Annotated in this window: 44 protein-coding genes, 2 tRNA genes and 1 pseudogene; 9 read left to right on the top strand and 38 right to left on the bottom strand. The window is 29.4% G+C overall.

The window, feature by feature from the left end:
* From ltrA to B5E79_RS07070, 3 genes are all read right to left on the bottom strand, one after another.
* Positions 1-753, bottom strand: a 753-nt coding sequence (ltrA, locus tag B5E79_RS07080; RefSeq protein WP_087297480.1) for a group II intron reverse transcriptase/maturase, incomplete at its 3' end; no start/stop codon positions are given.
* A gap of 589 nt (positions 754-1342) precedes the next feature.
* Positions 1343-2263: an ROK family protein gene (locus tag B5E79_RS07075; protein ID WP_087297479.1), complete on the bottom strand. Its 921-nt coding sequence runs from the start codon at positions 2261-2263 to the stop codon at positions 1343-1345.
* Positions 2264-2315: 52 nt separating this feature from the next.
* A complete protein-coding gene (locus tag B5E79_RS07070) occupies positions 2316-3296 on the bottom strand; it encodes an RluA family pseudouridine synthase (protein ID WP_087243137.1) in 981 nt (326 codons plus the stop codon).
* A 231-nt stretch (positions 3297-3527) separates the two neighbouring features.
* Here B5E79_RS07070 and B5E79_RS07065 point away from each other — a divergent pair, with 231 nt between their 5' ends.
* Positions 3528-4058: an NUDIX hydrolase gene (locus B5E79_RS07065; protein WP_087297478.1), complete on the top strand. Its 531-nt coding sequence runs from the start codon at positions 3528-3530 to the stop codon at positions 4056-4058.
* A gap of 73 nt (positions 4059-4131) precedes the next feature.
* Here B5E79_RS07065 and B5E79_RS07060 read toward each other — a convergent pair.
* From B5E79_RS07060 to B5E79_RS07050, 3 genes are all read right to left on the bottom strand, one after another.
* Positions 4132-4208 (bottom strand) — tRNA-Asp (locus B5E79_RS07060).
* A 30-nt stretch (positions 4209-4238) separates the two neighbouring features.
* Positions 4239-4329: transfer RNA gene (locus tag B5E79_RS07055), tRNA-Ser, on the bottom strand.
* A gap of 91 nt (positions 4330-4420) precedes the next feature.
* A complete protein-coding gene (locus B5E79_RS07050; protein ID WP_087297477.1) occupies positions 4421-5749 on the bottom strand; it encodes a 6-phospho-beta-glucosidase in 1329 nt (442 codons plus the stop codon).
* 127 nt (positions 5750-5876) lie between these two features.
* On the opposite strand from B5E79_RS07050, the gene B5E79_RS07045 reads away from it, so the two are divergent.
* On the top strand, positions 5877-7214 hold the full coding sequence (locus B5E79_RS07045; protein ID WP_087297476.1) for an aminotransferase-like domain-containing protein: 1338 nt from the start codon (positions 5877-5879) through the stop codon (positions 7212-7214).
* Here the strand turns inward: B5E79_RS07045 and B5E79_RS07040 are convergent.
* The 3 genes from B5E79_RS07040 to B5E79_RS07030 are packed head-to-tail and all read right to left on the bottom strand — an operon-like array spanning position 7209 to position 8952.
* The gene (locus tag B5E79_RS07040) at positions 7209-8135 is read right to left on the bottom strand and encodes a magnesium transporter CorA family protein (protein WP_087243133.1); all 927 of its coding nucleotides are present in this window, start codon (positions 8133-8135) and stop codon (positions 7209-7211) included. The two genes, B5E79_RS07045 and B5E79_RS07040, sit on opposite strands and share 6 nt — an antisense overlap.
* 36 nt (positions 8136-8171) lie before the next feature.
* Positions 8172-8393 carry an acyl carrier protein gene (locus B5E79_RS07035; RefSeq protein WP_087297475.1) on the bottom strand — a complete coding sequence of 74 codons (222 nt, stop codon included), beginning with the start codon at positions 8391-8393 and terminating at the stop codon, positions 8172-8174.
* Positions 8394-8451: 58 nt separating this feature from the next.
* Positions 8452-8952: a DMP19 family protein gene (locus tag B5E79_RS07030; RefSeq protein WP_087243131.1), complete on the bottom strand. Its 501-nt coding sequence runs from the start codon at positions 8950-8952 to the stop codon at positions 8452-8454.
* A gap of 93 nt (positions 8953-9045) precedes the next feature.
* Here B5E79_RS07030 and B5E79_RS07025 point away from each other — a divergent pair, with 93 nt between their 5' ends.
* Positions 9046-10002, top strand: coding sequence for a biotin--[acetyl-CoA-carboxylase] ligase (locus B5E79_RS07025; RefSeq protein ID WP_087297474.1), 957 nt, complete (start codon positions 9046-9048; stop codon positions 10000-10002).
* 10 nt (positions 10003-10012) lie between these two features.
* Here the strand turns inward: B5E79_RS07025 and B5E79_RS07020 are convergent, their stop codons facing one another.
* The 3 genes from B5E79_RS07020 to B5E79_RS07010 all read right to left on the bottom strand — a co-directional run bounded on the left by B5E79_RS07020 (position 10013) and on the right by B5E79_RS07010 (position 12688).
* Entirely contained in the window at positions 10013-10945 is a 933-nt protein-coding gene (locus tag B5E79_RS07020; RefSeq protein ID WP_087297473.1) for a GTP-binding protein, read from the bottom strand.
* A 312-nt stretch (positions 10946-11257) separates the two neighbouring features.
* A complete protein-coding gene (ucpA, locus tag B5E79_RS07015) occupies positions 11258-12058 on the bottom strand; it encodes an SDR family oxidoreductase UcpA (protein WP_087297472.1) in 801 nt (266 codons plus the stop codon).
* A 69-nt stretch (positions 12059-12127) separates the two neighbouring features.
* Complete coding sequence (locus B5E79_RS07010) at positions 12128-12688, bottom strand: RNA 2'-phosphotransferase (protein ID WP_087243128.1); 561 nt, start codon at positions 12686-12688, stop codon at positions 12128-12130.
* A gap of 286 nt (positions 12689-12974) precedes the next feature.
* Between B5E79_RS07010 and B5E79_RS07005 the strand changes: the two genes are divergently transcribed.
* Positions 12975-14330, top strand: a complete 1356-nt coding sequence (locus B5E79_RS07005) for an NCS2 family permease (protein ID WP_087243127.1) — start codon at positions 12975-12977, stop codon at positions 14328-14330.
* A 54-nt stretch (positions 14331-14384) separates the two neighbouring features.
* Here B5E79_RS07005 and B5E79_RS07000 read toward each other — a convergent pair whose 3' ends face one another.
* From B5E79_RS07000 to B5E79_RS06955, 10 genes are all read right to left on the bottom strand, one after another.
* Complete coding sequence (locus B5E79_RS07000; RefSeq protein ID WP_087297471.1) at positions 14385-15842, bottom strand: DNA-directed RNA polymerase subunit alpha C-terminal domain-containing protein; 1458 nt, start codon at positions 15840-15842, stop codon at positions 14385-14387.
* A gap of 10 nt (positions 15843-15852) precedes the next feature.
* Complete coding sequence (locus tag B5E79_RS06995) at positions 15853-19089, bottom strand: DEAD/DEAH box helicase (RefSeq protein WP_158095481.1); 3237 nt, start codon at positions 19087-19089, stop codon at positions 15853-15855.
* An 86-nt stretch (positions 19090-19175) separates the two neighbouring features.
* Positions 19176-20354 (bottom strand): Wadjet anti-phage system protein JetD domain-containing protein, encoded by a 1179-nt coding sequence (locus B5E79_RS06990; protein WP_087297469.1) that lies wholly within the window; start codon positions 20352-20354, stop codon positions 19176-19178.
* Positions 20347-23559: an ATP-binding protein gene (locus B5E79_RS06985; protein ID WP_143746770.1), complete on the bottom strand. Its 3213-nt coding sequence runs from the start codon at positions 23557-23559 to the stop codon at positions 20347-20349. Before B5E79_RS06985 ends, B5E79_RS06990 begins: the two co-directional genes overlap by 8 nt.
* A complete protein-coding gene (locus B5E79_RS06980; RefSeq protein WP_087297467.1) occupies positions 23528-24172 on the bottom strand; it encodes a DUF4194 domain-containing protein in 645 nt (214 codons plus the stop codon). Before B5E79_RS06980 ends, B5E79_RS06985 begins: the two co-directional genes overlap by 32 nt.
* 1 nt (position 24173) lies before the next feature.
* Positions 24174-25520 (bottom strand): Wadjet anti-phage system protein JetA family protein, encoded by a 1347-nt coding sequence (locus B5E79_RS06975; protein ID WP_087297466.1) that lies wholly within the window; start codon positions 25518-25520, stop codon positions 24174-24176.
* 94 nt (positions 25521-25614) lie between these two features.
* Positions 25615-27102, bottom strand: coding sequence for a hypothetical protein (locus B5E79_RS06970; RefSeq protein ID WP_087297465.1), 1488 nt, complete (start codon positions 27100-27102; stop codon positions 25615-25617).
* Positions 27103-27231: 129 nt separating this feature from the next.
* Positions 27232-28026 carry a hypothetical protein gene (locus B5E79_RS06965; RefSeq protein WP_087243119.1) on the bottom strand — a complete coding sequence of 265 codons (795 nt, stop codon included), beginning with the start codon at positions 28024-28026 and terminating at the stop codon, positions 27232-27234.
* 15 nt (positions 28027-28041) lie between these two features.
* On the bottom strand, positions 28042-29007 hold the full coding sequence (locus B5E79_RS06960) for a hypothetical protein (RefSeq protein WP_087297464.1): 966 nt from the start codon (positions 29005-29007) through the stop codon (positions 28042-28044).
* Positions 29004-31946, bottom strand: coding sequence for a TOTE conflict system archaeo-eukaryotic primase domain-containing protein (locus B5E79_RS06955; protein ID WP_158095480.1), 2943 nt, complete (start codon positions 31944-31946; stop codon positions 29004-29006). Before B5E79_RS06955 ends, B5E79_RS06960 begins: the two co-directional genes overlap by 4 nt.
* Before the next feature lie 132 nt (positions 31947-32078).
* Here B5E79_RS06955 and B5E79_RS06950 point away from each other — a divergent pair, with 132 nt between their 5' ends.
* Both B5E79_RS06950 and B5E79_RS06945 read left to right on the top strand, forming a co-directional pair.
* The gene (locus tag B5E79_RS06950) at positions 32079-33716 is read left to right on the top strand and encodes an AAA family ATPase (protein ID WP_087297462.1); all 1638 of its coding nucleotides are present in this window, start codon (positions 32079-32081) and stop codon (positions 33714-33716) included.
* 418 nt (positions 33717-34134) lie between these two features.
* Entirely contained in the window at positions 34135-34890 is a 756-nt protein-coding gene (locus B5E79_RS06945) for a Fic family protein (protein ID WP_087243115.1), read from the top strand.
* Between the two features lie 377 nt (positions 34891-35267).
* Here B5E79_RS06945 and B5E79_RS06940 read toward each other — a convergent pair whose 3' ends face one another.
* From B5E79_RS06940 to B5E79_RS06880, 13 genes are all read right to left on the bottom strand, one after another.
* Positions 35268-37280 (bottom strand): UPF0158 family protein, encoded by a 2013-nt coding sequence (locus tag B5E79_RS06940; protein WP_087297461.1) that lies wholly within the window; start codon positions 37278-37280, stop codon positions 35268-35270.
* 16 nt (positions 37281-37296) lie between these two features.
* Positions 37297-40101 (bottom strand): DEAD/DEAH box helicase, encoded by a 2805-nt coding sequence (locus B5E79_RS06935; protein WP_087297460.1) that lies wholly within the window; start codon positions 40099-40101, stop codon positions 37297-37299.
* Positions 40094-40486, bottom strand: a complete 393-nt coding sequence (locus tag B5E79_RS06930) for a (deoxy)nucleoside triphosphate pyrophosphohydrolase (protein WP_087297459.1) — start codon at positions 40484-40486, stop codon at positions 40094-40096. The genes B5E79_RS06935 and B5E79_RS06930 overlap by 8 nt, the downstream gene beginning before the upstream one ends.
* Before the next feature lie 159 nt (positions 40487-40645).
* Positions 40646-42061: an ATP-binding protein gene (locus B5E79_RS06925; protein WP_158093955.1), complete on the bottom strand. Its 1416-nt coding sequence runs from the start codon at positions 42059-42061 to the stop codon at positions 40646-40648.
* A gap of 172 nt (positions 42062-42233) precedes the next feature.
* A complete protein-coding gene (locus B5E79_RS06920; RefSeq protein ID WP_087297481.1) occupies positions 42234-43100 on the bottom strand; it encodes a type II restriction endonuclease in 867 nt (288 codons plus the stop codon).
* Complete coding sequence (locus B5E79_RS06915) at positions 43084-44658, bottom strand: Dam family site-specific DNA-(adenine-N6)-methyltransferase (RefSeq protein ID WP_087243110.1); 1575 nt, start codon at positions 44656-44658, stop codon at positions 43084-43086. The genes B5E79_RS06920 and B5E79_RS06915 overlap by 17 nt, the downstream gene beginning before the upstream one ends.
* Before the next feature lie 63 nt (positions 44659-44721).
* A complete protein-coding gene (locus tag B5E79_RS06910) occupies positions 44722-45648 on the bottom strand; it encodes a site-specific integrase (protein ID WP_087297457.1) in 927 nt (308 codons plus the stop codon).
* Between the two features lie 95 nt (positions 45649-45743).
* Complete coding sequence (locus B5E79_RS06905; RefSeq protein ID WP_087244012.1) at positions 45744-45923, bottom strand: DpnD/PcfM family protein; 180 nt, start codon at positions 45921-45923, stop codon at positions 45744-45746.
* 56 nt (positions 45924-45979) lie between these two features.
* Positions 45980-48232, bottom strand: coding sequence for a GmrSD restriction endonuclease domain-containing protein (locus B5E79_RS06900; RefSeq protein WP_087244011.1), 2253 nt, complete (start codon positions 48230-48232; stop codon positions 45980-45982).
* Positions 48233-48380: 148 nt separating this feature from the next.
* A complete protein-coding gene (locus B5E79_RS06895; RefSeq protein WP_087244010.1) occupies positions 48381-49343 on the bottom strand; it encodes an HNH endonuclease domain-containing protein in 963 nt (320 codons plus the stop codon).
* Positions 49340-49675: a nucleoside triphosphate pyrophosphohydrolase gene (locus B5E79_RS06890; RefSeq protein WP_206393143.1), complete on the bottom strand. Its 336-nt coding sequence runs from the start codon at positions 49673-49675 to the stop codon at positions 49340-49342. The genes B5E79_RS06895 and B5E79_RS06890 overlap by 4 nt, the downstream gene beginning before the upstream one ends.
* A 388-nt stretch (positions 49676-50063) precedes the next feature.
* Positions 50064-50966 (bottom strand): restriction endonuclease, encoded by a 903-nt coding sequence (locus B5E79_RS06885; RefSeq protein ID WP_087244009.1) that lies wholly within the window; start codon positions 50964-50966, stop codon positions 50064-50066.
* A gap of 41 nt (positions 50967-51007) precedes the next feature.
* Positions 51008-51619, bottom strand: coding sequence for a hypothetical protein (locus B5E79_RS06880; protein ID WP_087297456.1), 612 nt, complete (start codon positions 51617-51619; stop codon positions 51008-51010).
* A gap of 105 nt (positions 51620-51724) precedes the next feature.
* Here B5E79_RS06880 and B5E79_RS06875 point away from each other — a divergent pair, with 105 nt between their 5' ends.
* Both B5E79_RS06875 and B5E79_RS06870 read left to right on the top strand, forming a co-directional pair.
* A complete protein-coding gene (locus tag B5E79_RS06875; RefSeq protein ID WP_087297455.1) occupies positions 51725-52468 on the top strand; it encodes a Type 1 glutamine amidotransferase-like domain-containing protein in 744 nt (247 codons plus the stop codon).
* Between the two features lie 145 nt (positions 52469-52613).
* Positions 52614-53873, top strand: coding sequence for a methionine gamma-lyase family protein (locus B5E79_RS06870; protein ID WP_087297454.1), 1260 nt, complete (start codon positions 52614-52616; stop codon positions 53871-53873).
* On the opposite strand, the gene B5E79_RS06865 is transcribed toward B5E79_RS06870, so the two are convergent.
* The 3 genes from B5E79_RS06865 to pnuC form a co-directional block, all read right to left on the bottom strand.
* Positions 53870-54616, bottom strand: coding sequence for an SDR family NAD(P)-dependent oxidoreductase (locus tag B5E79_RS06865; RefSeq protein ID WP_087297453.1), 747 nt, complete (start codon positions 54614-54616; stop codon positions 53870-53872). The genes B5E79_RS06870 and B5E79_RS06865 overlap by 4 nt on opposite strands.
* 20 nt (positions 54617-54636) lie before the next feature.
* Positions 54637-55194: an elongation factor P gene (gene efp / locus B5E79_RS06860; RefSeq protein WP_087244004.1), complete on the bottom strand. Its 558-nt coding sequence runs from the start codon at positions 55192-55194 to the stop codon at positions 54637-54639.
* Between the two features lie 75 nt (positions 55195-55269).
* Positions 55270-56499 carry a nicotinamide riboside transporter PnuC gene (pnuC, locus tag B5E79_RS06855; RefSeq protein ID WP_087297452.1) on the bottom strand — a complete coding sequence of 410 codons (1230 nt, stop codon included), beginning with the start codon at positions 56497-56499 and terminating at the stop codon, positions 55270-55272.
* A gap of 600 nt (positions 56500-57099) precedes the next feature.
* Between pnuC and B5E79_RS13330 the strand changes: the two are divergent.
* A pseudogene (locus B5E79_RS13330) lies at positions 57100-57365 on the top strand (hypothetical protein); the annotation flags it as partial.

Here is a 57365-nt window from a genome sequence, read left to right as displayed (position 1 = left end):
AAATAATTTTCTCTCTAGCCATGATGTGACTGACTTCATCACTCGATTTGCTGCCATCTCGCTTTTAACGAAGATATTACTATCGTCCGCATATCTCACAAAGCATAGTCCCCTTGCTTCTAATTCCTTATCAAATTTATCTAAGTAGATATTTGATAGAATTGGACTTAGAGGTCCTCCTTGTGGCATTCCTATGGTACTAGCTTTTACAAGACCATTTTCCATGATTCCTGCCTGCAGGAATTTGCGAATCAAATGCAGTGTTGTCGAGTCATTCACATGCTCTCTAAGTATTGAAATTAATTTATCGTGATTGACTGTATCGAAGTATGCTTCTATATCTAAATCAATGACCCATTCGTATCCTTCATTCAAGTAGTCTAGTGTTCGCATGATGGCATCATGTGCACTCCTATTTGGTCGAAATCCAAAACTATTCTCACTGAACTTACTGTCATAGATTTCTGATAATATTTGTGCTATCGCTTGTTGGATGACTCTATCTACTACTGTTGGAATTCCTAGGGGTCTTTTCTTCCCATTTGATTTAGGAATATAGACTCTTCTTACTGGTTGGGGTTTGTATTTCTTCTCCAATATCTGTTTCTTTATCTGTTCCTTATGGGTCTTGAAATACGCGTCAATTTCATTCACTGTCATCTTATCAATGCCAGGTACACCTTTATTACTCTTGACTCTTTTGATTGCCTCTTCGAGATTTTCATCTCTTAGAATCACTTCGATTAATTTCATGTTGTTGCTTCTCCTTCCTTTTGTAGATATATCTGGAACCATTCCCTCTACCTTCATTCCCATGGGATTACGATTCCCACTTATGGAACTATCCTCGATTTCGAACTGTCCAAACATTGCACATGGTGAGTTGCACCATATAAACATTAGGTCCTTTGGTATAGATGTCTTTACCTACTACGACCTCAGCTGACTTCTTGTGGCAGACCTTTTTCGACCGATGTTACCATCACTGATTTTAAAGATATTGGAATTCATCGTCCACAAGACCTCCCGGGGTAAATCACGAATCCTATTTCTTTCACAACGTCCTGATTTACTGTCTTGGTTTTACGTTTACCTTTTGGACTTCGGTTTGTACTGCAATCTTATCCACCATTTAGCCTTATATCAGGTTTCTGTTCGTACGCTCAAAAGAATCGCTACACCACTTCCTCCATCCTTAACATCACTGTTAACGACTTGTGGTTCACTACACTTGGCGGTAACTACCTGTGGTCGGTCTATCTCCGACTGAATCCGTGCCATGCCCGGCACACAATAAAACTGATAAAGAGCATCTCACTCTTTATCAGTTGTCATATTACCATTATTTTAATTTTGACATTGGAAGCATGGCTGCACCAATAGCACCACAATCTTCTAATTCTCTTTCTAAAATAGGGATATGTCCTCTCATACCAACATGAATTCTAGCATTGAATTGTTCAACAAGTTGATCATAGAAGTATTTTTTAGATTTCATAACCCCTCCACCTAATACAAAACAATGTGGATCAACAGTATGAGCAATATCTGCTAACATAGTAGCAAGTTCACTGACACATTCATCAACGATACCTTTCGCTTTGATATCACCTTCATCAGCTAATCTGAAAACATCTCCAGCATGATTGACACGATCTTCACCTAAGATTTCTTTTCCTTTACGTGTAATAGCTGTACCACTAGCTTCACCTTCTACAGCTCCAGGGTTTAAACCTCCGAATTTATATCCGTTGTTTTTCACAATAATATTTCCAACTTCTCCAGCGTGTCCTCTTCCACCAGAGACAAGTTGACCATTCACAACAAAAGCTCCACCAATTCCAGTTGAAATTGTCACATAATAACATGTTGGTTTCCCTTTACCAGCACCTAATAAAGCTTCTGCTAATCCAGCAACATTAGCATCATTATCAATAAATACAGGTAAGTTAAAACGACTTGAAAGTTTTTCACAAATAGGATAATTTTCAAATCCAGGTAAATTTGTTGCCATAATCATGACACCACGTTCAGTATCTACAGGTCCAGGAACACCAATTCCAATCCCCTGAACATTATTGATACCACCACAAATTGAATAATCTAAACTTTCAATTTGTCTTATAATTTTTGAACAAACATAATCTGGTCCATTTTCTCTTTCTGTTGCATCTTTGACTTCACTATATGATTGTCCATTTTCATCAACCAAAAGAGTACGTACGTTTGTTCCACCTAAATCAATCCCAATATAATATTTCATCTTAGTTCTCCTTCCTTGATTTATATTTATTATACAATAAAATCAACTGTTTTCATAGATTCTTTTCATGAAACAATGCATTTTTCAAAACTTCTAAGTTTTGTGGTAATGGACATGTTATGACATGATCCTGTAAGTATTTTAAAGAACCTATCGGTTTAACAAAACAGATGGAATAGGCATGTAAAAATTGATTTTGAAAATGATAAGTCTTTTTCAAATAACGATTCAATTCAAAATCTCCATATTTACTATCTCCAATCACTGGATGTCCAACACTTGATAAATGCAGACGAATCTGATGGGTTCTTCCTGTAATGATTTTAACTTTCAATAAAGAATATTTTTGATTAGATTTAATGTTTTCAACAAGCGTATGCATCTTTAAAGCCCCTTCAGTTGAAGGTGATACCATTCTTGCAAGTGAGCGATCGCTATCTTTTTTCATATATCCAATCAACTCACCACTAGGCATATAGCCTTTACAGATTGTCAGATATGTCTTGTCAATGCAATGACGTTTTTTCATCATCTCATTTAAATCCTGCAAAGCACGCATCGTTTTTCCAAAAATCACAATGCCACTGGTATTGCGATCGAGACGATGGACTGGTCCAGGAGTAAATCCTAATGTCTGTTGAGGATCATATTCTCCTTTTTGATGTAAATAAGTTAAAACCTGATTTGATAATGTATTGACATCTTCATGAATATCTTCATGAACCAGCAAGCCAGCTGGTTTATTGACAATCAATACATTGTCATCTTCATATAAAACATCAAAAGTAATTGGTAAATCAAAGATACTTTGAGGTTTTGTGAGCTCTAAAAAGCGATCTTCATATAAAAATAATTCTACCTGATCCCCTTTTTTTAAAATATAGTTTTCTTTCACCCTGACACCATTAACTTTCACATCTTTTTTTCTTAACATTTTATAAATCAGCTGTGGCGGTGCCTGACATAATAATTTCTTTAAATATTTATCTATTCTTTGGTTTTCATAATTTTCATCTATCATTAAAGTTTTCATTTCATCACCATTTTCATTCTATCAAAATTTCTTAAAAAAATACACAATTTTATTTGAAAGCCTTTACATCTCTTAAAACTCTGTTATAATTATTTATGTTAAGTGGTTGTCACTTAAACATACCCCCCTATTATCACCCTAACGTGTAAATAATAGAGATAGAAGAAAGTATGCTCCCCCGCATACTTTCTTTTTCTATTTTATGTTATAATATGGAGGAGGTGAAAAATCATGGAAAAAGAGATTCAAAGAACACTTATTTATGATGGTAAAATTATGCAAGTCACAAGAGAAGAAGTCGAATTAGAAAATGGTGAACATGCCTATCGTGAAGTTGTTTATCATCATGGTGGTGTTTGTATCTTAGCTGTTAAAGATCATCAAATCATTCTTGTGAAACAATTTAGATATCCTAATCGTATTCAAACTATTGAAGTGCCTGCCGGAAAGTTAGAAAAAGATGAAGATCCACAAGATTGTGCCTTTCGTGAATTAGAAGAAGAAACAAATAATCGTGCTCGTGACATGAAATTTATTATGAAAGTTTTACCTTCTCCAGGCTATACAAGCGAATGGCTTTATCTTTATGAAGCGATTGATTTTGAAGAAGTCAATGATGCTTTAGCTGGTGATGATGATGAGTTTATTGATATTATCAAGATGGATATTGATGAAGCTTATCAAAAAGTATTAGACGGTGAAATCGTTGATGCAAAAACAGTCATTGCGATTATGTATGCCTATCAAAAAGATCATCAATGATAAAGTGGTAAAGCCACTTTTTTCTTTTATAAACAAAAAAACTATTCCTTGATGGAATAGTTATCATTTTATATGGCGGTCTGGACGGGGCTCGAACCCGCGACCTCCGCCGTGACAGGGCGGCATTCTAACCAACTGAACTACCAGACCAATATAACAACTGCCAAGGGTTTACATAAATGGCGGAGACAGAGGGATTTGAACCCTCGCGCCAGTTTCCCGACCTACACCCTTAGCAGGGGCGCCTCTTCAGCCTCTTGAGTATGTCTCCTTCAGTTGCCTAACTATAATAACATACCTTTTTAAAGATTTCAATACTAAAATGAAAAAACTTTATACAAAAAAGAGTTAGCGAACTAACTCTATTTATTAAAGAATTGTGGTAAATAATCTTTATGTGCTTCTAATAATTCATCAATCACAATATTAGCAATTTCATCACTTGGACATAATGGATTCATATTTAAAGCTGTCACTGCTAAATCACGATCACCTTTGATGGCTGCTTCAATAACTAAACGTTCAAATGTTTTCATCATATGAACATATCCACTAATTGGTAATCTTAAATCTCCTGTTGCGATAGGTTGTGGACCATCTGCAGTAATACGACAAGCCACTTCTACTGCACTATCCATTGGTAAATCAGCAATAGCGCCATTGTTTCTGACATCTACATATTGAATATCACCTTTATTTGTATAGATAGAAGCAATTAAATTACATGCTGCATCAGAATATTTAGCACCTCCACGCATTGCTAATTGTTCTGGTTTTTCCTGAAGTTCTTCATGACTATATAATTCAAATAATTCTTCTTCAGTCTTGCTGACAACTTCTCCACGAACTGTTCCTGTTTTCAATTGTTCTAATTCTTCTTCTAATTGTTCTTTTGTATAGAAATAGTAATTATGATATGGACAAGGAATGGCTTTTAATCCTTTGATAAATGATGGAGAGTATGGTAAAGATACGAAGTTTTTCATTTGAATTGTATCTTCAGGTTTCAAATATGCATATTTATGCAATAATTCATCAAAACGTAAAACCCCATCAACAAAAACATCAGTTGCAAAAATAAAGTGGTTAACCCCTTGAACTTCCATGGTCACTTGACTTTCATCAACATTTAACATTTTTGCAAAACCAGCAACCATATTCACTGGAACATTACAAAGTCCAATGGCTTTTTTAAAGTTTGTATAGCGCAAAATAGCTTCAGTCACCATTCCAGCTGGATTTGTAAAGTTGATTAACCATGCATTTGGACATAACTCTTCAATATCTTTAACAATATCTAAAATCACAGGAATTGTACGGAAAGCTTTGAACATTCCTCCAGCTCCATTTGTTTCTTGTCCAATTAAACCATGGCTTAATGGAATTCTTTCATCTAACACACGCGCTGGTAAACGTCCAATACGCATTTGTGTTGTGACAAAGTCTGCATCTTTTAAAGCTTCACGACGATCATAACTTAAAATGACTTTCATTGGTAAGCCTGCTTTTTTAACCATACGCTTTGCCAACGCGCCTACTGTTTCTAATTTTTCACGTCCTGCTTCAATATCTACTAACCATAATTCTCTAACTGGTAAATGATCATATCTTTTAATAAATCCTTCTACTAATTCTGGAGTATAACTGCTTCCTCCACCAATTGTTACAATTTTAACACCATCTTTATTCATTTTGAGCACCTCTTTCTTCTTGATGATTTCATTATAAAATAATTATTTAAAAAAGCAATACAATGAATCGTTAACTATACCGGTATAGTTTAGAATGTGATATACTATCTTTAAGGAGTTGATCAATATGACCAAATATGAACGTCTAGCTCAATCATTAGAACAAGATATTATGCAACAGGTTTATAAACAGGGAGAACGTCTGCCTTCGATTGGAACTATGGCTAAAAAACAAGGATGTAGTAAGGAAACAGTGATCAAGGCTTATCAATTATTGATTCATCAACATTTGATTTATGCCAAAGCACAAAGTGGCTATTATGTACTTGGTTCCCCTATCTTACCAATATCCAATACAAAAGAATTTTCACTAGAAACAGGGAATCCTGCAATCAAAGCAACATCTTTAGAATATGCCAAACATTGCTTATCATTAGCTATTGAAGAATATAGAGAATCTTCATTGAACCTGTCTTTACAAGGTGTTCAATCTTTACGCCAGACTTTAGCCGACTTCTTTTTTGACATGGGCATTTATACTCAAGAAAGCTCTATCTATCTGATTCAAGGTGTCACACAAATGTTATCTTTTTTATCGGCTATTGATTTTCCTAATCAGCATACATATATTCTGATTGAAGAGCCAACATATAGTTATTATGTTCAATTTTTAAAATCTCAATCATTGCCTGTTTTGACAATTACCCGTGATGAAAATGGTATTGATTTAACTCAATTACAATATCTCTTTCAACATTATGACATTAAATTCTTTTATACCATTCCACGTAATCACAACCCTTTAGGAACAACTTATTCTACCTCTATGCGCCAAAAAATCGCGCAACTGGCTTTAAAGTATAACGTCTATATTATTGAAGATGATTACTTTGGGCATTGTTCATCAACATCACATTATTTACCACTCTATTATTATATGGAAGGACAAAACTGTATTTATCTAACAAGCTTTTCAAAAACAATTCCTTATTTACGTATTGGTGCTGCGATTATTCATAAAGACTTTAAAAACACATTTGAAAAATTGAGTCATCAATCCTACTATTATTCTTATCAATTACCATCATTAATTTCTCAAGCCACTTTAGAATCCTACATTAAAAGCTCACTTTATAAAAAACAAACTCAGCAACTACAAAATCATTTAAAAAAAGATTATCAGATTATCAAAAAAGTCACTCAAAACTGGGATTCACAACTGATTCAAGTGATTTCCAGCTATTCTGGTTACTATTTAACCATTCAATGCCTTGTTGATATTAATCTTGATTTATTCCAAACCAGACTCCAACAAAAACATATTAAAATTGCCCGTAATGAAAGATGTTTTTATGATCCTTCCCATTTTCATCCTTCGATTCGTTTAAGCCTGGTAAGAATTGATAGTCATGATTTAAAAGAAGCTTTACAAATCTTTTATCAAGTTTTTTTAGACATGTTATAAAAATTTCTTTTTCTTAAATAAAACAATCAATCCAATCACAACAATACAGCTTAATACAATCACAGCTGGATAACCGTATATACTTTTTAATTCAGGCATATTTTCAAAATTCATCCCATACCATCCTGCAATTAAAGTCAATGGCATAAAGATCGTTGTGACAACAGTAAAAAACTGCATTGTTTTATTCAGTTTATAGTCTTCTCTAGACTGATGAGCACTATGAGCCTGATTCAGGATTTCTCTTAACATTTCTACATTTTTTGATAAACGCTCAATACGACGTGTAAAGATTTCAAAATATCTTGAATCATCATCTTCAAAAATATGATGATGATTCATTTCTAAATCTTCACCTATCGTCATGAAGTTTTCATAATAATTTTGTAATAACAGCAATTCTTTATTTAACTGTCTTAACTGATTTGTAAAATGCATGGAATCTTCTTCTTGTGTTTCTAGTTCCTCAATTTCATTTTGAAGTTCTTCAAGATACTGATAATCAGCAGCGAGAAGGTCACTTAAAAAATAATAAACAAGTCTTGTAATAGAAGCTTCTTTTTGTAAAACATAATCACTGGATGATTGAAAAACCTGATTGATGTGATGATCTTCATCATCAATCACAACAACCAAAAATATATTTTTAAAGATAAATAACGCTAATGAATCTTTCTTTACAAAAATATCTCTTGCATTAATCAAATGAACCAAACCAAAATAATAATGATATGCTGGAATAATCATATTTTGATGAAATAATGAAGGATCTTCTAAACGTTGAATAGCAGCTTCATCAATGCCAAACTCCTGATAACAGGACTTGAGTTCTTCTAAATCCATCATTGCAATATAACGATGTTCCTCTTGAATATCATGAATATTAACAATTTCTTTTTGATGATCAACCTGATAAATCATAACTTTCCTCCTAACAAAAAAGAAATAGAGTTTCCCCTATTTCTTTGTATCAATTAAATCTAATAAATCTTGTACTGTTGTAATTTTCAACAGTTCATCATCTTGAAACTCAACACCAATTTCTTCTTCTAATTCAAAGACTAAATCAACCAAATCCAATGAATCAATACCTAAATCTTTAAAAGAAGATTCTTTTGTTAATTCCTGACCTTTTAATTTAGATGATAATCTCTCTTTTATTTTATCAAAATAATTCATTCCTTATTCACCTCATTTTCATTATAATCATATCTTTTAGAAAACACAATCTCTTTTCTTACATAAAAGCTTCTTTATGATTCAAAACATAATTCAGACTTAACATTTCTAAATCTTCTTTTAACTGCAAAAACTCCTGATCCAATAAATCAAACAACCATGAAATTTCACTATAATCCAAGTTTTTCAATTCTTCCATTCTTAATTGCTGATTTTCTGGGACAATCCCTTCATGAAAAATACCATTGCCTCTATCCAAAATCAAAGCAGTACGTTTAGCATTCATTTCTAGTAATGCTTCCACTGTTTCATTAGCATAATTTCCTGATGGCTCTTTGTAATAGGTTTCTATACCACCACTACCCATCATCAAAACAAAAGTCTGACAGAGATAGAAAACTCTTTCGATTCCATTCAATTCATTTAATAAATCCCCGTTTTCACACTTTTGAGAAATCACATTATATAAATCTATGACAATTTGACTATCATCTTCTCTAGATACAATCTCACTGGCCTGTAAAGTCAAATCATCTAATACATCTTCTACTGTTGGCATATTCACACCTCCTATCTCTATTTTATACTTTTTGAGTGAAAAAGTATATAATATCCCTTTATCTTTCCTATAAACATAAGCTATAATAAATGCATGGAAAAAGAAATCTTAAAAATATTAAAACAACACCAAAATGAATATATTTCTGGACAAGATATTTGTGAAAGTTTAAATGTGTCACGTATGACAATATCAACATGTATAAAAAAATTAAAAGAGAAAGGATATCATATTTTATCATCGACAAAAAAAGGATATTGTTTAACTGACGATAATGATGTGATCTTGATTGATCATATCAAAGCACAGATTCCTGATTTTTTTAAGAACATTGAGTATTTTGATGATATTGATTCAACCAATGATTATCTAAAAAGATCACCTCATCAACAGGGAGATATTGTCATTGCCCAATCACAGACAAAAGGAAAAGGAAGAAATGGAAAAAGCTTTCATTCCCCTCAACAAAAAGGGATTTATTTATCTTTTGTCTTAAAACCAGATCTAACCATTTATGATTCTTTAAAAATCACTGCATGCCTAGCTGTATCGCTAGTCAAAACGATTGAAAAAAATTATCCTGTTTACCCTCAAATCAAATGGGTTAATGATATTATGATTCAGGATGTAAAGGTTGCAGGAATTTTATGTGAAGCGAGTCTTGAAATGAATACAGCTCGTATTGAAAATATGATTGTCGGTATTGGTATCAATGTTCATTCTTATACAATGCCTGATGAACTGCAAAATATTGCAGGCTGTATTGAAGACTTTTGTACAACAAAAGTTTCTCGTGAACAGCTCATTATAGATTTTTTTCATATTTTCTATCAAGATTATCAAAACTTACAGACATCTTCATTTCTTGATTTTTATCGTCAGCATTCTTATATTTTACATCAAAATATTACCGTCTATGAAAATAATCAGACCTATACAGCTTATGTTTTAGATATTCATGATGATGCATCATTAAAGATTCAAACTGAAAAAGGCATCAGTCAGCTTTGTTCTGGAGAAGTTTCTATACGAAAAAAAACATCGTCGTAACGATGTTTTTTTATGGCTTTAAATAAGTTTCAATATGTTCCTGATTCAAATCTTCTCCAATGACAATCACAATATCCTGTCCATCAGATATAGGTTGTAAAGAGATATGATCTTGAGTGGCATTCAATTCCATCCATTGTTGATTTTCAGATATGAATCCTTTGATACGAAAAACATGTCCACATGACAAATCATGAAAAATAGAATCAATAGCTTTCTTGAATTCTGTCTGATTCAAACGATTATTCATAAAATATAATGATGTATATGCTTTTTGATAATCAATCTCATGTTTCATATAATCACTCAACACATAACTTTTATTCATAAAACTTTGGAAATCTTCGTCCGTCCATTGCATCCAATGTGTATCAAAATCCGTTTCTTGAAGCACTCTTTGACATTGTACATCATAAAGAGATTGTTGAATGAAATGAATTGTCTGCTTCACTTCTTCCAAACTGGCTTCCTGATAATGACTCAATAAAATACATCCTGCATGAGCAACTTGAGAAGCTAATAAAAAACGTGAAGTCTTTGATAAATGCTGTTCAATTTGAGCATTGACAACAGCAAAAACATTTCCTATTTCATACCAGTTTTCTAATGGCTCTTCATGTAAGACATCAAAGAATTCATCAACATCATATATACCAGATGGTTCAACCAAAAGATAATCATATTTTAACATGCCCATTGAAATGAGTTTGGTCTTGAAACGTCTTTGATGCGTTTGGCGATCACAACCACCCGCAATCATTTCTAAATCACATTGTGTACCTAATGATTCCTGTAAAAGCATCATATCCACATTGACAGCGCCAAAATCATTTTCAATGATACCCACTTTGTATCCCTGCTTCACCAGATAACTGGCATAATGTTTAATAAATGTAGTCTTTCCTGAACCTAAAAAACCAGTAATTAAATCTACCTTTGTCAAATTACCATCTCCCTTCATTTATGGAATTATCTTTTATAAACATGTTCAAATAAGTGTCATAAAAAGAAGCTCATTAATCATTGATTCTATCTGTATTTAATCAGTTTAATGAATATCTCCATCAAAAATCATAATACCACTTTTCATGAATCTATTGAATTATAATCATACTTAAACATTGATAAGTTGAATAACTTGTCTATAACATCATATAGACTTGTGATTATATGGTGTATTTTAACATATTTTTTAATATTCTACTACTTTCATGATCATGAAAAAAGAGGGAATGGACATGTTCCCTCTATCATTTTATTCATTTGTTCCCATACTCATCGTTTCAGGCAATGTACTTCCACCATCAATAACAAACTGTGAACCAGTGATATAACTTGACTCATCACTACCTAAAAATGCAAATAATTCTCCAACTTCTATTGGTTTGGCAAGTCTTCCCATTGGAACGCCTTTGGCAATATCAGCAATTGCACTTTCTGGATCATCTGGATTTGATTCTACTGCCATCTTTTCAACCATTGATGTTCTGGCATAACCAAGTTGTGAACAGTTCACACGAATATGACGGCTGGCATATTCAACAGCTAGACATTTTGTTAAACCAACCAGAGCTGCTTTTGTCATGGCATAAGCTGCTTCTCCTGCATCAGCCACAATATCTCCAGTCACGGAAGAAGCAATCACAATACTTCCTTTCCCTTGTTTTAACATATAAGGAATGACTGCCTGACAAGTATTCCATACACCTTTGATATTGACATCAATATGAAAATCTCTCATTTCATCACTCATTTGTTCAAATGGTGCTAAGCGACAAACTCCAGCATTACAGCAGGCAATATTCACTTCTCCAAATGTATCCACTGTCTTTTGAACTGCTTCTTTCATTTGATTTTTATCAGCGACATTACCTACATAAGTGATGATATCACCATGATATTGATCACGTAGCTTTTGAGCTGTCTGTTCAACATCTTTCGATAAATCAATCATACAGATTTTAGCTCCATATTTCACATAGGCTTCTGCAATACCTTCACCCAATCCAGCAGCCGCTCCTGTAATGATTGCAACTTTTCCATCTAATTTTCCCATAAATTCATGTCTCCTTTATTATTATCTATATCTTTATTGTAATCCTTTTGAACATAACACTCAAACATTTCATGTCTGATTTATATTTTCTATATCCAGTCGCTTCATATATTGAAGCGGAACCTTTTTCACGAGCCAGATATAATTAGCTGAAAGATAAAAAATAATGCCATCCTGATACATTTGTTTCGCATCAATTTGATAGATAACAGGTTCTCCATGTCTTTTTCCTACTTTTATAGCTGTTTCAACATCAGTCGATAAATGAACATAAAGTCGTGATTTAGAAATCAAACCTTGCTGTTGAATAGAAGATACATACTTTTTAGCTGTTCCATGATATAAAATATCAGGTGGCACTGCATGTTTGAATTCAATATCAACAGGTATAGAATGACCCTGATTAGCGCGAATCAAAGTATGATCTTCATTAAAAGCATATCTTTGTTTTGAATCAGTGCGAACAATCTCTTCTAATATCTCTCGTTGAAATTGTGGATATCTTTTTTGAATACCTTTGATTAATTCATCTACATGTGCCCAGCCATGTTCATCTAAGGTTATCCCTGCCTGTTCAGGATGATGACGTAACAGTAATGCCATGTAACGACTTATAGGTGTCAATTTCATATTTACTTAAACCCTCCTGACTTTCTTTTTGAAATGCTGTTCATAAATATAGCGATATCTTGCTACATCTTTTTCAACATAACAGAATTTATTGATGATATCGTTTAAATTGAATTTTGATTTCAAATTTATTATACAAGAAAATCATATTTCTTAATAATATTTTCTATGAAGCATTGATAAATAATGATATGAATAAAGTCATTTGATGGATGTATTTGAAAATTAATTTGAAATATGATAAAGTTTAGACATTCTTGATTAAAATCAGGAGAAGGGAGAAAAAATGGAAAAATTATTTAAATTGAAAGAAAATGGAACGACTGTTTCAACAGAAGTGATGGCTGGAATTACAACATTCTTTGCGATGGCTTATATTATTGCAGTCAATCCAAATACATTATCACAAGCTGGAATGGAATGGGGAGCTGTCTTCTTAGCTACAATTATTTCTGCAGTGGTTGGAACTTTAATTATGGGACTTGTAGCAAATGTTCCTTATGCTCAAGCACCTGGAATGGGATTGAATGCATTTTTCGTTTACACAGTATGTTTTCAATTACAATTCACATGGCAACAAGCCTTATCAATGGTTTTTATTTGTGGTTTGATTAATATTTTCATTACTGTTACAAAGATCAGAAAAATCATTATTAAGGCTATTCCACAATCTTTACAAAATGCTATTGGTGGTGGAATTGGTGTCTTTATTGCTTATTTAGGTTTCTTAAATGTTGGTTTTATTACATTTGATAGCGGTGTTCCTGCCATTGCTACATTAAATCAACCTGTTTTATGGATTTTCTTAATTGGATTGGTTTTAGCAGCTATTTTAACATTAAAAAATGTGAAAGGTGGTATTTTAATTGCGATTATTGTCACAACTATCTTAGGTATTCCTTTTGGTGTGACAACCACAACAGATACTGTTAGCTTTAGTGAAGCATTAAGTGCTTTACCTTCAACATTTGGTGTTATTTTTACATCTGAAGGTTTACCTTCATTATTTAGTGATCTGTCTCGTTTACCTTTAGTTTTAATTACTATTTTTGCATTTAGTATGTCAGACACTTTTGATACAATTGGTACATTTATTGGAACTGGTAGACGTAGTGGTATTTTCTCTGAAGAAGATGAAAAAGCATTAGAAACAAGTAGTGGATTCAGTTCTAAAATGGATAAAGCATTGTTTGCGGATGCAACTGCAACATCTATTGGAGCTATTTTTGGAACTTCAAATACAACAACTTATGTAGAAAGTGCTGCTGGTATTGGGGCTGGGGGTCGTACAGGGTTAACATCTGTTGTCACAGCCATCTGCTTTGCTTTAAGTGCCTTTTTAGCAACTTTTGTCAGTGCCATTCCTTCAGCTGCAACAGCACCAGCATTAATTATTGTTGGATGTATGATGGTTTCATCATTTGCTGAAATTGACTGGTCAAATTTAGAAGATGCGATTCCAGCTTTCTTTGCAGGTATCTTTATGGCTCTTTGTTATAGTATTTCTTATGGTATTGCCAGTGCCTTTATTTTCTATTGTTTAATTAAAATCTTTAAGAAACAAGCCAAAGATATTCACCCTATTATTGCTGGTGTTGCATTATTATTTATCTTAAACTTTGTCTTACTTGCGATTATTTAATACAAAAAATTCAGGAGTTGACTCATCAGAGCAACTCCTTTTTCATAGAAATATTTAGCTATTATATTTGAGACGAATATATTGAACAAGTTCTTCGTATTGATGTTTTAATAAAAACGGATTATCTAATAGTTGTTCTATAAGTTCTTTGGCTTCTAATTGAGAATGATTTTTGATAATCATGTCTACCTGCACTTTATATTCATTGAGATCCTTAATAATATAATAAGAATGTGATAATCTTATTTTTTTCATGACCTCTTTGATAACACAGATATCTTCTAATGAATCCATAATCTTTTTCAAATCATCATATTGAATACATTCATAAATACCCATATCATATATATCAACAGTATCGTTTTCATCATCATGATAAAATTCTCTTGTCTGATCGTTTTCGACATAATAAATTTTATTATTAATTTGTTCAACAACACTTTCAACATAGGCATTATATTTTTGCAAGGCATTTTGTATATCTTTTTGTGAAGCCTCCTGATTGATAAGCTTTTGATAAATGGAATAAGGAATTTCATGATATGTGATATGAGCATGAAGATAGTCATTATACCTTTTTTGTAGAGCATCTGGCTTTGATGTAAAAGAAAGTTTATAAAAATAATCATCGAGCTTTGGTAAGTGAGGCTCAACATCATCAATATTGCTGTAGCCCATCCATAAAAGAACATTTGTTATTTTGGGGGTAAAAATTGCATCATGATGTTTTAACAAACTTTTGTGATCAGCCAAGAAAAAGTCTTGAAAAATGCTAGATACAATACTTTTTAATGCAAAACCTTGCTTATCATAGACAAATGTGATAGGACTCTTTTTTTGCATGAAATGCAACTCTAAATGATAAGAAAAATTCTGATTCAGAAACTGACAATATGCATCAATAATTTCTTTAACAAGCTTATGAGCCATATTTCTTATTTTATAAAGTTCATCATTTTTCATGACTTGTCTTAAATCACGTAAAGTATGAATATTTGCTCTTTTCAGGCAATTGTAACTACGGACACTTAATCCTAGTTCTTCAATAGGTGTATGAAGCAATTCATAAGGTATATTTTCATCAGATGACTGATAAACATAGCCTTTTGCTTTTAATAGAGTATACAATAATGAATCTGGATGTAATTGTTCTTTTAAAACAAGTTCTTTGATTTCATCTTCTATGATCTTTTTAAAATCCATACAATGATGAATGTCTTGAAATTGAGAAAAGTTTTTATAATTTCCATAATCACGTGATGATGGATAAAATTGTAAAAATCGTAATGGATCCATATCTAAATATTGAGCTATTTGGCAGTAGTCGTGACATTCTTCTTGACCAATGCCGTAATAATACTGGTTATCAACAGTCGAACAGGATACAGTTTCTTTTTGTTGAGAAGTCAAATGAATATCTTCATGATTGTAAATGCTGACATAGGCATCATAACCATCCATAGCTGCTATCTCATATTTTTGATTTAAATATTCTTTAATATAATATCTCATAACACCCCTCCTACATAGCAAACAACGCTTTCAAATCTTCTGTTGATAATGAAGAAATATTTCCCTCACTGTTTTCTACAAACATGTCTGCTAATTCTTTCTTCTTAGCCTGTAAGATTTGAATTTTTTCTTCAATACTCTCTTTCATAATCAATTGATGAACCATAACATTATGATATTGTCCAATGCGATAAGCTCTATCCGTTGCCTGATTTTGAGCAGAAATGTTCCACCATGGATCATAGTGGATAACAGCCTGTGCCTTTGTTAGATTAAGTCCTGTTCCTCCTGCTTTTAAAGAAATCAAAAAGACATCAGCCTCACCCTCTTGAAAACGCTGTACAAGTTCTCGTCTTGTTTCCTTAGAAGTTCCACCAGTTAAGATAAAATAACGAATGCCATTTAATTTTAGTTCTTCTTCCATCAAATCGAAGACTTTTGTAAAAGATGAAAATAATAAGACTTGTTGATGGTTGGCTTTATAATTACAAATCAAATCCATACAAGCTTTCATCTTAGATGAACTTTGATAAATATTATCATATATCATTCTTGGTTCACAGCAGATTTGTCTTAGTTTTGTCAACATTGATAAAATCACAATCTTATCAACTTTTTCCATTTGAAATATTTCTTGAAGCTGAGTATTAATTTGAGCAAGATTGGCAAAATACAATTCACTTTCCTGTTGTGTAAAAGGAATCAATTGTGTTTTTTCTATCTTATCAGGCAATTCTAATAAGACATCTTTTTTATTTCTTCTTAAAATAAATGGTGAAACCATTTTTTGAAGTTGTTGAATTTTCTTTTGATCTTGATTTTTGATAATATCTGTTTCAAATTTCTTTTGAAAATAATGGTAATTATATAAATACTGTGGCATTAAAAAATCAAAGACTGACCATAATTCAGCTAGTGAATTTTCTATAGGTGTTCCTGACAGTGCTAATTTATGCAGAGCATGGAGTTGTTTAACAGATGTTGCATTTTTTGTTTTCTGGTTTTTGATATATTGCGACTCATCAAGAATCACGTATTCAAACTCAATAGCATCATATAACTCTATATCACGACGTATATAATCATAAGAAGTGACATAAAGATGTTTACCACAAATCGCATGTATCATCGTTTTTCTTGTATTCGCATCCGATACAATGCATGTCACTGATAAAGTTTGAGAAAACTTATGAACTTCATCTTCCCAGTTATAAATTAACGAAGAAGGACACACAACTAAGCTTGGTTTATCTGTTTCCAATTGATCCAATAAAGCAATCACCTGTAACGTTTTACCTAGCCCCATATCATCAGCCAATATCCCATTAAATCCCAATTCGTAAAGTGTTCGTAACCATTGATAGCCTTCTTTTTGATAATCTCTCAATAGTTGATTGTAGTATGGTGTTAAAGGATAAAGATGTTGTGTATGCTGATGGAATTGTTGAATAAGTTTTTGAAAGGATTCATCTCGTTCAATTTGTATATGTTGCAATTCTGTTGCATTATTATCCAATGCAAATACACGATTTTTATTTAAAGTCAGACTTCCATTTTGAATATCATTTGCATTGATATGATATTCATCCATAAAATTTGATAGTTCTTCCAAATCAGGTGATTCAAGGTACAACAATTCTCCACTTTTCAAACGATGAAATTTCTTTTTGCGACGGTATTTTGATAAAACCTCAGCAATTTCCATTTGTGGAATTTGAGTACTTTTCATATCTAAAGATATAAGATCATGATCAACTTTAACACCGACCTGAATTTGATAATGAACTGGTTTCCCAATTTTCTTTAATGCTTCTGAAATATATATTTCACTGTATTGTTGGAGAAATTCAATACCTGTATGCATAAATTCATATGTTTTTTCATCATAACTATTAAAATAGGCACAACCATTCTTTTCATCAATTTGCTGACAATGTTCACGAAAATATGTTTCTACAATATCCTGTTGAACGGTTGTCATTAAATCATTTTGAAAAGCATGAATTCGATTTTGATTTTCATCTTCATAATAAATCTTAAAATAAATTTGTTCATTTTCATTCATATCACCATATATTTTAATGAAAGTATAAGATGACTGGATAAGTTCAAAATCACATTCTAAATCAAAAGAATTTTGCATAGGTGTCCATACATATTTATAAAAGTCATCAAAATCTTCTTCTTTAATAAAGATAGGTTCTTTAAGTAAATGAAGTAAAGCATCAAAAGATTTATCATTTAAATTTATCTGAAGACGTTGAATATTTGTCTGTGAATCAGATTTTGAAATAAAATAAATATAATGATTACCATGATAAAAGACATTTTCATCTGTGACACGAAGTATATAGTAATGATTGTCTTTGATTAATTGCACTTTGATAGCATAATCAATATTTTCAAAATGGCAATGATTTAAATCTAATTCTTTATAGACATCATAAAATTCATCAATAAATTCTGTATGAATATATAAATATCTTCCTATATTGAAATCTCTTCGAAAATCAAAAAAGTAGTTATCGCGATAAATCTCATTCATTGTATTTTTAGCATTTTTAAGAAAATCAATCTGTTTTAATGCTTCATCTGTAAAAGATTCACGTGTATGAACAAATTGTAGAAATTTGCCATATTTGACCTGCTCCTCATTCTCTATATGTTCCAAGAATTCATCAATATTCTTAATAATGTATTTTTTCGTATTACCAATCTTATATTCTAAATATAAATCATCATCGTCATTATAAAAAGAAGGTGTTAATTGATATTTTTCATGAGAAATTGATGAGCTTACCTGATTATGATAATATTCTTTATTTTGTTGAATTAAATTATTTGTTTCTAAAGCTCTTAAAGCATAAGCGCGCTGAAGTTGTTGTTGGCGATGTTCTTCTTGTCGCTTTTTTTCTTCTTCAATTTGAGAATTGGTATAGTGGTATGGAAAAGAGGGAATCTCCAGTTGATTTAACTTCAATAAAACTGCACCAATATGAGCACATGGGCTCCCATCACGGCACCAGATACATTCACAATTGTAATCAGTCAAACTATACTCCTCATCAAAGGAAAAAGAACATTGAAACTCTTCACTTCTAACTCTCACGACAGCATCAACATGATATCCATTTTCCACTTGTTCAAGATCAATGCTTAAAACATTGTCATAACGATCATAACTTTTAGCAATAGATATATTATTTGGATTAGAAAATAAAGTTAATAAATTAAAATCAGTTTTCATAGATGAATTCTCCTTATATGTGCACATTATATCATATTTTATCATAATAAAAAGAGCCATATCATGACTCTTTGAAAATGTTTTGATTACAGATTCACAATTTCCTGTTCCAGCTTACAATTGTGCGTTAGCATATAACTGATAACTTCTAAATGATGTTTTTCCTGCAGTTTCTCTAATCGGCGTCTATCATTTTGCGTTAAGGATTTACAATAAGCCTGATAGTGCTGTAATGTGGGAATATCCATGCCAAGCATCTCAAAAGGAATCTGTGTTTTTTCTTTTAAATGATAATAGATATAAAAGCCTCCTGCATCAATATCACCAAAATGATAAAACTTTAGATGGGGATAAAGCGCATATATTTTTGTCAGCAACGAACGTCTTAAAGCATTATGATAACCACCTAAGTAAATCACAAGTGTATTATCTAAAACAGTATCATAAAATGAAGTCAGATTTTCAATGGTCAAAACATTCTGATCTTGGATATCCAAGATATGTAATTGTTCTATATTTTCACTCATCAAAGAAAAGGGACTTTTTAAACGCCCTAAATCAATGACTTGACCATTGAGTTCAATGACCATGCGTCCCCTTAAATAGAGAAAACCAGGATTTTTCATAATATTGAAATATGCAAAAGCATCATCTTCATCCGCAAAACTTTCCGGACAGTAATCAAATAAAATATGTAATAAACGTGTTTTGATAACTTCTAAACGTTTAGAATCTTTTAAAATTGCTAAAGAAAACTTTCTTAATGAGATTTCATGACTTTGTAAAGGCAAAGCTTTCAAAACTGTAAAAATATCCTTAATTTCCAAAATATCATCAAGATTCAAATAGCGATAAACCGACTGAAACAAAGAAAGCTTTTTTAACATATCGATACGAAAAGTTTCCAGCCATTGATATGAAAATGTTGTCTGTTCCAATAGCTGAATAACTGTCTTTCTTGTTTCTAAAGAAAAAGTTCGATTTGCATATTGATAGGCTTTTTCAATATAAAACAAAGAAAGCTCAATATCATCAATACCATCTAGATCCATTGATAAACTCACGATATGTAATTCTCTTAAATCATGAAGTGCTTCATCAATCAACAAACGTTCATGATAATAATCACTGTTATCATATTTAGGAAACAGTTTACGCACTGGTGTATGAATACGTAAATGTTTATCTGAGCCTTGTTTAGACAAAACACTACGTTCATATTTATCTAATAAATGATTTAAAACCAATTTTCCATATTTATTCATGAATGATTTCCTCGACAAAAGAATGATCTCCAGATTTGATAATCGCTAAAGTGGTATCAACATAAGGCATAATTGTACTAGCCCTATCAGGTGGAACTGCAATAATAATCTGAACATTGAGTTCATTATAAAATTTCATCATAGACTGAATTCTTGTTTCATCCATATTATTAAATGCTTCATCAAATAAAACAACACATCCTGAATCTTCCTGATATCGTTGCTTAATAAGCTGTTCAAAGCTTGAAGCAATCACAACATAAAATGGTGTCTGTGTCTCTCCACCTGATTTTTCACGATTGACCTTAGAAAACTTTGTGAAATCACCATTTTCATGAGTTATCTTGATATCATAATCAAGATATTCACGATAGTCTGTATATTTTCTGAGTAACTTTTCTCCACTTTCATTATCATCTAATAAAGCCATTTGTTTAAACAGCTCATCCATAACATGACGATTTTCTTGTGATAACGTCGTAACAAATAAATTGTCGCTGTTATATTGCTGGTTTGTACTGATGATATCATAATATTGTCGATATTCTGGTCGGCGACTTGGATTGACTTCAAATTCATAGTGATCTCCATTAAAGTTTTTATTTTTCAATCCTTTATTCAGTTCCTGAATGTCTTTTTTAGCTTGTTGAATCTTTTCATAAAGCCTTGAAATAAATGATTCCTGGAAAGACATTTCACACTTCATGCGTGCCTGACGAACATCTTCCTGTCGCTTCACAATTTCGATATCTCTTAACTGATAATACATCGTTAAATAGGCATCAATGTTTTCAACACTTTCTTCATAACCCATTTTAGCTTCATGATTAAATGTACGCATATGATATTCTACATCTTTTTCATCTTTGACAACTTGAGCGTTATCTTCATTGATACGTGATTGCAGCTGATGATTGATTGCCTGATACTGATATCTGCCATAACGTTTTTGGTAACGTTGTTTGATTTTTTCAACTTCTGGATCAAGTGTTACAGGAAGTGGTGGTAAAGATGACAAAGTCTGTTCCAAAGATTCTAAAGACTTCTGGTTATTTTCCATGCTGACTGTTTCATAACTATATTGATTTTGTTTCTCTGTCAGCTGATTTTGAACTGTTTTCAATTCTTTTTGAAGATGTTCAAGCTGGAACATCAAAGTCATAATGGAATCATCTTCTTCAATCTCACTTAAGCGTGTTTTTAAATCCTGAATTTGTTTTTCAAGCAGACGATAATCATCAATAATATAGAAATTTCTAACAAGATCACTGATATGTGACTGTTCAATCCAATGGACAATTCTTGATGCATCCTGTTTTTGTTTTTCTATCTGTGTCATCTCTTGCTTTAAATCAGTTAATTTTTGATGAATGATCTGCTTTTGAATTTTCATGGCTTCCTGTCCTAGATATGGTTGTTGATAGATTTTAGGATTGATAGCTCTCACAGCATAATTTTGATAAACCATGCATGTCTTTGTAATTGCAATTGGATATTGTGTCAAATCTTCAACATGTTCAACACAATGAACCTTATTTAAAATCATATTGGCATAATTTTTGGCATAGCTATTATAACTTGTCACAAACTGTGCCAAGCTATTTTCTGCTGTTTGAGAATATTTCTGTAAAGGAATCACATTTACAATACCGACACCAAAAATATGATGTTCTGCTTTATATTGTTCATAAATTTGCATAGCTTTTTGAAAATAAACAGGTTCAATAATCAAATCAAAGCGCTGCGTATTGAGATAACCTTCAATAGCCTGACGCCATGATTCATCTGTTACTTCCAGATATTCACATAAAGGCTTAACTTCAACTTTTTGCTGAAAATATTCTTCCAGATTCACTGAAAGAACTTCGATTAATTCACTGACTTCTTTGCGATAATAAAAACGATTACGATTCAACAGTTCCATCTGTTTATTGAACTGCTGACTGGTTTCTCTAAGCTGTTTGAACTCATGATTATATTGAGCTATTTTTTGCATATTGACATTTCGTCTTTCATTTAAATCATTACGGATATCAAAAAGCTGTTCACTTAAATACTGACTATCATAATCTTGATTTTGAATACGTTCAACAAAAGTCTCTTTCATTCTTAAACGCTTTAACATTGTGATATCTTCCTGTAATTGTGATATATAGAACTGATAATCTTGAGATATCTGTTCAAAACGTCTTTGTTGCTGATGAAGATTTTCTTCTAGTTCTTTTTTTAAACGATAGCTTTCATTAGATTCAAGAGTACTTTCCAATTGAAAGACATCTTTTTGTAAACCATGTAATTGATTTTGAATCAGAGATATCTGTTGTTTCATATCTTGAATCATTTTCTTATTTTTCGCGATACTCTGTACCAATTGTCCTTTTTGATAATTTAAGCTTTCTATATAAAACACATCTTTTACAAATTCATAATTTTTTAAATGTTTCATTGTTTTTTGATATTGCTGATATGTTTTTTCAATTTGTTCTAATAATTCCATACGTTTTTGTTGTTCTTTTAAGACATCACTTAAATGTCTATAAGCATGAATATTATTACGTAAATCATCAATTTTGACAGGATCTTCATTCAATAAAAAATCATAAATAAAATTATATACCTGATTAATAGGCTTAAATGCCAGGGCTCGAGATATCAGTTCAAAATATTTTGAAGAGACACCTAAACTTTGTCTAAAAAGTGAAGGAACCTGACTCTTCTTATCTGCAAAATTGGCTTTAAGCTTGCGTTTTTGTAATTCTTTTCTAAATTCGTTACGATTATAGATATGTCGTTTATGAATAAACAAATCATCCTGTATATTTTGGTCTAAAACTTGAAAGAAGAGTTCCTTTTTAATATTGGCTTGACTTAATTCAAGGACGACGCCTATCAGTTGTGAACGTTTGGATGTTTCATCAAAATATTCTAAGACAATGTAAGAAACAACATCCCCAGTACGTAAAAATGGCTTACCTTCTCGTCCCAGTTTTCCACGCATATACCCTTCTATATTACGTTTTCCAGAATCATTGGCAGCACTGTTAAATTTGGCTTTCCCAGCAGTTAAAACATACTGAAGTGCATCCAATAATGTTGACTTACCTGTTCCATTTTCCCCTGTAATAACAACATTATTTTTGATTTCAATTGTTTCATTACTAAAAAGATGCCAATTAATAATCTTCATCTTCACGAGCTTCTTCACTTTTGTCACCACCTTGTCTGCTGTATTCTGCTAATCGATGATCAATATCTTCTATCTGTTGAACTGGCAAAACATAGAGTATTGTTGGATAAATGATAATGATTGATTGATCATCATCACTTTGTCCTGTTGTGTCAATAATATGATAACGTCTTAAAATACGTAATATGTCTCTCATTTCACCTTTATTGATGCGTTTTTCAAAAAGTCCTGTGGCAAGCATAGCATCATGAAGTTCTTCCATTGTCATTGTAATCTGATCTATTAATGAAACTTCCTGCATCTTCTGATAATAGAATCTTCTTAAAAGCAATAAAACAATGGATTCATTTTTCTTCAATGTATAACGATTATAATTTTGTAAATTATATAAATTAATGACTTTATCTACTTGATGATGTTCTACAACATAATCCATTAATGCAAAGTATTGAACATATAAATCTAATTCACTAACAATTTTATAATAGTCATCCTGATCTTTAGGACGACTGGCACAGATATAATTATAACTCAATAATTTATTACACAAACGTGAAAACTCTTCTTTCTTTGAATCACTTAAACGTACATAGTGATTATAAAATGTTGTGGCCTGCTGATATTTATTCATGTCATCTCTCCTTCACCAAAAAGTCCTGAAAACGATAATGATTGATTATCACTTCTTCATTTAAAGGTTCTACCTGATATTTGGTCTGATAGCTAAATCCATAAAGATAAATAAAGACAAAATAAATCAAATCATTTTGTGTCTCTAATGGTAATTGTGAACCTTTAAATGGTCCATCCTTTAATAATAACATCACTTTTTCTTCAATTTTTTTATGAGAATAATTTTCTGATCTTTTGATTCTTTCTATAGATTCCATTTTTTCCTTTTCATCTAAAATGACAGTATCTTCGATTTGTGTTTTCATTGGTTTACTTATTTGACGAGGAACATATAAAGAATCACGATTAATCATCTGATTGATATAGATATTACCTAAATCATTAACATCATTTCCACTGGAAATAGATTTTATAATATTATTAATTTTTCCTTCAATATCATTTTGATTGTTTAATAAGAAAGTTATACGATGAATCGCTGATTCAATAAATTTATTATTCTTACTATCAATTTCCTGCATGATATCCTCAATATGTTCAAAAGATTGCATGATATATTCTTTCTGATTCATCAATAAATCATAAGCCTGATCATGTTCGATACCTTTTCTTTCCATAATATTATGAATAATCAAACTGACATAATCCTGATTATCCATCACTTCCTGAATACGTGAAAGAATGCTCTGACGATATTTAGAAGGATTATCATAGGTTGTCAGATTGTAGTAGGCACGATCAATGATTTTTGTCTGATATTCCTGCAGTAAAGAATTTAATAATGCCTGCAAGTCATCTTTTATGCCATCATCTAATAGTTTTTGAATATATTTTTTGATATTGGAATTCAAATTTTTTAATTTATGAATTAAATCTTTGGTATTTTCATAAGCTGTTTCAAAAATCAAATCTCCTCGATGAATATCAAAGTTTTGAAATGATGTATATATGTTATATATAAGTCCTGAATATTCTTCACTTTCTCTTACATCTTCTAAATGAAACAAACAATCCATAATCTGAATACTATAATCTTCAAAAGTGATAAACACTTCATAATTTTCCCCAACCTCTTCATGAATCCATCCACAATCCTTTAAACGCTTTAATACATACAAAGCCTTATCTCTAGAATTGTTTAAATTTTCTTCACTGTCAATCGTGGTAAGATGTGTTTCAAAGTAATCTTGAAATATCGTTAGTAGCTGTTCCCTTGTACATGAAAAAGAAAGATCATTTTGAAATGACTGATAAGCTAAATAGACACAATCTGACAATATACGCTTATTATCACCTATAAAAATATAGAAAAACTGACTTGATATCACATCAAATAAATTATGCATAAATCTTCCCTTTCTCTCAATTATTCATATTATAGCATATAATGACATAAAAAACCGTTCTTTTCAAACGGTTTTATAAAACAAAATGTAGACATTATACTTGTTTTGCATATTTTAACATTTCAGTTTTAAAAGCATGTTTACGTGAATATCTTTTTATATAGTCTTTCACAAATGTTTCCATGCTTGTAATGTTTTTATTGAGATATAAAATTTCTGATAAAACAACAATTTCTTTTGCAACCTCATAATAGCTATGACGATGAGTTCCTCCTACAATAACTTCAGCTCTTTGTTCGATTTCATCTTTTAACCATTGGATACATTTCTTTTTGAATTCATCAGTCATCATGTATTTTTCTTTCCAGATATGAAATAACTGATAGAAATCTTCTCCTCTTACTTTTAAACTACGCTTTAAATCATCCATAACTGCATCATCAGCCACAAAATGCATCTTTTCTGGTTTCAGATACATGAGTAATAATGGTATAAGTATTCCTTTTAAATTTGATGACCATCCAAGATTATCTTGATTTTTTTCAGCTTTCTCAAGAATGTCTTCGTAATCTCCTAAGAAAAATAAAAGTATCTCTTTTTGGTCAGAAGATAAAGAGGCTTTTTCTTGTTCTAGGGTTGCAAATTCAAAACGAATAGCATAGTTTTTCTTCTGAAATTCAGTTTTTATAAAAGCGATATCACAATCTAATGTATATAATTGCAAACAATGATTAATCTGAGGATTGGATAAGAAAGATATTTTATACAACTCTATATCATCTGGACAGTATGGAATCAGTTTTTCAGCAATTTTTGAACGTATCGTTAAACCTTCATCTAGCTGCTTGAAAGCCTGTGATGCGATAGATTTAGCATGTTCTAATTGATGTAAAGAAAGATCATAGTCAATAACATCCAGATATAAAGATGGATGTTTAGCTCCTATCTCGAAAGTCATTTTTGTTAATTGATTGATATCTCCATAAAGAAAGCATATATCTCTTAAAAGCTTTGCTGCATAGTCTCCTGGCGTATTTTCTAAAAATGATATCCATCGATCATATTCATCATCACTCAGTGTTATCTCTTCTGGTCCAAAAGCCATTAAATCGCTGAGAACATATTCAACCTTACTCTGATTGAAATATGAATACATTTCAGATATATTTCGATGTAGCTGAAAAGCAGCATATAAATAATAAAGTGAATATTGTTCAAGGCTAACATCCATCAAGTTATTTTCAAATAACTCTGCAAAAGATAATTCATATATATCCCCATAATCATATACAGCTTCATATTCTAAATCTTGCAGCTTTTGAAGAATATTGAATCCCTGCTGATATTGACAATTATTGATATATAGAAAAGCATCTTGAATATAATCATTCAATTGATTTAAAAGATCACATTCTTTTGTATAATACGTTATATATTCTGAATCATAGCCATAATAATAATCATCCTCTTCTGTTGCAGGTATCGTTAATTCCCCATCACTCACATCCTTGATAAATTGTTGAAAGTCTTTTTCATGAAAATTGATGATTTGAGAATGTTCAAAATTTAAACTTTCTAACATTTTTTGACGTTAACTTTTATCAAGAACCCTGGCATATTGATAAATCCATTGATTCTTTTCTTCTTCACTCATTGTATTCAATCTTTGTTGAATCTGATTCATATAATCTTTATATTCCATAACAACCTCTTACTTTTTTAATGTATTTTCGTTAAAGATAAATGCTGGCCCATCATCAATACAAGCCTCAAGATCAATATATTGACTAATAAAACGGAAATAGCCATTTTTTCCAAGATCTTTTTCAAATCTATCCATGCTGACTAATATTCTAGACAAACATAGAAAAATATTTTTAAAAATATAATCAAACTGTGATTCATCTTTTAAATCAACAAACTTTGATAAATAATCATATAACTGTGGATTGATATAAGGATTACACATTTTCTCTAATCCGTCTGCTAAAGATAAAATGTCTTCAGTTGTATAATCTGTATAATCACTTGTATAATGATTCTTCAAATCTAATAAACGATTCATGACAATATGTATAATCTTCTTCGCTTCAAATGTATCAATCTTATATAGGGCATGTAATACTAATAAATGAGATTCAATCACAAAAAGCTCATCTTCCAATTCTTCAACATCAGATTTTAATTTTCCATATTCTCTTTGAATATGTCTTAAATTACGACGTTCTTCCTGAGCATCAAATTCATATTCACCTGGCACATGATAAATGGGTTCCAAGTTATCTAAAAACGCTTTCCATTTTTCATTATTAAATTCCTGTAAATGAAAATTTTCCTGGATATACATTTCCATATAAAAGGCAAGTAATTCTATCGCTCTTTCTTCACTCATTCCTTGATCTAACATTTTTTGATACATATTCATTGTATTTTCATCTAAATGATCTTGAACTTGATTTGTTATGATATCTATTGCTGCACTTCTTATATATTCTCTTTCTGACATAGTCGTTCTCCTTTTTTATGCTTTATATTTTTTATATTTATCTTGTAAGCTTTGTCTAGGTTCAATATTTAATTTTAAACCATACTCATAAGCTTCAATCCATTCTTTTTTGGAAAAGAATATCTCTGTTAACATCAAAACTTTATAAAGAGTCACTTCCTGATTACGTTCATAGCTGTTTTTAAAATAATATTGAAGAGCCTTTTCAAAGGAACCATAGTGAAAAATGAAAACAACATCATTCGTTTCATTCAGTAATGAAGTTGCTTCATAAAGTCTATCATCATAACGTTCTAATGAAGCAATAAACTTTTTCTGTGACTCAATAAATTTTTGACCATATTCTTTAACCATATCACGATATTCCAGTTTTTGAATATGAAAGTTTAAAACGCCGTATAACATTTCATGCAAACATTCACGACTCAAATAACAATGTGTTGCACCAGTAACCATCTCTCGTATTGTCTCTTCTGTGACTGGTAATTGCATCTGTCGTTTTATATATTCTTCATATAACTCTTCTTGAGCGATACCAACTGATGCAAAAGGATCATCACTTGAAAAAACATAAACACCACAGCCATAACTTAACACCTTATAAATTTCACGAATCAATATAACAACTTGTAAAAAATCAGGATGATCTGAGGAAACCTCAAATAAAATCTTTAAATATCTTTTGACTTTATAACGCCATTTAGGCCTTTCTTTTTTAGGCACAATACGATTAGGGGCTATATAAAAGCCATGATAAGCATCCTGTAAAAAATCTTGAATTTCAACAAATAAATCATTTAATGAAACTTCTTCTTGTTTAACTGTTTTTTTCTTACCTTCACCTTTCACAATACTTTCAATAACACTATCTAATTCTTCTTTTTTTGATTTTGGTAAAGCTTTGTAAACTTCTACAAAAGCATCATTAATCAGCTTTATGTCTTTATCTTTTAATAAATCTCTTAATTCTTTAACCTTCATTCTTTTCCTTCTTTCATCACTTTTTGTGTTTCTTGTAATAATTCATATACTAATTGCTGGTGTGAAATTCTCATCATATAATCTTGTTCTTTAACATTTGATAGTAAATTCATATTTCCATACCAGATCATTTCTTTATCAATTATAGCGTAATGTTCATATAAAGATGAAGTAACAATCACATGAATAGCATTTTCTTTTAAATTTTGAATCAATATGTTCGTTTTTTCAATCATATTTTTTGGATAACTTTTAGAATCTAAAGTGAGAATTGTTATGGAAATATTTTCTTTTAACTTAGATTGAAACAATCTTAAATAATAATTAACACTCTTTTGACTTAAACCTGGACTTGAAATCACAATACTTTCATTAGCACATTCTATATCTTTATCAAATATTTTTTGATAATCAGAGTTATCATATATCATTTGAATTTCATCTTCACGGACATGTAATGTTGTACATATTTCATAGCCCATCTTTTTGTACGTTCTCATACGTTTATGATACATTTTTTCCAATGTTTTTATATGTGAATCAATATAATCATAAATAATAACATCTTTTTTTCCTTCAAAATCTCTATGCAATCTTCCTGAGTATTGCTCAACATTACTTTCTACTGAAATAGGAACAGTTAAAAATAAAGTATCTAATCTAGGAAAGTTGAAGCCCTCTCCTACATATTGTGCTGTTGCTACTAAGATAACACTTTCTTGTTTGTTAATATTTTTGAGTTTTTCACGTATTTGTCTGTTGGTTTTATGACCTTTACCCCCAACCAACAGAAAAATATGGTCACTTCGTCCCTGTAATTGTTCATATAAATATTGAGCATGTTCCTTAAATTTTGTAATAATCAATGGTGTACGTTTATTTTGAAGTGCTTCTTTTATATCTGTAAGAATTTGTTGATTTCTTTCTTGATCATGAATCAATTTTTGATACATTTCATTTATTGATATTTTTGTATTTTCTAAATCTATGAATCTCGTAAAACGTGGGAAGATATAATGATTGACATTTTGAAGTTGTAATCTTTGCTTGGTCGTAAACTGATATCGAATAGGTCCTAATTGCATAAAAGTTTTTTGTTCCAAACCATCTTCTCTTTTTGGAGTTGCAGTAAATCCATAAACATATTTAGCGCGAACTTCAGTGAGTACATCATAAAGCATAGCAGATGCACTATGATGACATTCATCTACAATAATCATTCCATAGTTCCTAACCAAATCTTTGATTTCACCTTTTGTAATGAGTGAATTGACAATAGCAATATCAATAATACCAGTTACAGAATTATGATTACTATATAATTTCCCAATAACACTCTTTCTTGTTTTCTTTATCCCTGATGGAGTTGTGTATGTTGGTAATTTCTCATGAACACTTAAAAAGCGGTTAAGATCATCTTCCCAGTTATTCATAATCAAATTGGTATGAACGATAATGAGTGTATTCACTTTTCTTTGAGCTATCAAGTTTGTTCCAACAACAGTTTTGCCAAACGCAGTCGTTGCATGACAAATTCCTATATCATTTTCTAATAATGTTTCACATGCCTTTTGTTGATTATCATATAATTGACCTATAAAATTGACATCTATTTTCTTTTGCGAATTTCTAAGATCTTCTATATGATATGTAATTTGACTTTTTTCTAATTCATTTCGAAGAACTGATAAACATCCCCTAGGCAAACAAATCCAATAATCTATATCAATTGCGCATTCTATCCATGAATTCATCCCTCTAACAGATAATCCCATTGCTCTTCTCTTAAAAAATTCTTTATTTCTAAAAGCTGCTAAACGTCTTATTTGATTTTGAATTCTTGGCTTCAAACTTCTTGTATCAATATAAACCATATTTGCAAATTTGATGTCAACATGATGATTGACATCATCTTTATGAAAATGATTTTCTTTAATCCATGGTTGAGATATCGAATAATCATAATTCTCACTAAATATATCTTTATCTTTCCATAATTCAAGTTTCTCTTCTACAAATTCCAATGATAGTTTTTTAACTTTTTCAAGACATTCCCATTGATGGGGATAAACATTCCAATTTTCATCTACAAAAGCACTATTTTGTTTTTTCAAAGCCTGGCCCTGTAATGGTAAGGCAATTAAATTTCCTAACCCATCATCCGCCAAATGATCTTGTGCAGGAATCATACGATCATATGTTTGAAATGTTTTTAAATTAATAGATTGAGCACCTATATTTAATAGCGCTCTACCAAAACGTCTTGCTGTTATAGCAGGTAAGGGTTGATCAAAGAAAATCCAAAGATGAGCCCCTTTACCTGATCGTGATCTTTCCACAAGAATATCAATTTGATGTAATTGACAAATTTCTCTTAGAGCATTGACCTCTTCTTTCCAACTATTATCAACATTCTCACCATCTGTTCCGACTTCGTGATTATCAAAATCAAATACCAATAAGTTTGTAGTTTCATCTTCTAACATAGGATAAATACCTATGACGTCATTACCATTGATATCATTTCCTTTAAGATGCTCCATAACAACTCTTTGATTTAACACTTTCCATTTTTTATTTGGACAATCTTTACATTTTATTTTTTTATTTGTTTTTTTCAAACAGATTTCATTTTTCCAAAAGTTTTCACATTGAGGATAATATCCAACTCTCCCATCTTTATTAATATGTCTTTGACTATAAACATCTTTTCTCCCTTTAAAAAGTCGATAAAATATAATCGCATGTCTTGGGGTAATGACTTCACTATTAATGAAATGATTTTCCTTTTCTATTTGATGATAAACAATATGATGTTTATCTAAAAGCTTTTCTAAATATTCTATTCTTTTTTTGAGTTGCATATTTTCTTTTTCTAAGTCTTCAAATGTCGTCATTTTACCCATGATAATATCCTCATTATTTACTTTTTCTACCATATATTTTCTCATTAAAAGAAATAAAACACAATAAGTATTTTGTATATCGACTTCCATAATATTCAAAGAAAAGAATTTGTTTTGATAAAGTGGCATTTATGTTATACTTATAACAAGAAAGAAGGTGTAACAATGAAAAAGGCTTTACCTATTGGAGTCATGGATTATCATAAACTTATATCTGAAAATTATTATAATGTAGATAAAAGTTTAATGATTAAAGATTTTCTCGAAAGAAAAACGACTGTAACCTTAATTACACGACCAAGACGTTTTGGTAAAACTCTCAATATGTCTATGATGGCTGAGTTTTTTGATATAACCAAAAATTCAAAAGACATATTCAAAAATACAAAGATTATGCAAACAGAATATGCATCATACATAAATCAATATCCAACCATCTTTATATCTTTTGCTAATGCTAAAGGTCATAAAGAACAATTTATTTTATCAATAAAAACAACTTTACAAGATATTTATGAAAAAAATGAACATGTATTTTCTAATATGTCTAAATTTGAAAAAAGTCGTTATAACATAATTGTTGATGCTTTAATTCATGATAATAGCTTAAATACGATAAGCGAATCATTAGATTTTTTAATGAAAAGGATGGAAAAATATTACCATCAAAAAGTTATGGTTTTTATAGATGAATATGATACACCTTTTATCGAAGCACATGTCGGTGAATTTTATGATGATATCAAAAGCGGTTTAGCTTCATTACTTCATAATGCCTTAAAAACTTCTCCAAGTCTGCAATATGCTATGTTGACATGCATACAAAGAGTCGCTAAAGAAAATATTTTTAGTGATTTAAATAATCCAGCTGTTTGCACTCTTACAGATCAGCATTATAGTCAATATTTCGGATTTACAGAAACAGAAACAAAAGCTATGCTAGAATATTATGGACTTTCATTGAATGATAAAGTCAAAGCTATGTATGATGGCTATCATATTGGAAACATGGAAATTTATAACCCCTGGTCTATTATCAATTATATCGACAATAAAGAATTAAGACCTTATTGGGTCAATACAAGCTCTAATAAAATGATTAAAGATGCGATGAAAGAATGTGATACATCTTTTAAGCAAGGATATGAAAAACTTATTGAAACAGGAAAACTTGAAACACTCGTACAAATGGAAACAAGTTTTTTTGAAGTCAGTAATACTCCTAATCTATGGGGGTTATTTGTTAATGCAGGATACTTAACAACAGAAAAAACAAATTCTTTGCAAATTGATAGATATATTTTACGTATTCCAAATCAAGAAGTGCAAAAAGAATTTCAGCAATTAACCTCTTATTATCTCAATATTTCTTCAACAGATCTATCCGGATTATGCGATGCATTATTGTTTGGCAATCAAATTGATTTTAAAAATTATTATACTCACATTTTATTGACATTACCATCTTATCATGATTTGCAAAATGAAAATAGCTATCATGTAATGTTTCTAGGAATGTGTGCATGGTTATCCCATGACTATGAAATCATCAGCAATAAAGAAGCCGGAAAAGATCGTTGTGATATTATTCTAAAAGCAAAAAGTGCAATATCACCTTCTTATATATTGGAATTCAAATATTCAACAAACAAAGAAAAAATAGAACAGCTTTCTAATCAAGCTATTCAACAAATTCAAAAAAATCATTATGACGCCAATATGTCAGGCAAAGTTATTTATATTGGATTAGCCCATTGCGGCAAAGATGTTTTTATAACATGGAGAAACAAAGACAAGCAATAGTAACCAAATTTGCTTGTCTTTTATTCTTATTACCATAATTTATTTTTTGAATAATTAAGTCTACTCTTTCTATAATAATTATTCTTTTTTTAATTCAACTTATAAAAATACAGACAAGTTATTCATTTAATATCTATAATTTTTTATCAATTTTATAAAGTTTTATTTAAACAAATGATTGATAGCTTCAATATCTTTATGTGAAGTTTATTCTCTACCATTAAATTTCCCTATTAGTTTATCTTTAAATGTGTGAAGTCCTTTTATTATCCAAATAACTTAATAAGATTTTTACAATGCCTTTCAACCAGATTTCCCATATTTTATATTGAAAAGGTGAAAATGATTGAAAGAGTACAACTTTCTCTATAAATTCTTAGTAAAATTGTTGTATAATAATTTTTAGGTGGTGAATATCATGTATAGAATATACTATAAAAATAAAGATGAACTTGAAGCTCAATTACTTGATTTTAAAATACTTTTTGCTTATCACTCGAACAAAATTGAAAATCAAAACACAGATTACCATGATACAAGAGATATATTTGAAAAAGGGAAAGTATCCAATTACACTGGAGATTTAAGGACACTTTTTGAAATTCAAAATCAAAAAGATTGTTATCATTTTTTGCTTGACAAAATTATTGACAAGGTACCCTTAAGTATTCCTCTTATCAAGAAGATTCATTATGAACTTTCAAAAGGAACATATGATTCATATCGTTATGATATGAATCATGAAAGACCAGGAGAATTCAAAAAACATGATTATATTACAGGTAAATATGAAGTAGGAAGTTATCCTGAAAATGTCGAAAGCGATCTTCAAGAACTGCTCGAAGAAATAAATGAGTATGAAGGAGAAGATGTTTTCACTGTGGCAAGTTACCTTCATGCCTGTTTTGAAAATATTCATCCATTTGCTGATGCAAATGGAAGAACTGGAAGAACAATCATGAATTATTATCTGCTTATTCATAATGTCAGCCCTATCATTATATATGAAGAAGATAGGAAAGAATACTATGATTGTCTTGAAAAATTTGATGTAGATTCCAAATTACAGCCACTCAAGAATTTTATTATCAAACAGCAGGAAAAGACATGGACACGACAACCAAAAAAGGCAATAAAACTAAATGATATAATGAATAACAATGAAATGAAATGATAATTAAGTCTAGAAGAAAATATAGATTACCTCAATTTTCATCTAGCTTGAACAGCCCATACAATATTGCATGGGCTGTTTCTTTTTTCAAATATTACCTATAATATTTTCATTAGAATATGTAAAAAAGATGAAACTCTCTCCGTCTAAAGATAAAGCTTCATCTAAATAAAAACTCAAAACATAAAATAAAAGTTCCCTATCATTGTTGAAACGTGGATTCAGCTAAAAGCCTACCATAAAACAATAAGGGAACTTATATCATGGAGCAGCACTAGCCTTAAAGGCTACAATAAGAAGACATCCATGACATTGTCATTATAAAGCTATATTTTATTTTCTTCAATAAGAATTATCATAAAATTCAAATCATTTGATTATTCTACAAACTCTATATTATGTTTATGACACCATTGAATAGCCAATTCTCTATGAGTTTCATATAAGAATTGTTGCCATGCAGTGTTCAATTGATTTTTATAGATGAAATCCTTAAAGCGACGAAACACTCCTTTACCTTTTAATGTCTTTTGAAGTTCTCTTTTCATATGCTGATCTTTTAATTGATTGGCGAACATTTCCATAATATGATATTCATGAATGTCATAATGATCTGGTAGTTGTATATAATCTGGTGAATTCAATACAATCATTTTTTTTGCAATATTCGTATCATCATCTATATTGATAAATTGTCCGTGAGATATTTGATAATACCAAGTTATATCCTGATCAGTCATTTCAATAGCTCTAATCACATCTTTTAACTTAACTTTATTTATTCTAATTTCTTCTATCATTGCTGGTCTATTAGGATATAACGATATCAGATGATTTGATAAATCAAAAGCTTTATCAAAATCATATTCACTGATTTTATGAATAAGCTCAGCCATTTCATGATAGAAACTTCTTGATCCTGTATGTCTTAAACTATTCATCACATAGCGACTATAATATTGAATCATGTTGTCTAAACAATGTTCAAAAAGAATATCTTCATGTTTCTTCATACCAAATATATCATCATTTTTAGCTAAATATTGAAATAAAGCATCATACATTTTTTCTTGTATATAAATTTCACTTATATTGATTTGGTTCTTTTCTAAATCATGGATAATGTCTTTTTTCTTGTGTTCCCATATTTCTGGTAAATATGATTGTTGAAGTAACTGATAATATTGGATTTGTCCAGGATATTGATGATAAAGCAACTCAGTAGCAAGAGCAATGATTTGCTCATTTTGATTGGTTTGTTTATAAATATCAAGAAGTAATAAATAAATATCTTGATGAGGATGTTCTTGAAGTTGTTGGAGACATAAATCAATGGCTTTTTGATAGTCTTGATGATTCATATAAAGATTGATAGCTTCTTTAATAAATACTAAATTGTTTTTATTGGTGTCTATAACAGAAGATAATGATTCTCTTTGATAGTGATATAAAATATAAAGATATTTATCGTAGATTTCAGTTGAAATAGGATAAGAACTTATCTTTTGTTGATAGGATGATAAAAGATCATCTAGAGGTATGTTTTGTTGATGAAGCTTGTCAATAAGTTGATAAATCACAGATTGATTATATTTTACACAGAGATCAAAATAAATACTTGTTTTTTCATTTTGAGATGCATAAGTATCTATTAGTTGAATCATCTGATGAAAGAAATCTTCCTGATAAGATTGTAAAGATGGAAATGTATGAAGAAGCTGATTGAGCGCTTCTTTAGCTAAATCTGGTATATATTGATCTTGATGAAAATGATGTAAGTTTTGAATTGATGTGTATATCTTTTCATAATCTTCACTAAGAGGTATTTGATTTGATGATATATATTGATAAATCATTTGATATATATGATTGACTCTTTGCATATCTTCTATAATATGGAAAAAGGTTTGATATGTTTCTGATGATTCAAGAGCTTGACCAATGATCTCCAGTAATTCTTCTTTTGATTTCTTTGATAAGGGTTCTAAAATTTCATGACCTTGGTACATATCACTGCAATTATCATCTTTTGTATCATAATCATAGCCATAGTCATCATAATCATCGTCATAATCCTCATAATCATGATCGTCATCGTAATCGTCATAATCATAATCATAATCATAAGATGAATGATTACCAAATAGCTCTATAAGCAATGCAGCTTCATGTTTACATTTTTTACCTTTCATAGCATAAGGACAAGTACAACGCATATCAGTAATCTTCAGTTGATCAGAAACTTCTATTTCAACATCATACTCATGGTTGCCTAATACCTTTCCTTTATATACATTTCCCACTTTAACAACATTGTAAACACCACCACTATTGTAGATATCAACACCTCTATTATAAATATGTCTTGCAAAATAATTTTGAATATTCATTATTATTCCTCGTTTCTTATTTCACTATATAATCATAAATATCTTGTCTTACAGGTTGATCTAAATGATATAAAATTTCACATACTGGAATTTGATCTGCCATATATTCTTGTTTGATATTTATAATATTTCCAATACCTAAATAATAAAATTCTTTAGAAGTTTTATCATCTTTATTCTTTCGAACAAAAATATGAATTATTGTTTGTCTTTGTTTAGCTTGAGTAAATATATCCATCCCTTTACTACCAAGTTTTAATTTACTCTTTGACATAGCAACTAATGTTTGTGGGTCTACAAAATGATCTGTATATTTAATTGTATCTGCAATATCTTCTTCCTTATCATAATTAATAAAGACTGGTAAAGTATTTGTATGTTGATCATATTTATATCCACCTATGTTTAAAGGAACAAGATTCTTTTCCCAATTAAGTAACTGACAAACATCCTCATATGTATATTTCTTATATAAACATAAATCTGTGTTTTGATAGCGTTGACTATACTCTTGTTTATATAGATCTATACCATAATCAATGACTTCTAATACTTGTCTTTTAAATTCTTCATTATTTAATAGTGATTGAAAAACATGAGATATGTTCCAATCAGTATCCAAAATAGGAACATCTTTAAAAGCATCTTTAGATGATCCTGTTGCAAAATTTTGAGTTAATATATTTTGTATTGTTGTATAACTCACTTCTGGCATTTGAATTTGATATTCATCTAACATTTGTTGTTTTAAATATTCATTAACATGTACTTTTCTTTCTATAGCAAGTTTAATGGCTTCTAATTCTTGAACACGTTTAGCTGAAGAAAGTTTTGATGAAATAAATTGTAAATACTTTTCTTCTAATGAAGAAAATTGAACATCATATTCTTTCTCATATTTCTTTAAAAACATATGATAAGAACCTAAACCCTTATTTTGAAATATCTTTTGGATATCAATAGCACCATATTTTTCAAAATCTTTAATATGAGGTATTCTGCCCAATTTAGCTTTTAATTGAACATAACTTTCTTTAATCAGTTTAACATCATTAAAATTTGCATGATCAATTGATTCAAAGATTCTTTTTTGAGATATTTCATCAAATTGAATTGTTGATACTCCAGGTATTAAGACATTTCTTTCAGTTATAAATTGTCTCAGTGTATCTTTATTTAAGTTTGTATTTCCACTTAAAGCTATAGGAATTAAAAAGTTTCTTTCATAATTCCCAATAAAATCAATAACAACGACATAATCTTTTTCATCATTTCTTCTTAATCCTCTTCCAAGCTGTTGTACAAAAATAATAGCTGATTGTGTTGGCCTAAGCATCACAACTTGATTCACTTTAGGAATATCAATTCCTTCATTAAAAATATCAACTGTAAAAATATAATCTAAGCCATCTTCATCATTAGATTCAAGGCGATCCATTGCTTCCTGTCTTTTTTCTTCATTATCATCACCAGTTAATGCAATAGTATTATAACCTCTTTGATTAAATAAATTGGACAATTCAATAGCTTCTTGTTTCCTACTTACAAAAATTAAACCATGAACCTTTTCACCTGAATATCCATATTCTTCAATTTTTTCAATAATATAATCAATACGTTTTTCATTAATTAAAAGATTAAAATCAGATTTATCATCTATACTAATACCATCAATATTTAAATCAGTGATACCATAATAATGGAAAGGACATAACAGATCATATTCCATTGCTTGTTGAAGTCTGATCTCATAAGCAATATTATAATGAAACATTTTATATATATCAAACTGATCATTTCTTTCTGGTGTAGCTGACATACCTAATAAAAATTGAGGATGAAAATAATGAACTAATTCTTGATATGTATAAGCTCCCGCTTTATGAACTTCATCAATAATAATATAATCAAATTCATCTTGTTTAAATAATTCTCTATTTTCTTTTTTATGAATAGTTTGAACTGTTGAAAACAAATAATCTTTATCCAATTCTTTAACATTGCCAGAAAAAATACCCATTGTTTTATCTTTAATAATTGTTTGAAATGTTTCCATAGCTTTCAAAGCAATACTTTTTCTATGAACAACAAATAACATTCTACGAGGTTTAACTTTTTGAACATCAAAAGCAGAAAGATATGTCTTACCGGTTCCTGTTGCTGAAATAAGCAATGCCCTATCTTGATTTTGTTGTCTTAAGTGTTCTAATGAAGCTAAAGCTTGTCTTTGCATATAATTGGGGACAATGTCTTTTTGAATATGTCGTATTGAATGTTTTTCAGGTTTAACATAATTTTTTTGATATTCATTGATCCATTCATGAGTTAAAGGAATTGATCTTTGCCATTGATTTTCAAATTCACCTTGTATTTGTTTTATTGTATCATTTTGTTTATGTGATGATACATAAACATTCCATTCTTGATTTAATGATAAAGCAGACTGTGTTAAATTTGAACTTCCTACTATTGCCCAATAATTTGAATTTTTTTGGAAGATATAACCTTTAGAATGAAAACCATGATGATCATCATATACTCGTACCTCTATGTTAGGATATTTTAATAAGTCTTTAAACATTTTAGGTTCATTAAATCCTAAATATGTACTTGTGATGATTCTTCCTTTTTTATTTTGAACTTTCAATTTATGTAAAGTTTCTCTAATAGAAGCCAATCCTGATAACGCTATAAAAGCAACAGAAATATCAAATGTATCACAATCTAATAATGCATTTTCAATATCTGTTATAACCTTTTTGTTTTGTTGTTGATCATTATAAATGAGTCTAGTTCTTTCTTGTAATAAAAGGTTATCCATTGTGAACCTTCCTTCTTATTTCCTCGATAACTTGTACATCAGCAGGAACCCATAATATATCTTCTTGAACAGGATGAATCCATTTTGCATCTAAATGTTCTAATAATGAAATATGTGCATCTTTCAAATGACATAAATAACAATCCATTTCCAATATAAAATCTGGATATTGATAATGAACATGACATATAAATGAATCAACTTCAATATTTGCTTCCATTTCTTCTTTTATTTCCCTTTTTAATGCTTCTTCAGGTGTTTCACCTTTTTCTATTTTTCCTCCAGGAAACTCATACATTCCTTTGAATTCTCCATATCCTCTTTTAGCAATTAATATCTGATCATCTCTTTTGATGATGGCAGCAACAACATTAACTATTTTCATAATTTCCTCCACAAACTTGACTATATAAGTATTGAAAGCAAAAATACTTTATACTTTTTTAAAACACGTATTTCAATTATATCATATCAATAATATTTAAAAAACTTTTTCAAATGAAAAAATCTAATAATAGTCCCCCTATTATTAGATCTTAAAAAATTACTTTTTAATTAAAACAATATTATAATTTTTCCCTTCAATATTCTTTTTATTAATCAACCTAACACGTTCTCTCACTGGCTCTGGATGTTCGTCGGCAATTAGAATAATTCTACCGATAGGTTTATTCAATAATAGTTGTTCATCCCACAACTTTTCAAAAAAGTAGAGATCATTAACTTTAGTTTTTATACATTCAAAATACAAATCATAACCCTCATGAGTGCAAACTTGACAATTACAAATAAATTTTTTTGTTTTAATAGCATCATAAATTATGTTTTCTTTATCAACAAAAGTCAAATTTACAACTTGATCAATAAATTTCATTTTTATATTTTGATTCATTTCTTTTTCATCATACAATAATGAAATTTGATCAGCAATCCAATGAAATAAAAATGCGGTTTTTGAATCAGATCTATTTAAACCAGTTTTTGTTGTACGTGTATTAGGTAGTCTTCCTCTTTTATCAGAAATTAAATTGACAACTATGAGATTACCATTATAAAATGGATGTGATTTTATACCCCAAATTTCTTCAAAGCCCAAAAATTCAAGCAATCTCCCGTTAAAACGTATTTCTACTCCTGAAGATCTCATATTTTTTAAATAATATTTCTTTGTTAGTGTATTTTTTGACATGATAATATGTTTCAAATCGATTTTGACTACTCCATTACCTAAATCAACCATTTGCGATTTATTCATTTTACACTTTTCGACAACTGGAAATATAGGTTTTACATCAGCTATACTATTATATTCTTTATCGTCATCAAAAGCCTTTATTGTTATTTTAATATTTTCTTGTTTAATGATATATGAATAATGAACACCTAAATCTTCATACAATAGATCCACTAAATCTTTAAATTGAGATGTTTGACTTCCAAATGGAATTCTTATTGTCTTAAAAATATCATATGAACATGTGAATTTAATAATTGTTCCTGTTTCACTACCCGTCAAGCAATTTCCTTTATGTATCTCAACATTCATACCTTTAAATGAATAAGGTGCTCTTACTACTTTATATTGCCCCTGTAAAGCATCTTTTATTGTTCTTGTCATTATTATCCAGCTCAAATTAAAAGGATCAACAAACGATAAACCATTATTCGAACCACTTCCATGTTCATTAAACAAAGATTCAAAAAATTTCATTCCTCCCAGAGTTAAAGCATTTTCAATGTCTATAATACCTTTTCCATGATCTTCGATTATAACTTCTACTTTATTTTTGCTCATTTTTTTGAATGTAATAATAATTTCACCATTTTTAATTTTATTTCTAATAAAATCCGAAATAGCATTATCCACAAACTCATGAATAACTTGAGAAAGATTTTCAAAATGATAGCCAAGAGTCTTCCATAAGTGATCTATATCAGGAATTAAGTTTAATTTTTTCATTTTCTTCCCCTTTCCAAAAGAAATATAACACAAAAACATTTAACAAATTCAAAATTTTTATTCTTTGTAAAAAATTTAAATTGTACATATTAATAATATAAAATTATTATTTTATCTTCATACTAGAATATCCAAAATCTATTTTCTTATATGCTTATAAAATAAAAAATCATCATAAGATGACTTTTCTCAAAATTCCATTTTCTAAATCATGAATATTATACAAAGTATTCAATACATCAAAGGTCTCCTTAAGATTATGTTTAGCACTTCGCCAACCATAACCATCAGTGACCCATATAAATGTTACTCCTTCAACCCTATCAATTTCTTGGGTGATATTTTTATAACTTCTTGCTGTTTCATTTAACTTGCTTCCACCAGCTTTATAAAAATTCGTTTCAAAAACATAAATTTGATTCTCTGTTTTTACAACAAAATCAAACCTTTTAGCAACATCTCCAGCATTTGTAAGTAGTGATAAATCAATATTCCATTTCTTTTCAATATCTTTAGTATACATTTCTTTATAATATTCAACATTCAGCTCTTGAATATATCTTTCTAATAAATTTTCCATCAAATGTCCACCACGATTTTTTCTTCCATTTGAATCTAATCCAACCTCTATGCCTAATACATAGTCAACTAAATTATTAATAATATGATTAACTATCAACTCTTTTAATCCAGTTTCTTTTAAAAACTCAAGATAGAGATCAATATCATTATGAGATAATTTTTTGTATTTATATAACATAAAATCATATTTAATATTTTTATAGTTTGTTTGCACTTCTATCTCATATTGTCTGACAGCCAACAATATAGGAATGCATTTTAATGTTTGAGGATATTTCTGACATATAGATCTAAACTCATCATCAAAATCTTTTGATCCTATTAATGAATTTAAAATATTTAATTCAACTTTAATATCATTTATATTTTCATATACCTTTTCAAAGTCAACATAATATTTATAATCAGATATTGAACTTCTTAAAGTTGATAGCCATTTCTCAAAGTTTCTCTCCATAATTAACATCCTCTATTCTCTTTAAACCTATTTCATAAAATTCCTTTTCTTTTTCTATTCCTATAAATCTTCTCTTTAACTTCTTACATACAACGCCAGTTGTAAAGCTACCCGCCATAAAATCACAGACAAGGTCATTTTCATTTGTACTTGCTAAAATAATTTTTTCTAATAGATATTCAGGCTTCTGCGTGGGATGTTTCCCATATCTCTTTTCTTTTTGTGGTGTTAATGATCCAACAAATACATCTTTCATTTGCTTTCCTTCATTCAATTCTTTCATTAATTTGTAATGAAAAGTATGCTTAACATTTTTAATATTCTTTTTTGCCCATAATAGTGTTTCAGTTGAATGAGTAAAACAACGACATGCTAAATTTGGTGGTGGATTTGTTTTCATCCAAGTTACATTATTAATTATTTTAAATCCTAATTCTTCTAATAAATACCCAATAATATAAATGTTGTGATAAGTACCAGATACCCATATTGTTCCTGTATCTTTTAATATTCTTTTTGCTTCTATTATCCATTTCCTATTGAAATCTACCTTTTCCTGAAAAGAATAATTTTCATCCCATTCACCTTTATTAACAGAAACTTGCTTACCACCTGAGCAAGATATACCGCCATTTGATAGAAAATATGGTGGATCAAGAAATATCATATCTATTGTTTTATCTTTAATAGTAGGTAATATTTCAAAAGCATCACCATTAATTAATTGAATATCATTATTTGATTCATAATTAGTAATAATCACTTCTTCACCAGTTCTTTTTTTAGCATCTGAATTAATATTTCTTTTAACATTAATAACCTTGATATGAAAGTCTTTATAAAGTTCTCTTATGAGTTCTGTATTATGATTTGTCAGCATACAATAGACACCTTTTTTAGATAACTCTTTATAAAGATTAGCTAATCTAATATGTTCTTCTTTTGTAAATCCTTCTTTAGTATATGATTCAAACGATGTATCATTTAAAAGATCATAAGGACTATCAAAAAATACAAAATCACCTTTTTCACAGTTCTTACAAACATTTTCAAAATCAGTACACAAAATATTTACATTCTGTAAATACTTAGATATTTGATCTATATCCTCTTTTTTATAAGAATTTCCTGATTTCTTTTGATTAAATGGTACATTAAATAAACCTTTAGAATTAACTCTATATAATCCATTAAAACAATGTTTATTCAAATAAATAAACATTGCTGCTAAAGAAATGTTTTTTTCTTGATTTGCCATCATTTCATTATATAAATCTCTTGTATGATAATAAAATTCTTTAGGATTCTTTTCATGCTCCAAAGCCAATTTATCCAATTCTTTTAATAATTCATCTTTCTGATTTTTTATACACTCATACGTAAAAATAAGTTCTTGATTAATATCATTTATTGTTGCTTTTTCAAACATAAAATGCAATGCAACAGCACCACCACCGACAAACGGCTCATAATAATGATTTATTTTGCTTGGTAATAGTTTTTCTATTTCTTCTAATAACTGTGTTTTTCCACCAGCCCATTTTACAAAAGGTTTCATATTCACTCCTTTTTTCCCTTAGTAATGAACTAAAAGAAAAAATCCGTTGAAAACGGATTTGGACTAAATATGTATTCTGTTCATGCAATCTTGTTTATATTTATTTTGACAATGAACATATAAATTCATTGTTGTTGCAGGTGATGCATGTCCTAATATTTCACTTAAACAATTGTAATCAAAACCTAGTTCAATACATTGAGTTGCAAAATAATGTCTTAATGAGTGCACTGTTACATTACTTATATCTAATGTTTTTAATAAAGATTTAAATTTATATCTAAATCTTCTTGGTTCATAATATTTTGATGATTGCGTTAGAAAGTAATTATCACTATCATTCATAATTAAATACGGTATTAATACATCAGGAATTGGTATAACCCTTGCTGATTTTTTTGTTTTTGTAGAACTAATAATAATTTTCGTTTTTTTATTTTCAATATCAGCTATTCTTTGAAGTGTTTTATCAATATGAATTTCTTTATTTACTAAATCAATATCATCATTTTTTAAAGCACACAATTCTCCAATTCTTACACCTGTACATAAAATAAATAATATTCCTATATGAAAATGATTAGGATTGTTTTTAAGATAATCCACCAAAATGCGATATTCATTTTGATCAAGGATATTTATTTTCTTAACTTTATAAGGATATTTAATATTTAAATTTATGTTATCAATATATCCTTTTTCTGTACAATATTTTAAGCCAAGTTTGATAATATTTACCAATTCTTTGACTGTCTTTATTGATAACCCTGTTGAATCTTTAATTCGTCCACATTTTAATTTTTCAATAACAAATAATTGAATAATTTTCTGATTTATATCTTTTAGATAATATGATTGAAAATATGGTTTGATATGATTGTTTATATGACTATAATAAGTCGCATATGTTGATTCTTTGATATGATATCTTTGAATTTCTAACCATTCATCTAAAATATTAATAAACTTATATTTCTTTTTTCTTATCATTTTATTACCTCCAAATATTAAGATAACAAAATGATAGAATATTTATTTAAAAACTGTTAAAATAATCTTAATAAAAAAGATCTCTTAGTTCATTACTAAGGGATCTTTTCATTAACTTCAATACTTGTTTCAATATCACATTCTTCAGGATAAAGCATAAATTCACCTGAATCATATTTTGATTGTATCAACTGTCTTGCTTGTTCTTCATTTTCAGCTTCTACACTAATGCTTTTACTTAAAGTTTCATGAATTGTTATTGTATATTTTTTCATTTCATCACCATGATTATCATGGATCAATTTTTAAAGTAAGTCAAGTTAAGATGAAACTATTTGAAACGTCTATACTTACCGCGAGATATAAATTCTATATATCCTTTATCTCTTAAATGTTGCAAATTCTGACGAATCTTTGATTCAAGATTATTATTATTCGGATATAATTCTTCTAATTCATCTTTGTAATTATACATTTCTGTAATATCAAATTCATTTTTTTTCATCTTTTTTACAATATTTAATATATCCTTTTCAGATTGACTTAACTCTTCGTAAAGCATTTCACTTTTAGTTGATAAAACGTATTTTGAAGATTTGTCTTTTACAGATAAATTCTTTTGGGAATTCTTGTTATTATTTGCACAATGATTTTTGAATTCAAGTTGATTATAAAAAAGATTATCAATAATTTTTTTCTTTACGATTTTATATCTACAGTCTAAAAACCTAAAATAATCTTCTTTTAATTCGTTAAAGTCAGTATAATCTTTATCCATCCATTCCAAATCTTTTTTTGTAGTAAAAGAAAAACGTGCTTCAATTTCTTGAAGAGAAATTTCTTTTTCATATAGACATTGTAGATATTTATTATCTTCATATAATGTTTTATCTTTTTTCTTTCTATTAATAGCTTCTCTCAACAAACAAATATTCGCAAAAGAGCTGATAGGTAATCCAATTTGTTCATCATTTTTTGCAACCTTTTTAATTAAAATTTTCAATTTACCTTTAGGTGCTAAATGTTCAATATCATAATTAATGTCATCATTTTGTTCATAGGCAGAAAATGATCTATTATAAATAATACTTAACAATAATTTTTCAATAGATTTTGGCTCGGCTACTTTTTTACTTTCTTTACGACTATTAATGTTGCTTATCCAATGATCTAGTTCATTTTCAAGTTTTTCTGGTGATATTTCATCAGTATAATAATTTTTGTCTAAAGACACGTGATTAAGTTTGCTGTCTCCACTTCCACGCCAGTAATCATTTAATATGTCAACAAGATATCGTTTAAAAGCATAGCTTTTAAATGCTTTTTTAAACTTTTTATAATCAGCATTTGATCTGTCAATTAAAATTGTTCTACCTATAATTTCATTACCAGATTCATCATATGTGTATGTAGAATATTTAAAATTAAAATAATTCGAAACTATTGAGCAGATTTGAAATTCTGATTGATTAATAGCTTTAGAATCTTTTCTTTTATTTAATTTAAATTCTAAATAAGGTTTAAAAATTGCATATACACAATCTATTGTATTTAAAACATTAACTAAAAATTGATTAAATTGATTGTCTGTAGGAAATAGTTCTTGTATTATCGCTGGTAATTCTGCTAATTTACTATTTTGATTTCCTATACAAGCATTTACAAGACTAAAGCCACTACTTTCTACATTTTGATCATTTTTTGATCTAAAGAAGAAATATGGATATCTTACTGATATTAGTTTTCCAAATCCAAATAATATTTGATAAAAATTTAATTTTTTCGTCTTTTTTATATCATAAGGATTATACCCTTCAATACTGAAATTATTTTCCAAAATACTTCCGTAAAATTTATCTACATATTCTATAATATCCAACAATTTATTATCAATAATTTTGTATTCATACGTTGTCCATGTAGCTGATAATATTTGATATTTAGATAATGTTATGCCTTTAGAATTAATTCTACTAAATATGTCTGGTAAACTATCTGGATTACCTTCATATACTATTGCTGGAATTTCAAGATTTACCAAATCTTCACATTCATTTCTAAAGCATGAAAATTCATCAATTAAAATATTAGTAATCTCAAATAATGCCCCATTATTACATGTTGGAAATTCGGTTTGAATATATTTAACACATTTAGCTGCATTCATATTTTTAATATCTTCTAATGTACGTGTATTATCTTCAACCCATTCTTTAATGACCTTTTCAATGTTCTTTTTAATAGTTTCTTTATTTCCAACCAGTTTTAATTCTAAAAAAATTTTATCTAATGTACTATCTGAAATATTATATTGTTGGAAGTATTTACTTGGATTATATATATATTCATATATTGTAGATATTCTTTGCAAACCATCTATAAGTTCATAATCATTATCTGCTTTTTTATATAACAAAATTGATCCAAAAGGATATCCTTTTTTTATTGAATCCATTAATCCTTCTTTTTGTTTTGGCTTCCACACCTGGCCTCTCTGATATTGAGGAACTTTTATAATACCTTCCTTAATTTTATCAGCAATCTCTTTAGCATTATAATCCTTAATTTTCCATTTTTTAGACATTTTTGAACACCTCTTAACATAATTAGATCATATTTTATGATCTGCGTAAAGATCTTTTAATCTACATAAATATTTTTTAAGATAATAATTACTTCGACATAATAAAATGCTAACCACAAAAGTTAGCATTTTTGCTTTAATGATAATCTTACATCTTACAAGAAACATAGAATTTCTGCACATAGTTATTTTCTATTGCTTGTTTTAAATCATTATAATAGATTGTTCCATAATCAATAGCTTTTATTAATTCTTTATTTCTGTTTTCTAATCTTTTTATAGTTTTCTCATCAGGTATTGTATTACTTTTTCTAGAATTCATTGATTTAGAAGTAATCACTAAGTTCCATATATCGTCACTATACATGAAGGACCATGGTATAACGTGATCAACAGATATATCATTTTCTTCTAAGATATCACCTGTATAAAAATCAATGATTTTTCCATCTTTCATCTGTTCCAACAATATATTTTTAAACTTTGTTAAATTATTTCTTCTTATTTTTTCATCAGAAATTCCTTTTACTTTCAAAGATATTTTTGGACTATTATTAAATTTTTCTAGTAATTGAGCCCACCTGTAATTCAATAATTGTGATAATATAAAAGCATATTCTTTTAAATCTATAACTTCTTCTTTAGAAAAGTAAATTTCTCTTTGTTTTAAATCTATCCTATAAATTTCTAATGTTTTATCTTTAACTTTTTTAAATCTCCAAGATACATCATGTTTTAATGTTATTGCTATTTTATTTATCTTTTTTTGATAAAATTCCAAATCTTTTTTTAAATAATCTTCAGCCAAATCAAACCATATAGGATTATTCATTTGCCTTATTTGGTTAACATAACTAATACATTTCTCAGTTTCTTGAACAATAATAGGTTTCTTAGCAGGACTTTGTTTTAACTGAAAAAAATATATTTGATTCCAATAATATTTGAGCATCTTCACTGCTATTTGTTGAAACGAAAAAACATTCACATCTTGAACAACATCAAGTTCTATAATTAATTCCAACAATGCTCTACCCCATGCTAATTTATATGTATTATCATTATTCATATTTTCAATAATATCTAACCAATTCTTTATATATTCACTCATATTTCATCCTCAATGACATATTCTAAAAAAATCTTTTGCTCAAACTTGCCATTACTTTTACTTTTTTTATCCTTAACATTTTGAATCTCTGTATCATTAATATTATAAATATCTTTAATAGCCTCAACAACCTCTATAACATCAACTAATTCTTCAATTATATTCTGTTTGGTTAACGCTACATTAACCTCATAAGCTTCTTCAATTAATTTCTTTTTTAACTCGATAATGTATTCATCATTAGTAAGTATTCGTGTTTTAAATACTTTACTATCTTTTTCTATAATCTCTGGTATATAGTCTCTCACAAGCTTATTATATATCCTTTTCACTATTTTCACCTTTATACTTCAATTTAACATAAATTAATTATATATATTAATAACATTTACAAAAAATCATCTATATTTCACTTACTTGATTCTTTTAAAGAATTCTAAAATAATATAATGACTCTTTTTATTATATCTTGCGTTATCAAACCGTATCTCTTTAAATTTTTTCTCTATACCACTCATTAATTCCTCTAAAATGAAAACTTTAATTATTCAGTAATAATGTATTTCACAGTCCACTTGAAGCATTTGACTTTTGTATGTCATTTTAAGTTTTGTTTTCAGATAAAAATTATTTAGAAAACGAGTAGTAATCAGATTTATTCCTGAAAAATATCAAACATTTTTAACAAGCGTGTCTAATGGCCTATGAAATATATTTATATTAAACAAGTTCACTATCAAAATAATCCAAATCTAATTGTTTGATTTCATAAGTCTGCACAATACTCACACCTAAATTATATTTCATCATTAAATCCGTTAACATTTTACCATCAACTAAAATGAGCTTAACTTGTAATTGTTTTTTCGCATAATCAATGGCTTCTCTTGTAAAAGTAGATGTTGTAATAAATAATCCTTTTGTACCACCTTGACCAGCTACTGCGCCTAAAAACTTCTGAATTTCTGGTCTTCCCACACTACTTCTATTCCATTTCTTAGCTTGAATATAAATACTATTAAATCCAAACTGATCTTCATTGATAATTCCATCTATACCTTCATCACCACTATAATCAGTTGAAATGATAGATTCTTTATCATAAGCATAACCCATTTTATCTAATAAATCTAAAACCAGTTTTTCAAAGAAAGCTGGATCTTTAGATATAATCATATCCAACAATTCATCACTGACACGTGATGATATCATCTTAATAGATTGACCAATATTTTCTAAAGGTGTAGACTCTTTTGGTTTTGTTTGATTTTCAGGTTGTTCATTATGACGATTTACAAACTGTCTAACTTCTTCATATTGCATTAAATAATCATCATCAACATGAATATGAGAAGATAGTATATTTTCTCCTTGAGGTGTAATTTGATAAACACCTCTTTCTACAGAACGAATCAATCCTGCTTTTGTTAAATATGTTTTTGTCCATCCCAAACGATGATAAATCACTGTTTTATGACTGTTTTCCATCTTTTGATTTCTTTCATCTTCAGTTAAATGTAATACATCAGATACTTCATCTACCATATCACGTACTCTTAACTGATGATGTTTATTTAATACGTGTAACACTTCATTATACATTTCATTATATTGTGGTATCATTTGTTATCTCCTTTACTTTTTTTACAAAATATATAACATTTCTACTTTATTTTATAAATGCTATGATCAGCATCCATGAATGTATCATAATAACTTTTGATTACTTGCTTAAAATGAGCATCTCTTTGATGACATCGACGAATCTGATCTTTTAAAATCGCATTCATATCATAATCTTCCATAATTTCTTCAACACTATTGATATGTCGTAGTTTCCCATATTCTACTATAGATTCAATAATTCCTAATATTTTTTCTTGTGCTTCATTTTTTGGAACGTCATCCAGCACATCGATTCTCTCCATAATAAACCATGGATCGCATATTTTTTCTATATCATAATGTTTTTTAACTATTTTACATATAAGTTGAAGCAAAGCATCAGAATTTAGTATTTGTGCTTTATCATCAACAGCTTCCCAACTCATCTGATCTTTTTTAAAAAAATAATCATCAGTATCTGTTACACTCATATATTCTTGATACTTATCCAATATGTCTTGTTCAGTATACTGAAAACCTAATTGATTGATTTCTTTTAATAAATCATCAATAGATATATTTTTCATATATTCTTCTCTTTGGTGATATCTGATAAAACCATCTTGCATTTGTCTTAACATTGCCCTTTTTTCTTCATCACTTAAATGCATATTGCTCAACTCCCTTTTCTTTCTATGATTATTATAACAGATTTTCCTTATCTATTTATCTTGTTTCGATCATTTTTGTGATAAAATAAACATGAGGTGAAAAATATGGTCATTTTTTTAACGAGTAGTCCTACTGGTCCATTAGATGGCAGTAGAAAAGTAGATGGTTTAGATAAGAAAAATCATTTTGTAGATCAATTGAGAAAATATTGGAAAGAGCATAGTCGTTGTTGTATCATTGCCGCTAGTCCTGATGCCTATGAACAAAATGATGAAATGTGTGATTTCTTTAGAGAAACTCTTTTAAAAGAATATTTTTCTATTCAATGTTTTGATTTGATTGATAGAAGATATAGTGACTTTACAAAAGATGATCTTCAAAAATATGATGTTATATTATTAGGTGGAGGTCATGTTCCTACTCAAAATCAGTTTTTTAAAGATATTCAACTTCGAGAAAAAATCAAAGATTTTGATGGAATTATCATTGGTATTAGTGCTGGTAGTATGAATAGTGCAGGCATTGTTTATTGTCAACCTGAAGAAGATGGCGAAGCTATAAATCCAAAATTTCAAAGATGGATAAGTGGTCTGGATCTTACAAAAACAAATATCATCCCTCATTATCAAATGGTTAAAGATAGATACATAGATGGTATGAGATTATATGAAGATATCACTTATAAAGATAGCATTGGCCATCCATTCATCGTATTTGTTGATGGAAGTTATGTCTTCATTAATAAACACGAAACAATATATGGTGAAAGTTATCTCATTGTTGATGGACATATTCAACTTATATGTCATGAAGATGAAACAAAACGCATAGATGAAATAGAGTTATAGCATGATTATCGTGTTATAACTTTATTTTTATAAAAATACAATAATTATACATTTAAAGTGATTGAAATATTTTAATTGATTTTAATACAAACTATCAATATTCATGTATAATAGATAATGGATTAATTATGGGAGGATTATAAACATGATATTAGAACAAATTCATCCAGATATACTGGAAATGGCAAAAGAATCAGAAAATATTTTAAATGATATTTATAAAAAAATAGATGAAATAGCTTTAATAAATTCTAATCGTATCTTATCAGCATTTATAGAAAATAGAGTTTCTTATTCTGATTTTGCAGATATTAATGGATATGGAAATTATGATGAAGGAAGAGATAAATTAGAAAAAATCTTTGCGACTGTTCTTGGTTGTGAAGATGCCTTAGTTCGTCCTCAGATTATGAGTGGAACAAACGCATTATATTTAACGCTTTCTGCTTTATTAAAACATGGAGATACCATGATTTCTTTATCTGGAGCTCCTTATGATTCTTTACAAGAAATGATTGGTTTGAGTGGAAATTCTACACAATCATTAAAGGCAAATGGTGTGAAATATGAACAGATTGAATTAGTCAATGATGATTTTGATGATAAGAAAATTGTAGAGAGATTAAAACAGAATAATGTCAAACTTGTTGAAATTCAAAGATCTAGAGGATATTCACATCGTCAATCTCTTTCTATTTCAAAGATTGAACGTATAATTTCAAAGATTCGTGAAGTAAATAAAGACGTCATTATCATGGTTGATAACTGTTATGGTGAGTTAGTAGAAGACAAAGAACCTGGTCATGTTGGAGCTGATGTGGTTGTAGGCTCTTTAATGAAAAACCTCGGTGGTGGAATTGCACCTACTGGTGGATATATAGCAGGAAATCAGGAACTTATTCATATGGTTGCTGAACGTTTGACTGCTCCTGGTATTGGAAAAGATTTAGGTGCTAATTTCAACTTAAACAATACTTTCTTTAAAGGTTTATTTATGGCTCCTAATGCTGTCAAAAATGCTTTAAAAACAGCTGTATTTTCTGCATATATGTTAGAAAAATTAGGTTATTCTAACGTATCTCCTCGTTATGATGAGCCACGCACAGATATCATTCAAACTTTAGAACTCAAAACAAAAGACAATTTAGTGAACTTTACACAAGGGATTCAACAAACAAGTCCTATTGATTCATTCGTTCAAGTTTTACCTGCCCCTATGCCAGGTTATCCTTTTGATGAAGTCATGGCAGCAGGTAGCTTTACACAAGGAAGCACCATTGAATTAAGTGCTGATGCCCCTGTTATTGAACCTTATACACTTTACATACAAGGTGGATTAACATTTGAATATGGTAAATTATCTATTTTACTTGCATTATCAAATATGAAAGGGAAGTTGGATTAGCAACTTCCCTTTTGTCCACCATCAATACGTATGACAGTATTATTAATAAAATTAGCTTCATCACTTATTAAGAATTTCACTAAATAAGCCACTTCTTGAGGATCACCATATCGATTGACCATAATTTTTTCAACTTCTTCTTTTAAAAACTCTTTATCATATCCGTCCAACTCATTTTCTGTTCCGATAAAACCTGGAGCAATACAATTGACATTAACATATGGAGCAAACTCAAAAGCAAGATTATGTGTCATGGAAATCAATGCTGCTTTAGAAGCATCATAATCTATACACATAGGATAATATGTATTGATACCATTAGTTGAAGAAATATTTATAATTCTACCATATTCCTGATCTAACATATGTCGATAAACACGTTTACTGCAATTAAATGCACCGACAACATTGACATCTAAAGTCTTTCTAAATTCTTCAGCATTTTTCAAATGAAAGAGATTAGATAAATCAACAGCAGCATTATTAACTAAAATATCAACACCACCTAGTTCTAATTCAATAGAAGATATCATTTGATCAACTTCATCTTCTTTAGACACATCACATTGAATAGCCATGCATCGTACACCATAATTGTCTCTAATCATATCTTTTAATGCATGAGCTTCTTTTTTGGATGTGAGATAATTAATCACAATATCATAACCTTGTTTTCCTAGTTCTAAAGCAATGGCTTTTCCAATACCTTGTGCTCCACCTGTAATTAATACAACTTTATTCATCTTTGAAAAAAAGAGCTTGATTAAGCTCTTCCTGCATACTTACCATCTGCTGTAAAAACAACAATTTTTTCACCAGGTTCAATGAACTGAGGAACACGTAATGATAATCCTGTATCAGTCACAGCATCTTTTGTTTGGTTAGATGGTGCTCCTTTAATAGCTGGATCAGTTTCTACAACTGTTAATTCTACTTTTTCTGGTACAGATACTGATAATAAATCACCTTCAAAGAACATTAATGAAACTTCTGAACCTTCAATAATATAATATTGAGTATCTCCAACTTGATCATTAGCCAATTCATATGTTTCATATGTTTCCATATCCATAAAATAGAATGTTGATCCATCTTTATATGAATATTGTGCTGTTTTTCTTGAAATATTAGCTTGATCAAATTTTGTATTTGCATTAAAGTTTCTTTCTTGAATTGCATTTGTTTTTAAGTTTCTCATTTTTGTTTTTAAGATAGCTGCACCTTTTCCTGGTTTCACATGTTGAAAGTCTAATACCTGGCAAGGATCACCATCAACAATTAAAGTTAATCCTGTTCTAAAATCTCCCGCTGATATAGCCATATTTTTCACTCCTTATATATTTTCAAGATTTTTCTTCACGCTTATTTTACCAATTTTATAAACAATCTACAAGTCTCATACAGTGATTTGTTTTTGTTTTTCTTGTGAATGTGACTGAATATACTTACTCCACTTAATATAACCATATGTGGTATTTGTAAAGTAACCTAATTTTAGAACTAATAAAACATATTGTCCTGAAATCACATTAATAACTGCTTCCAGGAATGCACAAATATACCACGCAATCCACTGTTCTCTTAGTCTAAAGAAAATAAACAATCCATTTGCAATTCCTACAGCTGATGCACAGGCATCAATATATATAATGGCTGTTTCTAATAATTGGTTGTTATAAAAATCTGTTGAGATATCTAAACCACTAATAAAATATCCTACAACAATTGTCCAAACTACAATACCTACAATGACTAAAACTTCTTGGTATCCTTTAAGTTTTCTAACAACTGTCAATTCACTTTCTTCTTCATCTTTATGTCTTGACCAGTTAATATAACTAATAATATCAATTGGTAGCCAGAATAATAATGTTGTGACCATTGTCGCAAAACGATACATTAAGACAACACACATTGCTATTTCTACGATTTCTACGAATACAGAAACAAGGAAATTGTATCTTGACTGTTTAGAAATAAGTAACTCACAAAGAATGTTCAAGAACGTATCTAGTAAATAAAGCAACATGATGATAATTCCATTGACACCATTTGCACTTTCTTCTGGAAAAATAACTGAAATAATCGTAGCCAATACCATGATTGATAAAAACCATGATTTTTCATATGTTGTGAACTGTTTTGCAAATAATGTCATAATCAAAACAGATATCATCAAAATAAATGAAGCAATTCCAAAGTTAAACACAGGTGTTAATTCATTCGCTTTGACTTGTCCATATGAATGTTGTATTTCCTGATCTGTTATATTTTGATGATCAAAATAGAGCTTTGTTCCATTATCAGTTTCATATTCATATGCTGTAATACTATCATCTTCTAATTGAACGTAATCTTCATACGAATAAGAAACAACTAATTGCTTATCCCCACTTACATATGTAACATCACAAACTGTATTATCCTCACTATAATCTTCTAGTTCCCTATCTCTAGTCATTTCTATACTTTGGATAAACTTTGCATCATTGACATTGGCATTCACCTGAAACATACCATATCCAATAGATACAATAGAAGCAACACATAATAAAATAGAAATAATAACTTCTGCAATACGTAACCCTTTTCTAGGTTCCATATTGGCTTTAAAAAACTTTATCATATCAAACCTTCTCCCCTATCATTTGCATTTATAACATGCTTTCCTATTATAAACTATTTTGATAGAAGATGATATATTTAATTGTTAATTACTATGAAAACAACTTATTATTTGATTGTTTTTTTCAAAAACATTAAACATTCTGATAATTTGCCTTATGAGAAAGTCGGGAAAAATGAGCCCGTTTGCATTGCAGATGAGGTTCCGTTTGAAATTCCGGATTCATGGGTATGGACTTAACTTGGATTTATTTCTTCTTATGCTGAAATCAAGAAAAAAATCAAGGCGCAGGATGCACCAACAAATCTTTGGCAGCTAGACCTAGAAGATATTGAAAGGGGCGACCGCATTCTTAAACACAAAACTGTAGGTGAACGAAAAGCTGTAGGTGATAAGACCTTTTTTGAGGCAGGGAATGTATTGTATAGCAAACTACGTCCTTATTTGCTAAAGATATTAGTTGCCCCAGCAGACGGTATCTGTACTCCGGAAATTGTACCGTTCAGTCTCTATGGAAATATTCTCCCAAAATATATAGTGGCATTTTTGAAATCTCTATATTTCGATGGTGTAATAACTGCTGTAACATATGGAGTTAAGATGCCTAGAGTCGGAACACAAACTATAAGCACCTTACTGTTACCCCCCTCACTGAATGAGCAGCAGGCTTATAATGGCTGTCGATCAATATTGAAGTTGGCAGACTCATATTCACCCAGACAGCTAGAAGAAGCATGTGAAAAAACACTAAAGCATTTATCATTGCCCCGCTATAAAAATATTAAATTAATTATTCAATATAATCAAGATACAAGACAGGTCAACCAAGAAGATGAAAACAATGATGACTTTGCATTTGTCAGAGG

The sequence above is a fragment of the Massilimicrobiota sp. An134 genome, from assembly GCF_002160815.1.
GTDB classification, from domain to species: Bacteria; Bacillota_I; Bacilli_A; order Erysipelotrichales; family Coprobacillaceae; genus Allocoprobacillus; species Allocoprobacillus merdigallinarum.
The sequence above is the reverse complement of the archived record's forward strand: the minus strand, read 5'-3'. Positions and strand labels throughout refer to the sequence as shown.

Bases quoted from the DNA above. Each gene is read 5' to 3' on its own strand.
- B5E79_RS06990 (WP_087297469.1), bottom strand. From the start codon at position 20,354: ATGAATAAATATGGAAAATTGGTTTTAAATCATTTATTAGATAAATAT.
- B5E79_RS06895 (WP_087244010.1), bottom strand. From the start codon at position 49,343: ATGAGTGAATATATAAAGAATTGGTTAGATATTATTGAAAATATGAAT.
- B5E79_RS06910 (WP_087297457.1), bottom strand. From the start codon at position 45,648: ATGATAAGAAAAAAGAAATATAAGTTTATTAATATTTTAGATGAATGG.
- B5E79_RS06880 (WP_087297456.1), bottom strand. From the start codon at position 51,619: ATGCATTTAAGTGATGAAGAAAAAAGGGCAATGTTAAGACAAATGCAA.
- B5E79_RS06915 (WP_087243110.1), bottom strand. From the start codon at position 44,658: ATGAAACCTTTTGTAAAATGGGCTGGTGGAAAAACACAGTTATTAGAA.
- B5E79_RS06905 (WP_087244012.1), bottom strand. From the start codon at position 45,923: ATGAAAAAATATACAATAACAATTCATGAAACTTTAAGTAAAAGCATT.
- B5E79_RS07045 (WP_087297476.1), top strand. From the start codon at position 5,877: ATGACCAAATATGAACGTCTAGCTCAATCATTAGAACAAGATATTATG.
- B5E79_RS06960 (WP_087297464.1), bottom strand. From the start codon at position 29,007: ATGAAGGTTAAAGAATTAAGAGATTTATTAAAAGATAAAGACATAAAG.
- B5E79_RS06940 (WP_087297461.1), bottom strand. From the start codon at position 37,280: ATGAATATTCAAAATTATTTTGCAAGACATATTTATAATAGAGGTGTT.
- B5E79_RS07025 (WP_087297474.1), top strand. From the start codon at position 9,046: ATGGAAAAAGAAATCTTAAAAATATTAAAACAACACCAAAATGAATAT.
- B5E79_RS06950 (WP_087297462.1), top strand. From the start codon at position 32,079: ATGAAAAAGGCTTTACCTATTGGAGTCATGGATTATCATAAACTTATA.
- B5E79_RS06945 (WP_087243115.1), top strand. From the start codon at position 34,135: ATGTATAGAATATACTATAAAAATAAAGATGAACTTGAAGCTCAATTA.
- B5E79_RS06865 (WP_087297453.1), bottom strand. From the start codon at position 54,616: ATGAATAAAGTTGTATTAATTACAGGTGGAGCACAAGGTATTGGAAAA.
- B5E79_RS07000 (WP_087297471.1), bottom strand. From the start codon at position 15,842: ATGAGATATTATATTAAAGAATATTTAAATCAAAAATATGAGATAGCA.
- B5E79_RS07065 (WP_087297478.1), top strand. From the start codon at position 3,528: ATGGAAAAAGAGATTCAAAGAACACTTATTTATGATGGTAAAATTATG.
- B5E79_RS06900 (WP_087244011.1), bottom strand. From the start codon at position 48,232: ATGTCTAAAAAATGGAAAATTAAGGATTATAATGCTAAAGAGATTGCT.
- B5E79_RS07050 (WP_087297477.1), bottom strand. From the start codon at position 5,749: ATGAATAAAGATGGTGTTAAAATTGTAACAATTGGTGGAGGAAGCAGT.
- B5E79_RS07040 (WP_087243133.1), bottom strand. From the start codon at position 8,135: ATGATTTATCAGGTTGATCATCAAAAAGAAATTGTTAATATTCATGAT.
- B5E79_RS06935 (WP_087297460.1), bottom strand. From the start codon at position 40,101: ATGGATAACCTTTTATTACAAGAAAGAACTAGACTCATTTATAATGAT.
- B5E79_RS06970 (WP_087297465.1), bottom strand. From the start codon at position 27,102: ATGTTAGAAAGTTTAAATTTTGAACATTCTCAAATCATCAATTTTCAT.
- B5E79_RS06980 (WP_087297467.1), bottom strand. From the start codon at position 24,172: ATGAATAAATATCAGCAGGCCACAACATTTTATAATCACTATGTACGT.
- B5E79_RS06885 (WP_087244009.1), bottom strand. From the start codon at position 50,966: ATGATACCACAATATAATGAAATGTATAATGAAGTGTTACACGTATTA.
- B5E79_RS06955 (WP_158095480.1), bottom strand. From the start codon at position 31,946: ATGGTAGAAAAAGTAAATAATGAGGATATTATCATGGGTAAAATGACG.
- B5E79_RS06975 (WP_087297466.1), bottom strand. From the start codon at position 25,520: ATGCATAATTTATTTGATGTGATATCAAGTCAGTTTTTCTATATTTTT.
- B5E79_RS07030 (WP_087243131.1), bottom strand. From the start codon at position 8,952: ATGCCAACAGTAGAAGATGTATTAGATGATTTGACTTTACAGGCCAGT.
- B5E79_RS06925 (WP_158093955.1), bottom strand. From the start codon at position 42,061: ATGAAAAAATTAAACTTAATTCCTGATATAGATCACTTATGGAAGACT.
- B5E79_RS07035 (WP_087297475.1), bottom strand. From the start codon at position 8,393: ATGAATTATTTTGATAAAATAAAAGAGAGATTATCATCTAAATTAAAA.
- B5E79_RS06930 (WP_087297459.1), bottom strand. From the start codon at position 40,486: ATGAAAATAGTTAATGTTGTTGCTGCCATCATCAAAAGAGATGATCAG.
- B5E79_RS06920 (WP_087297481.1), bottom strand. From the start codon at position 43,100: ATGGAGAGAAACTTTGAGAAATGGCTATCAACTTTAAGAAGTTCAATA.
- pnuC (WP_087297452.1), bottom strand. From the start codon at position 56,499: ATGATAAAGTTTTTTAAAGCCAATATGGAACCTAGAAAAGGGTTACGT.
- efp (WP_087244004.1), bottom strand. From the start codon at position 55,194: ATGGCTATATCAGCGGGAGATTTTAGAACAGGATTAACTTTAATTGTT.
- B5E79_RS07005 (WP_087243127.1), top strand. From the start codon at position 12,975: ATGGAAAAATTATTTAAATTGAAAGAAAATGGAACGACTGTTTCAACA.
- B5E79_RS06965 (WP_087243119.1), bottom strand. From the start codon at position 28,026: ATGTCAGAAAGAGAATATATAAGAAGTGCAGCAATAGATATCATAACA.
- B5E79_RS06875 (WP_087297455.1), top strand. From the start codon at position 51,725: ATGGTCATTTTTTTAACGAGTAGTCCTACTGGTCCATTAGATGGCAGT.
- B5E79_RS07075 (WP_087297479.1), bottom strand. From the start codon at position 2,263: ATGAAATATTATATTGGGATTGATTTAGGTGGAACAAACGTACGTACT.
- B5E79_RS06995 (WP_158095481.1), bottom strand. From the start codon at position 19,089: ATGAAAACTGATTTTAATTTATTAACTTTATTTTCTAATCCAAATAAT.
- B5E79_RS07070 (WP_087243137.1), bottom strand. From the start codon at position 3,296: ATGAAAACTTTAATGATAGATGAAAATTATGAAAACCAAAGAATAGAT.
- B5E79_RS06870 (WP_087297454.1), top strand. From the start codon at position 52,614: ATGATATTAGAACAAATTCATCCAGATATACTGGAAATGGCAAAAGAA.
- B5E79_RS07010 (WP_087243128.1), bottom strand. From the start codon at position 12,688: ATGAAATTGACACCTATAAGTCGTTACATGGCATTACTGTTACGTCAT.
- ucpA (WP_087297472.1), bottom strand. From the start codon at position 12,058: ATGGGAAAATTAGATGGAAAAGTTGCAATCATTACAGGAGCGGCTGCT.